Genomic DNA, 41,930 nt, shown 5'->3' with positions numbered 1-41,930 from the left:
ATTTTTCAGAAGGGTGTGTTGAAAAATTCCACAACCTGTAAATGATTGCTATATTTAGTGCGGTCATAACATTTAGCCTAAAAATGGCAGATGAATACCGGGAAAATGACTTACCTCTTTCAGAGAAAAGATCTGAAGAAATTCGCAAAATTTTTGAACTCACAGCCGTTCAAAAATACAAGCCGAGTTCGATAATAGACGGAAATTCAAGTAAAGATTATATGATGAAAAAGCAAGGGATTAGCCTTAAAGTTTTTTACACTGAACGCAACTGGTTGGGAAGTTCAATGAGGAGTTTTTTCGGAGTCTATGGATACATGAATATTTACCCGCATAAGTTGGTTTCTTCTGCTATCGCTACGGCTTTTTTATTCCTTGTTGCTTCAATCTTTATATTAGCTTATCGACGCATGGTAGATACCAATCCCTACGGTATTCCGCTTGTCATGATGGTAGGTATAATAACTATCATCGCTGCATCGGTACTATTTAGCTGGTTGTGGGATTATCAACCACAAGGTAGATACTTGCTGGCTATCTTGCCGACGCTTGGAGGTGCACTGGTTATCATCGGTAAGAGTGCGTACCAAAGTGTTTCACTGAAGATCACTATCGTAGTCGCCTTTTCAATATCTGTACTCTCATTTTTTCTTTGCCTTCAATCAATACCTAAAATTCCTGCGCAATACTGAACAACGATAAATATTATTTACAGACAGTTGTTCATACATTACTATCTCACAGAATATATTGATTCATGGAATTGTAGTGCTGTAGGTTTTTCTATTTCCTACCGTGCCAACCAGTGACAAAAAACCTATACTAAGATTGCATGTCAGTATATACAGTTATTCGCCGCACGAAGATTCATTATTTCTATTCTCTGCTCAATCTTGACGCTCACACCAGAGCATAAAATTGAGCAGAGTTCTATCTCTAGCGAGAAAGATTTATGACAACCTATGATGCTACGTTTTTCGACTATGTAAATTCTGGCGCAGTGCGTTCAGCAGAACGGGTACTGCCGCATCTGCTACAGCACTGGGCTATCAGCAGTATTTTGGATGTAGGCTGTGGTCAAGGCGCTTGGCTGTCGGTGTGGAAGCGACTGGGTGTCAACGACATCATGGGCATTGATGGTGATTACGTAAGCCAAACCAGCCTGCTGATTCCACCCGATTCGTTCAAACCGGCTGATCTTGCTCACGGTTTCACCCTTGGAAGACGGTTCGACCTGGTTCAGTGCCTTGAGGTCGCTGAACATCTGCCGCTACCCAGTGCTGCGATTCTGGTAGATAGCCTGGTCGAACATGGCGATATCGTGCTGTTCTCGGCGGCCCCCAAGGGACAAGGCGGCGATCATCATATCAACGAACAGGATTACCCGTTTTGGCGCCAACAATTCGCTCGTCATGGCTATATACCGTTCGATTTTTTAAGACCCTTATTGATCAACGATGATCAGATCGAACTGTGGTATCGCTATAACCCGTTTCTATATGTTTCTGCGGCGTGTATCGCTATCTTGCCGGCTGCAATAGCCCGTTGCCGGGTGCCTGACGGAGAAAAGTTGCGTGATTTATCTCCATGGCCCTACCGGTTACGCAAGTGGGCGGTCAGTTTCCTTCCTGCCTCGGTAATGACAAAGTTAGCCAAAATTAAGGAGAGTTACGTATCACGGGCAAGGCGCGGTTGACCCAATCGAGGCTGCTCTATGAACCGGATTTCGGTGTTACTGCTTAGTTTGGCCGCTGTCGCCGCCGCCGGGGGTCAACTCCTGTTTAAGATCGGCGCTCGCGGGCGTGAGCATTGGGCCGAATTCCTGAATGTTCCACTGCTGATTGGCATTCTTCTTTATGGATTTGGCACCTTGATCTGGATCTATACCTTATCCAAGGAGAGTTTGGTCAATGTCTATGCCTTTACAGCCCTCAGTTTCGTGCTAGTTTATCTAGGGGGAGTGATGCTGTTAGGGGAACGCCTTGCTGCTGGAGGCATGGTTGGAATCCTGTTTGTTCTCGCCGGTTTGTATCTCATTACCCATTATGGTTAAGGTTGAGCCTCCTGCTCGGAGTGGAAACAACAATGATCGTGCTTGCGATAGTCGTACCCTGCTACAACGAAGAAGCTGTTTTGCCGGAAATGACCAAGCGTCTTTTTTCTTTTTTGGATGATCTGGCGCACAGGCAGCTTATCTCGGAGGCCAGTCGTGTTTATTTAGTGGATGATGGCAGTCAGGATCGAACCTGGTCTTTAATTGCACAGCAGGTTGCCATAGATAGTCGGGTACATGGGATTAAATTATCACGCAATCGGGGGCATCAGAATGCGCTGCTGGCGGGATTACTGCACGCGGAAGGCGATGCGGTGATCAGCATTGATGCGGACTTGCAGGATGATCTGAATGCGATTGAACAGATGGTTGAAGAATTTAATGTGGGCAAGGATATCGTCTATGGAGTTAGAAAGCAGCGCGATAGGGATACCCGCTTTAAGCGGATGACCGCAGAAGGTTATTATCGGCTATTGGTAATGATGGGGGTTGAAGTGGTTTTTAACCATGCCGATTATCGCCTGCTGAGTCGTCGGGCCATTGAAGCATTGCGGCAGTTCCGCGAAGTCAATCTTTTTCTGAGAGCGGTTATTCCACTGCTGGGGTTTTCCTCATCGATTGTTTATTACCAACGAAAAGAGCGATTCGCGGGTGAATCGAAGTATCCTCTGAGAAAAATGCTTTCTTTAGCGTGGCAGGGTATCACCTCATTTTCGGCAGTGCCCTTACGGATGATCACCGTTGCCGGGTTTATGATTTTTCTGGGTAGTCTGTCAATCACCGTTTGGGCGATTGGGATTCGGTTATTCTCAGATCAAGCGGTGCCTGGCTGGGCCTCCACCGTAGTACCCATTTACCTGATGGGGGGGATTCAACTGCTCGGAATTGGCGTGATTGGGGAGTATCTCGCCAAGACGTATATGGAGACGAAAGCGCGTCCCTTGTTTATCATTGAACAGCAGATTCCTGATAAAAATAATGAGCCGATGAAAGATGCGCATCCTCCACATTCTTGACCATTCCCTGCCTCTGCACAGCGGCTACACTTTTCGCACCGCCGCTATTCTGCACGAGCAGCGGCGCTTGGGCTGGGAGACGTTTCATATTACCGGTGCCAAACAAGGTGCAACGTCCGCGCCGGAAGAAACCGCCGACGGTCTGCACTTTTTTCGCACCCCGCCTGCAACAGCGCGGTGGGCGCAATGGCCGGTGCTGAATCAAGCAGCGATTGTCCGAGGTTTGACTCGACGGTTGGCCGAAGTCGTCGAGCAGGTAAAGCCCGAGGTGTTGCACGCTCACTCACCGGCGCTGAACGGTTTGGCGGCGCTGTCGGTCGCCCGCCGTTATCGCCTGCCGCTGGTCTATGAAGTAAGGGCATTTTGGGAAGACGCCGCAGTCGATCACGGCACAACTCGCGAGGGCAGTGTGCGCTACCGGCTGACGCGGGCGCTGGAAACTCATGTGCTTAAACGCGCTGATGCGGTGACCTGTATCTGTGAGGGTTTGCGCAGCGATATCGTCGGTCGCGGCATTCCAGCGGAAAAAGTGACGGTAATCCCTAATGCGGTGGACATCAGCCAGTTCAGCCTGGGCGGCGAACCGGATCTGGCGCTAAAAGCCCGACTGGGTTTATGGGTCAGCCCCCTCTCCCCCAGCCCCTCTCCCCCCGGAGGCGAGGGGCGCGAGCGAGGGGCGCGAGTGTTGGGCTTTATCGGTTCGTTCTATGCCTATGAGGGACTGGCGCTGCTGCTCGACGCCCTGCCGGCGCTGCTGACGCAAATGCCGGATATTCGAGTGCTACTGGTCGGCGGCGGCCCGCAGGAACAGGCGCTCAAGGCACAGGCGCGGAGCTTAAGCATCGCGAATCAGGTGGTGTTCACCGGCCGGGTGCCCCATGCTGAAGTGAACCGCTATTACGATCTGATCGACGTGCTGGTGTATCCCCGGCTGTCCATGCGGCTGACTGAACTGGTGACGCCGTTGAAACCGTTGGAAGCGATGGCGCAAGGGCAATTGTTTATCGCTTCTGATGTGGGTGGCCACCGGGAATTGATCCGCGATGGTGAAACCGGGGTGCTGTTTCACGCGGGCGATGCCGATGACCTTGCCGCCAAGATCCTCGCCCTATTGGATCAACCCGAACGCGGGCCGTTGCTCAAGGCGAATGGGCGGCGCTTTGTGGAAACCGAACGGAATTGGACAGCCAGCGTGAAGCGCTATGCGCCGATTTATCAGGCTTTGGCGGGCACCGCGTGAGTATTGTATTGTTATCAGAACCTTCGCTAATAAACCTTGTGTCGTCATACCCGTGAAAACGGGTATCCAGCCTTTTCAACAGGTTATTGGATTCCCGCTGACGCGGGAATGACGGAAAGCGAAAATCCTGGTTATTAAGAGGGATTGGAGCGCTGGTTTTCCCGGATCTGCTGACGCCAGCGTTCATACAGTTCTGCCAAATTCCTGGCTGCATCGATGGCGGCCAGCAACGCTGCGAAGCGCATCTCCGGCTGATCCGGGTATTCGTGGGCCAGCCGGTTGCGAATTTCCCGCCAGGCCAACCACCGATTCACGTCTAAAAACCCGAGCTTTTCCAAACGATTGAGACGGTCGCGCATCGGCCATGGTTCAAACGGTTCTTGCAGCAGGTTCAAGGTTCCGGGGATCAGCCGTTCGCCCAAGGCATCCTGAAGCTTGGTGAAACGAAACAGCAGTTGATCCACCAGTCGAACCTTTAGCCGGTCGGCATCCAGCGCCTCCCATCCGGCTACCGGGTCGGCTTCCCATTCCTTCAAAGCCTCCTGGAGCGTTTGCAGATGGCGATCCGCTTCCCACAATGCAGCCGCCAGCTTGTCTTCGGCATTCATATTTGCACCAAGGCAACACGATGGTTCCGGGCGTGATCGACGATGGCGCGAGGATCCGATGCGTCTGCCGGCGCAATCAGCACATCAATGCGTTGTTCTTCAAGCAGACGGTACAAGGTCGCAATAAACCGGGTTCGCCGGTCGACGACTTGCCGGGGAGACCAGGCCATTGGCGGTTCCACCAGCAGGTCAATGTCGCCGCCTCGCGCCTGATCATCCAGGCGAGAACCGAATAGAAAAATGCCTGTTCCCGGCGGAAAGGCTTCTTTAGCCGCCTGTGCAATCGCCTCGATTTCGTTGGGACACAATCTCATCGGGAGTTTGCCTCGATCTTTAGAATTGAAAGCAGGACTTTCGCCAAGCCCCTTAAAGTCGTCATACCCGCGAAAGCGGGTATCCAATTTTTTCAGTGGCTTACTGGATTCCCGCTGACGCGGGAATGACGGTAAGACTTTCGCCAAGCCCCTTAAAGTCGTCATACCCGCGAAAGCGGGTATCCAATTTTTTCAGTGGCTTACTGGATTCCCGCTGACGCGGGAATGACGGCAAGCGAAAGTCCTGAGTTCTTCGAAAACACTAGTTGATGCGGGCGCGGGAAAGCTCATGAGCTTAAACCCGCTGATTGATTGCAGCGTGACTATTGGCCCGTAGCCACAACTCCAGCATCGTCAGAATCCAGACCATTTCCCCGTAATAACTGGCGTGGGCCTGGCGATGAAGCTGGCGCACCCGGTCGAGAAAGGCCGGTTGAAACCAGCCGCGCTGCTTCAATGATTCCAGCGCGTCGTCGGTGATTGCCAGCAGACGCGGCTCAGAGCGGGTCCAGATTCCAAACGGCAGGCCGAAGCCCTGCTTTTTCTTGGTGAGGATGGCATGGGGCAGAAAGTCCCGTACTGCTTGCTTGTAGAACCAGCGCAGAGTCGAACCTCGCAGTTTTTGTGCTGACGGAATGCGACAGGACAGCGCCACCAGATCATCGTCCAGCAGCGGATAGGCGACCTCAATCCCCGCCAGCCGGCAAGCGGTGTTGACCTTGACCAGATCGTTGTCGTGCAGGGTGAAATGCCAGTCCAGATAAAGCATCCGATTGAGCAGGGACGCATGGTGCGGCGCGGAGAACGCCGCCCGCTTCAGCATCAACGGTTCCGCAGTATTCACCTGGGCTAAAAAGTCCGGGCTGAATACCTCAGTCGGATCGTGGCGTTCCAGGAAGGCGTAAGTGTCCAATCGATCCGGCAGTGGAATCCGGGCCTGGCTGACATAGCTATGCGCCTTACCCGCCAGCGGTATCCCCGCCAGCGGTTTTGCAATGGCGGCAATCAGGGTTTGTAGCGGGTACGGCAGCCGATTGAAATGCTCGAAAATCCGCTGTTTGGCATAGCGTTCGTTGCCGGCGAACAGTTCGTCGCCGCCGTCGCCGCCCAGCAGCAGCGTGGCGCCCTGTTCCCGGGCGAAGCGGGCACAGCAGAAGGCCGGCAGCAGTGAAGAATTACCGAAGGGTTCGTCAGTCGCGGCGGCGAGTTGGGGCAGCCAGGTGGCGACATCATCGGGCGTCACATAGTATTCGTGGGCGGTAGTGTGAAAATGGCGCACCGCAGTACGGGCGTACTCCATTTCATCGTAGCCAGGCACCGCGAAACCGATGGAGTAGGTGTCGGCGGTTGTCGTAGCGCGAGCCAGCATCCCGGCCAAGGTGGAACTGTCAATGCCGCCGCTCAGGAATGCGCCGACGGTTGCTCCCTCAGCCGAGTTGGTTTCACGGCGGACGGCGGTTTCAATGAGATCCAGCATCTCGCGTCCGGTGGCGGCGGGGTCAATCCCGGCTTCACTGAACTGGGGCAGCCAGTAGGGTTCAACGCGGACAGCGCCGTTACGCCATTCGAGAAAATGACTGGCCGGGAGTTTGCGCAAGCCCCGGAACACCGTTCGCGGGCTGGGAATAATATGGCAGTACAGGTAGTCGTAGATCGCCTGCGGGTCTATGCTGGTATCGAAGCCGCCGAGGCGCGTTAGAATAGCGGGCGTGGAGGAGAAGAACAGGCTGTCCGGTTGCGGCGCGTAGTAAAGCTGTTGAATACCGATGCGGTCGATGGCGAGCAGGGCAGTGCGATTGACGCGATCCAGGATCGCCAGAGCAAACGGGCCGGAGAGTTTTTGCAGGACGTGGCTTCCAAGGGTTCGATAATCGGCGGCCAACGTGCGCAGGAGGGCGTCCATGCAATGGTCGCCGATGCCGGCGCAACGCGCCCGCCCTGTGATGGCGACGATGAGTCCCTCATTTTCTAGTATTCCGCCGCCGGCCGTGGCGCAGCAGGCGCCTTCCGCTACGAGGCTTCTGGGATTGTGAAGGGCGGTGACCAGTGCGTCTTGAGCTTGAGATAGCGTAGCGACGTCCGCCGATGGGTTGAACCAGCCGGTCAGGCCGGTCATGGAATTGACATTCAGGTTTGGTGAGATTGTGGGCATGATGCGATAGGGATTCAGTTTGGATCATCGACCTGTTTCAGGCCAACAAGCAGGTGAGCGCCGCGCGAATACGGTTCTGATCCGTGTGGGCCAGGTGGCCGAGCACACCGAGTACGAGGCGATGATCGAGAGTAAAAAGTTTGAAGCGCACAATGGATGGCGCAGGCAAACCCGCTGTAGCAAGGTCGGTGATAACGCTGTCCAGGGGCCAAGCGGAATGCTGCGCCGAGGTGATCATTGCCATGACGCTATGTCCGGCGGGTTGATTAAAGGCGGCGGGCGAGAGGATCAGTGCCGGTCGATGTTTGTGCGCCGGCTGATCAGTGAAGGGAAAGGGTACGCGCACCACGTCGAAACGATCAAAGATCACGATAAGCGTCCTCGTCTCCAGCGGACGCCCACTCGCCCAGCGTAGCCTGAACGGCTTGAAGATAAGCCAGATCAAGAGGTTGTACTCGACGAACTGCAACGCGATCATCACCGTCGACCTCCCAGGCGATCAAATCGCCCGGCTGGATCTGCAGGAAGGCGCGGATCTCCCGTGGGACTGTGGTTTGACCCTTGGCGGTGATTTTAGCAATAGCCGTCATAGTGGTTTCCGGTAAGGGTAAATGACTTCCTTACTATCTTACTATAAGACTGCGCTTGAGTGGCAACGAAGGTAATGACGGATCACGATCACGGACATAAGCGGTTGTTCTCCCATCCCGAAATGATTCGGGATTTGTTGTGCGGCTTTGTGCCCGAGCCGTGGATTGCTGAACTCGACTTCAGCACTCTGGAAAAGTATCCGACAGTGTTCGTCAGCGATGGGTTACAGGAGCGGCGTAATGATGTCATCTGGCGGCTGCGTTGGGGATCGGACTGGCTGTACATCTACATTCTGCTGGAATTTCAATCCAGTGTGCAGCGTTACATGGCGGTGCGGTTGTTAAGCTACCTGGGATTGTTTTATCAGGATTTAATCCAGACCCGGCAACTGGCTCCAAATGGAACATTGCCGCCGGTATTGCCGCCGGTATTGCCGGTAGTGCTGTACAATGGCCGGGTGCGCTGGACAGCACCTACCGAGATAGCTGGACTAATGGGGGACGGTCCCGCCGCACTGATCAGTTACCGTCCGCAACTGCGCTATTTGTTGATCGATGAGAGTGCCTATGCCGATGCGTATTTAGCGACGCAACGCAATCTGGTGGCGGCGCTGTTCCGATTGGAGCAGAGTCGTGGCCCGACGCAGGTGCAGGAAGTATTAGTGGCATTAGCCGACTGGCTGCGCGCCCCGGAACAGCACTTGTTGCGACAGGCTTTTTTAATCTGGCTCAAGCAGGTGTTTCTCAAGACTCGGCTGCCGGGAGTCGAGTTACCAGAATTGCATGATTTAGAGGAGATGCGGGCGATGTTAGCGGAACGAGTGGTGGAGTGGACCGAACAATGGAAGCAGGATGGCTTGCAACAGGGTTTGCAACAGGGTTTGCAACAGGGCTTGCAACAGGGTTTGCAACAGGGTTTGCAACAAGGCTTGCAACAGGGCTTGCAACAGGGCTTGCAACAGGGCTTGGAAGCGGAACGCCGGTTGTTACTGCGCCAAATCCACAAACGGTTTGGCGCTCCAGTGGCGGAACCAAGTACGCCATTGCTGGCGCGGATTCAGCAATCAGAGCAGTTTGAGGCATTGGGGGAACTGCTGCTGGAGTGCCCGGATGGCGCGGTTTGGCTGGTGCGGCTGGGTGAAATAGCGGGGATGTGATGGCAGACAACCCGGTATTCAATCATCTGCCTATCGCCCTAGTAGGTCCCTTGCCCCCTCCTTCAGGCGGTATGGCAAATCAAACTCGACAATTAGCCCGCTTACTCCAAGAGTCAGGGCTGCATGTTGAATTAGTGCAGGTTAATTTACCCTATCGCCCCATTTGGATCAGTCAGGTTCCAATCATTCGTGCTGTATTCCGTCTAGCACCTTATCTATTAAAGTTGTGGCAAGTAGCGGGGCGAGTAGACTTGATGCATGTTATGGCGAATTCTGGCTGGTCATGGCATTTATTCGTAACTCCGGTAGTTTGGATAGGATGGCTGCGAGGAGTACCAGTAGTCATCAATTATCACGGTGGAGAAGCAGAATTTTTTTTTAGCCGTGCTTGGCGTTGGGTTCGACCTACTATTGTTAAAGCGGATCTAGTAGTAGTTCCCTCCGGTTTTCTGGAAGCTATTTTTGCCCGGCGTGAGATAAAAACCAAGATTGTACCTAATATTATTGATCTACAGCATTTTTATCCTAGTGAAGTTCAGCATGATCGGGAATTACACTTGCTGGTGGCGCGCAATCTGGAGCCTATTTATGATATTGCTACTGCTTTGATGGCTTTTGTTTTACTGAAAAAGAATTTTCCAAGTGCAAAGTTGAGTGTGGCAGGCTCCGGGCCTTTATGTTTCGAGTTGGGAAAGCTGGCCGATAGGCTTGGGATTGCTAAGTCCGTGACTTTTACTGGACGGCTGGATAATGCACAAATGGCTGAGTTATATCGCAGCGTGGATTTGTTGCTCAATCCCAGCTTGGCAGATAATATGCCGATTTCGTTACTTGAAGCATTGGCTTGTGGAGTGCCGATTGTAAGTACCAACGTCGGTGGAATTCCTTGTCTGGTTGAGGAGGGTCAAACTGCCCTGTTGGTTGATCCGGGTGATGCCGAGGCAATGGCGAAGGCGGCAACGCGAATACTGAGAGATCCCGTTTTGGCAGCAAGTTTGCGGCTAAACGGGTTAGCGCTTGTGCAGAATTACGCTTGGTCGAAAGTGCAGGAACAATGGTTTTCAGCTTACGCCGGTGTGTTACAGGGTAAAAGTAGAAAACAGGACTGAAAAGTGAATAGTGATAATTTTTATACCAAGCTAGTAGAAAGCGTTCTCTTTCCACTCCATGAACGCTTGAAAGGATATGATACCGTGTGGGTTCGCCGGTTTTTAAGGAGGATCATTGATCGAAATTCGTCAGACTGATGAGTTTGTTGACTGGTTTGACCGGCTGTGGGATCGACCAGCGCGAGCAATGAGTAAACTTGAACTCCGCCGGTGGGATGCGGCAGAACATCTTGAAAATGAATCGGATATGGCTTTTTACCTGGATGCCGCGCTTGAAGATGGCGATGCTGCGCTGATCACCGCAGTTCTGGATGATATCGCTCGCGCTAAAGGCATGGGGGGAACCCCTTTGCAAACCGATTCAGGGCACCAAAATCTGCATGATATTTTGACTACGGAGGATGACCCCCGATTGAGTACGGTACTCAAAGCGATGCGGGCACTTGGACTCCAATTACATAGCCAGGCGGGTTGATGAAAACATTTCAACTTCAGACTCAGTTCATTGCTGGCGTTCTCTTTCCATTTCATGAGTACCTGAAAGGCCATGATACCGTGCGGGCTCATCGGCTTTTGGAAGCGAGCCAATGGTGGGATGTGGAGCGACTGCGTGACGGGCAGTTGCAATCATTGCGGAAGCTGCTGATTCGCGCCGGAACCAAGGTGCCTTATTACCGCCGTTTATTTGCAGAAACAGGGTTTGATCCGACGGCAGTAACCGATTTATCTGCTTTGCAAAAACTGCCCTTTTTGACTAAAGAACTGATTCGCGTCCAACTCGATGAGTTCAAAGCTGAGGATGCACGGGGTTTGGCGCGGTTCAATACCGGGGGTTCCAGTGGCCAACCGCTGATTTTCTTTATCGGCAAGGAACGGGTAAGTCACGATGTAGCTGCCAAGTGGCGGGCGACCCGCTGGTGGGGGGTAGATATTGGTGACCCGGAGATCGTGGTGTGGGGTTCGCCCATTGAGTTGACCCGGCAGGATCGCGTTAAAGCGCTCCGTGACCAACTATTACGTACCGAGTTGTTACCGGCGTTTGAAATGTCAGAGGCCAAACTGGATTATTTTATTGCCCGAATCCGCGCTCGTCGGCCATCGATGTTGTTTGGTTATCCCTCAGCCTTGAGCTTTATTGCCAAACATGCCCGCAAACGTGGACAACGAATGGATGATTTAGGGATTCGAGTGGCTTTTGTCACTTCGGAACGGCTGTATGACGATCAAAAAGCCGCTATCGCTGAGATTTTTGGTTGTCGAGTCGCAAATGGCTATGGCGGGCGCGATGCCGGGTTTATTGCCCATGAATGCCCAGCGGGTGGAATGCACATTACCGCCGAGGACATGATCGTTGAGATTGTCGGTGCTGATGGCACGGTGTTGCCGCCGGGTGAGGCGGGTGAAATTGTGGTAACTCATCTGGCAACGGGCGATTTTCCTTTTATTCGGTATCGTACCGGGGATATTGCCGTATTGGACGACCAACCGTGTTCCTGTGGGCGGGGTTTGCCGTTGTTGCGCGAGATTCAGGGACGGACTACCGACTTTGTAGTCGCGGCGGATGGAACCGTAATGCACGGGCTGGCATTGGTTTATATCTTGCGGGATTTGCCGGGGGTTGAGGCTTTCAAGATTGTGCAGGAATCGTTGGAGCGGACTGTGGTGCAGGTGGTATTCAACACGAATTTTGACCCCGCGCAGGAGCAACGCATCGTGCAGGGTTTCAAACAGCGGCTTGGACAGAATGTTGAGGTGCAGGTGGAGCAGGTTAGCGAGATTCCAGCGGAGAAGTCGGGTAAGTATCGGTACGTAGTGAGTCGAATAGTGAGTTGAGCCAATATGGCAATCGGTATTCTACTCATTTCGATAGCCATGGGTTTTGAATAATCCAACATTGAAGCTCCACCCAACCCAAGTGATGTAGCTGAAAGTTCTCAGTATAACCTTATAGGTTGTATGTAGCATAAATCAGTGGATTTCTCAGATGCCATTACGCGATATCACAGTTTTGATTATAGCCATCGTCGGATGTATATGGGCGTTGAAACGCCCTTATGTAGGCATCTTGACCTGGATATGGATTAGCCTGATGAATCCCCACCGCCTCGGCTGGGGGTTTGCCTATGATCTGCCTTTTGCACAGATGGCAGCGCTGGCTACTTTTACCGGCATGATCTTCTCACGCGACCGACTGCGGTTTCCGGTAGTAGCCCCAAGTATGATACTTATTTTTTTTATCACTTGGATGGGCGCTACAACACTCGCTGCCATACTACCGGCAGAGAGCATGGAAATGTACGTCAAGATTCTCAAAATCTTGGTTATGACACTGGTAGCCATGGCGATTATTCGAACCCGGGAGCAAATCAATCTGCTGGTCTGGATCGTAGTACTTTCGCTCGGTTACTTTGGAACTAAAGGTGGCATTTTCACCATCCTGTCGGGTGGTGCGTATCGGGTTTGGGGACCGCCCTCTTCCTATATTGAGGGCAACAATGAACTGGCTTTGGCGTTGATTACGACTATTCCTCTGATGTATTATCTTGCCTGCCAAGATAACAGGCAATGGTTTGGTAAGTACAGCACTTGGGTCAGGCGTGGTTTATACGCCATGATGGCGTTGAGTGCATTTTCTGCTTTGGGCAGTCATTCACGCGGAGCGTTGCTCGCTATGATAGCAATGACGCTGATGCTCTGGTGGCGCAGCAAGAATAAAGCAGTGCTTGGTGTGGCACTGTTGATGGTGTTGCCACTCATGATGTTATTCATGCCGACAGAATGGTTTTCCCGGATGGAGACGATAGGCAGCTACCAGGAAGATGCTTCAGCCATGGGCCGGATCAATGCTTGGACGATGGCCATCAATATTGCCAAGGATCGGTTTTTCGGTGCAGGTTTTATCACGGAAAGCGACTTGATCTACAATATTTACGCGCCTAATCCCTCCTTGCGGCTAGTGGCGCATAGTATCTACTTTCAGGTGTTAGGTTCGCATGGTTTTATAGGGCTTAGCCTGTTTCTGTTATTTTGGTGGTTCACTTTCCGCACCGCTAGGAGTGCCGGTAGCCTGAGCCTTGGCGAGCCGTCCCTGCAATGGATTGGAGAACTCAGCCGCATGATTCGAGTGGGATTGATCGGTTATTTTGTGGGCGGGGCATTTTTGAATCTGGCCTATTTTGATTTGCCGTATTATATGATGGTGGTGATAGTAGCGGCGCAACGGTTGGCAATGGAAACCAAGACCCAACAGCCCACGACTGGATTCTCCAGGATCGTGCGCAATCCGCTGATGACTTCTCGACCGGTGCGGACGCCCATCGCGCTTCCGCCTAAATGATTAGATGCTGTTTATGACCGAGAAAAGAATTACTCCAGTTCTCCGTACGCTATTGGCGGCGAGTCGCGCTGCCATTTCGGGAAGTTGGAAGCGTAATTACTTGTCGGTGCTCATTTTCCATCGGGTGCTACCCGCACCAGATCCGCTGATTCCGGATGAAATGACTATCGAGCAGTTCCGTGCTCGGCTACGGCTATTGTGCAAGTACTTTCGGGTGTTGCCGCTGGTCGAAGGGTTGAGGCAGTTGCGCGATGGCACTTTACCCCCCAAGACCGTCACCATCACCTTCGATGATGGCTACCGTGACAATGCGACGGTGGTATTGCCGCTGCTACAGGAACAGGGGTTAAAAGCGACATTTTTTATCGCCAGCGGGTATCTGAATGGTGGGCGAATGTGGAATGACGATCTCATTGAGATCGTGCGCCGTTGGCCAGGTGAAACTCTGGATTTTTCACCGTTGGGTCTTGGGGTAATTGACGTGCGGACGTTGGAGTCGCGGCGGCGGGCATTGGGACCCTTGTTGAGGCAGAGCAAAGCGCTCGAACCGTCGCTCCGAGCCGCCTGTTTGCGGGATATGGAGCAACGGTTGCCGGGTGGATTGCCAACCGACTTGATGATGACGGATGCTCAGGTGCGCCAGTTGTATCAGGCCGGTATGGAGATTGGGGGTCATACGCGGACGCATCCCATTCTGAAGCAGATTACGCTGGAGGCGGCGCGGGCGGAGATTGTGGATGGGCGGGAAGATTTGCAACGGATCATTGATGCGCCGGTGCGATTTTTTGCCTTTCCTAATGGTATTCCCCACTATGATTATGACGCCCACCATGTTGAGTTGGTACAGTCTCTAGGTTTCGAGGCGGCATTCAGCACCAGTTGGGGTGCAGCGACGGCCGAGAGTGATTTTTTTCAGTTGCCGCGTTTCACCCCGTGGGATAAATCGCTATGGCTGTTTGGGCTGCGGCTGATTCTCAGTCGCCGGACGATAACCTATCCGGTGGCGTGAATTATTCAGGCCAATAATCGCCGGAAGTTTGTTCCCAGTTGAAAGGATTTTCCTGGGGAAAAGTCGCTTCGGAGAGTCCGGTTTCCCGGGCTGCCATCAAAACTGCGTCGCTATAAGCGTCGCGGTAAGTTTCACTGAGACTGGCTTTGAGGCTGGGGTTTTTACGGAGCAATCGTGCAATCCGCTGGCGCTGTTCCTTAATCGTCAATCGCCAACTGTTGCTGCGCCGCCCAGGTTGAAAGCACCACTTCAGGAGGTGTGCCAACAGGATGCCGAGCCGGTTTTCCAATTCCCGTTCTTTGCTGGCACCCATGTCCTCCAGCTCCTCGGCAACATACTCGGCGTCGATTTCCGCAAACCGCCCCTGACGAATCAGTTGGGCGCTGTGTTGCGCCCAAGCGTGATAGTCCTGTTCATAGGCAGTAGTCATTGTTTTACTCCTAATGCAATTGCTATGGCTACTGTCCAACCCGTTTGAGTTTGTTGCGTAGCCCTGGCAATGGGTACCCTAACTGATAAGCCAGTTGGGCGTGTTGTTTGGCTTGGGCGTATTGTTTGAGATCAAAATATAGCAGGCCTATGTTATTGTGTAATTCGGCCCATTTGGGGTTGATTTTTTCGGCTGCCAAGTATTGCTGTAATGCCTCGTTTAATTTCCCAGCTTTGTGGAGATGAGCGCCATAAATGACCCGAACAGCAACATCCTTTGGGCTGAAGCGAATGGCGCGTTCGAGCAGGCATTCAGCGGAGGGCTTAGTGGGTTTCCCTTGTTTGAATTGTAACCGTGAGACCGACCACAATGCACGATGGTGATTGGGAAAAGCATTGAGGGTGTAGGCGATGTCGCCCATTGGATCAGCCCCACTGGTTTGACCAGACTTGAGTGATTCTACGTTGCTAGTGAAGTGTACATTTTCAACCATACTTAGATAGGTTTTTCCGCCGTATTCTCCGTGTGGTTTGCGAATAGCGGGATCGTTATAGTCAAGCGGTTTGCCAAAAACGCCTCTGGCTTCGGGACAGTCCTTGTCTTGAGCAAAGCTGACAGGGGTAAAAGAGCAGACCCATAAGGTAATTAAAATCTGGACGATCAAGTGGGCGTGGATATAGCCATTCATATTTGATCCTTTGCGTTTCTAATCATGGACTTTAAGTGCCTGCCCATACTAGCAGTACCTGTCATACAACAAATGAATTTAAAAGCAGGTTTTACATTTCCTAAGCTGATTGCTTTAAAGTAGGCTTTTTGGGCTTGAGAAAAATCATTTTCGTACCAGAAGACATCACCAATTCGAATGAATTGTTCTGAAAGAATATGATTGCTACTGCCTTCTTGGTGCAGTTTATTGAGCAGGGCTTTTTGGTGACGACTGAGTACTTTGAACAGAGCCTGTGCCCAGCGTTTTTGACTGACGCACGAAAGACTGGCTGCTTGATTAGTGAGGTAACGCACCAAGATATTTGGCGCTAGGCCCACTGGCGCAGTCAGTGCAAGTCGAATCCAAAGATCGCGGTCTTCTATAATGGATAGTGTTTCGTCAAATTTGCCTGCTTTTTCTATTACGTTTCGCCGGGTCATGACACTGGATGTAGGGAAGAATGATTCCATAATCAGCCATGTAATCGGTTTGTTGAGTAAAGCAGCTCTAGCAGGCAGTTCTGCATGGAATTTTTTGGTGGCGAGAAACGAAGGACGAACAATTTGCCCATGACTGTCAACATGCATTTCATCCGTGATGGCCGTTCCTAATTCGGGATATTGTGCAAACAGTTCGAGTTGTTGCGTCAATTTTTCCGGTAGCCATTCATCGTCAGCATCAAGAAAGCAGATAAATTCGCCGTGTGCACGCCGGATGCCTTCGTTGCGGGCGGCGGATACACCGCGATTCGGGGTGCGGATCAGTTCAACGGCGTCACCGAAACGGCCCACCACGGCGGCGGTGTCGTCGGTTGAGCCGTCGTCGATGACAATAATTTGTTGTTCGATTTGCTGATCCAGGGCAGAACGAAGAGCTTTTGCAATATAATGTTCGGCATTGAATGCTGGGATGATGGTGGAGACAAGCATAAAGATCCCTTAGATTTATGATTTTAATTATCTAAATTTTGTTAACTGGAGAAAATATTATGAACAAACGTCTGATTTGTCAATTGCTCAGGCATGAAAAAACCTTAAAATTTTTATTAGGTATTTGGATTATTGAGCTAGTGTTGATGCGCCATGAGTAAACCCAGCCTGCTTTTTGTGAGCAATGTTGCACCGGACGCCAATGGTTATGGAGCCAGCATCCGGGCTTGGCATCAAATATCTTGGTTATCCAAGCACTATTCGATTGATTTGGAAATTGCCTCGGCGCGAATATCGGATATTGAAAGGGGGATTCCATCAGATTTGTACCCTTTATGCAACCGTATTACGCTTACTCCATGTTTTGGTCGAAGCTGGCCAATTGGTGATGTTATTAAATCAGCAAGGCCAAAATATTTTTCCTTAATTGCTGAGGCGCTATGGCCTTACGCTGGCGAAAGTATTGAATATGATAGTTGGGTTCGATGGAAGCTGCGTGAGCGTTATAAAGCTGGAAATTATCATGCAGTGCATATTTTTCGCTTACCGTGTTTGCGCATTGCCCAAGCTGTTGTGCCAGTATTGGCGCGTCGGCCTGATCGAATTGTAATTGATTGGGATGATGTCGAGTCTTGCGCTCTTGAACGCAGGATCAAACAGCAAAAACTGCAAATGGGGCGGTTGGTAACAGCGGTGCATCGTATTACTGCTTGGCGTTATAAAAAAATGGAAAGATATTCACTGGAATTCTGTGACAACGTAACTGTTTGTTCAGAGTCTGATCGTAAATTTGTTGCTGAAATATATGCAACCCGCAAGGTCGCAGTAGTGCCTAACGTGATGAGTTTACCAACCGCGCCTCTTGCGCCACGATGTATTGAAGATGAGATCAACTTGCTTTTCGTAGGCGCTTTGAACTATGAACCGAACATCCATGGTCTGCAATATTTTATGGGTTCTATATTGCCAATGATCAGATTGGGAACGCAAAAAAGGGTACGTCTTGTTATTGTGGGTCGGAGTCCTTCCAAGATCATTCAGAATTTGGTTGCTAGCGTCGCGCTGGTGGAAATCCATGCCAATGTTCCAACTTTAGAATCCTTTTATGCGGATGCGGATATCGCTATTGTCCCCTTGCTGAACGGCGGCGGCACCCGTTTGAAGATACTGGAAGCCTTCGGCTATGGGCGGGCGGTGGTTTCGACGAGCATTGGAGCAGAAGGAATCGAAGCCGAACCAGGTAAACAGTTGTTGATCGGTGATACGGCTGATGCCTTTGCGGCCCAATGTCTTGAGTTAATTGCCAGTACAGAGCGACGGGAGCAGTTAGCTCAAGCAGGTCGTCAATTAGTTGTCGAGAAGTATGGACCCCAGGCTCTCGCGGCTGCTTTGACGGCTGTATATGGTTAGGGAGTTTTTTGTATAGGTTGTTAAGCAAAGGTAGCGGCTTGGAGGAGATGATCTTCGAGGGTTTGTGCAATGTATGGTAATGATAGTTCAATGGCGTTTGCTCTTTTGCCAGCGGCGATACCGAGATTTAATCGTTGTTCTGCGTTATACCAGAGTGTGTGGATCGCTTCAATCCAGGGCGCTGGGTCGTCCTGTGGCAGGATCAACCCACCGTTGCCAACCGCTTCGGGTAGGCCACCGCGATTGCTGGCAAGTACGGGAATGCTGTTAATCTGTGCTTCGGTGACGACCCGACCCCAGGCTTCTTCACATTGGCTTGGCACGATTAATAGTGAGGTATCGCGGTAGACTTCACGCATGTCCAGGCTGCGCGGACGCCAAGTGATGTTGTTGGTCTGTTGTATGCGTTTTTGTAGTGCAGCCTGCTCCTGCTTAGGCAAGCGCCAGCATTCAACGAACAGGAATGGAATGTCAGGGCAGGTTTGGGCAATGGCAAAGGCCAGTTCGACGCCTTTCCATGGGTGTGGGTTGATGAATGTGACGTAGCCGCCCTTGTGATCTGGAACCTGATAATTTTCTTTTTTTATGATGTTGTGCAGGACGGTGGCTTCAAGTCCATACGTTGCTTTGAATTTATTGGCTGTGTAGTGAGAATTGGCAAGCCAGGTGATTCCGGTCAGGTCGTGCGGTTCGGCGGTCAGGTTGTGAAATTCGACGTCGTGCAGGTAAACGACGGCAGGCAGGTTGATGGCTCGTGAGGCCGCCGCAAACCGGAGGGTATCTTCAACATGGATAAATATGATATCTGGCTGGAACCGACGAACTATTTCCCTGACTCCCGACGCGGGGTTCCATCCTCGATAGACTTTATAACCTGCCCAGCGATCACAAGGGTAGCGATTCCATCTGAATAGGTTTCGCTTTAAGCGGTTGAGTTGACCGAGCCGGTCAGATATATCTAAACTAGCAAGAATCGCTACTTCATGTCCACGGGCGATCAAGGCTTCGGCGAAGTCGTGCATACTCGATTGAGCACCGCCCACTCGCTGTGGTAGATAGGTAAGGCCAGTTGCCATTAGGATGCGCATCAGGTTTATTTTCCAGTCAGTTTCTCAAACGATATTTGACAGAAGTTAATCAATGCTGCATTTAATTCTACAGCTTATTCTGTTGCTTTAATTCTTCACGGATAGCTTCCAAGTAAGCATGACCGTAACGTAGATCCGGTTCCAAATGATTACCTTCGGCCCATTCATTCCATGATTTGATGAATACAATCTGCTGTTCAGGTGGGCGATCTTTGACTAAATCCAGTGCGTGTCGGAAATGTCGCCTGAACAATTCAGGAGTTGATCCATGCAAAGCCAATCCATTGACTCCACTGCGCGGGCTATTGTCCCAGTTTGGAATGACACAAGGGTAAATATGATTTTCAGTCAGTTGTTCCGGCAATAAATAAGGTATAACTTTAGCGTATTTATGTACGGTGGGCATGTTGAACTGACGCTCGATATACCTTGAGACTTTCTTAAAGGGATTACTCCATGAATACCAATTTCGCCGTGTTGGCAAGTTCTGGAAGATACCGGCGTCAAACCCATCGTCTGTGGGATGCCAGCCCAAGCTCCAGGTGACGCCAACAAAATAGAGATCAGTTAATCCAGCATCTTGAGCCAGTTTGCGCCAGAGATCCGTAGTGCGTTTGGGGTCGGGTAGCTGTTTGGGTGCGTAAATGGCGAATAAAGGTTTGCCATCTATTTTGACGTAGCGGCGATCCGTGAAGGCCGGGAGCAGGGCTTCGAAGTGACGGCGGTGATCATCTTCGCCAGGGTAGGTCTGTTCGATCAGAATCCGGTTTGGTGCGCCGTGCCAGATTCCTGTCCAGGTTTCGTTGGCCCAGCAGATGCAAAAGGGAAAGTCGGGTTCACCTGATGCAAGTACTTCCTTGAAAGGCCGTTCCAGTAGTTCCTTGCCAGCAAACCAGTAGTGGTAGTAGCAGAAGGCGTCAATGCCGTACTGTCGCGCCATTTCGGCCTGTGCTATCCGAGATTCCGGTAGCCGCAGGTCGTAAAATCCCAAGTCAGCAGGAACATGAGGTTGATAGTGGCCGGGGAATCGGGGTTTAGCCTTTGCGGTATTAGTCCATTCGGTAAAACCCTTGCCCCACCATTCGTCGTTTTCAGGGATAGGATGAAATTGAGGGAGGTAAAAACTAATTATCTTTGCTGCTGGTTTTCCGATTAAATTATTGTTCATGTGAATTCTCAAAGTTGACAATCGGTAAAGCCAAATAATATAGCTATTTTTATTATTTCATGCATTTTTTAGCATTTGTTCGATCCGTATCAAAATATGCGGTGCAACAATGTTAATGTCATGCTGTTTGCGGACTTTTTCTTTCGCCTGCGCACCTAATTTTTTTCTTTTTTGCTCATCGTGAAGCAAGTTCATGATTCTGTCAGCCATTGCTAAAATATTCAGGTATGGAACTACAAAGCCAGCATCCTCTTGGACAAATTCTCGACCTCCTCCAGATCGATCAAAGCAAACAATTGGTACTTCCAGTGAAGCGGCCTCCATCATAACCAAAGGGAATGGATCTTCACGCGACGTGAGAGCAAAAACATCGAAGGCGGCTAGGTAATCCAGCGGATTTGTTCGTGTACCAATAAAATGCACACAATCAGTTAGTTCAGCATGCTCAATATCATACTGTAATTGAAGTAATGCTGCTCCTGAAGGTTTGGATCCGATCCAAACAAAGTGAACAGCAAAACTTGGTTTGCATAATTTTATAGCTAATGCTAATTGTATAAATAGGTCACAACCCTTGCGCCAATCGACTGTTCCACAACCACCTATAATACGGGCTTCGTTTGGAAGCCCAATTTCCTGGGTCAGGGCTTTTTTAGATGTAGATCGATCAATTTTTTTCTGTATTATATTTGGTATGAATCCATAAATGCATTCGATTTTTTTATGCGAAATGTTATGTTTTTGAGTAAGATTTTTTTGAAGTTCATTGGCAACTACTATAAAATAGTCAGTATGCTGTTTTATATATTTAAAATCTTCTCCAGCATAGATGCGAATTGCGAATTCCAACTCATGAATATGGGTGATTACAGGACAATCAATGAGTGAAAGTGCTTCAAGAATTTTTCCATTGGCTACCGTATTTGAATAAATAAGATCAATATTCATTTTTGCCCGAATTCGTGTAGCTACGTCTCTGTAGCTTACAAAACGGCTTTTATTAAAAGGAAGCATACGAAATAATGATCGCAGACGGGCTTTTAAGCCAGAACGATCATCAAGATACCAAACAGGTGCTACGCTTTCAAATTCTTGATCTAATTTCCCTCTTTTACAGATCAGTATTTGAAAAGAAATGTCGCTATTTTTTTTTAACCAGCAAAGAAAGCTAAGTAAAATAATTGGAGCGCCTGTAGCAGATGCATCATGGGTAATGAAAAGTACAGATTTATTATTAGTTTTCACAGTAAGTCCTTATTCAAGAATGATCAAAATAATTATAAAATAGTTTAAATTTTTGTTTGATAATTTTTGATAGTTCAGAGCGCACATCATATGACAATGGGCTATACATTAAAGCTTTAATAAGCGCAGCTCGAGCAATTTTTGGTTCTTTCATTGTTGCATAGAGTTGACTTAGAGAGAAATAGGCGCTGCCAAGAGTACCGTCTCTACCTCTAAGACAGGCTTTCCAAGTTGGCTTTTTAATTAGATCAAGATCTATAAACTCACCACGATCTTTTCGCCGATTTGCTGCTAGAGTTCGATAAACTTGCGCAGCTTTTATCTGTCCATGTAGTTTTTTCCATGTGATTTGCTCGGCATGATATCTATAAAGGAGTAGATATTCTGGAAGGTTTGCGATTTGATGGTTATCAGATAATCGTAACCAGAGATCGTAATCTTGGGCAAAACGACCAGCCTTATTCTGATAACCACCTGTAGTAATAGCTGCATGCTTTCGGAATGTCACTGTAGGATGCCACATAAAATTTTTTCTTAGTAATTCATTTCGGATAATGGCAGGTTCAGTAGGTGATTTAATTTGTTTGAAAATACGTCCTTCTCTATCAATACACTCAATCCATGTACCCACTACGGCAACTTCAGGATGTTGATCCAGAAACACCACTTGTTTTTCAAAACGGCTCGGACGGCTAATATCATCTGCATCCATACGGGCAATCAATTCACCCTGCGCTAACGATAATCCTTTGTTGAGTGATACGGTGAGTCCAAGATTTTTATCGTTCTTGATGATGCGAATTCGTGGGTCTGTGTAAGATTGCAAAATAGCAAGCGAACTATCCGTCGAGCAGTCATCAAAAATAATGAATTCAAAATTCGTGTAGGTTTGGTTGAGAATACTATCCACTGCCTCACGCAGGAAGCGTTCACCGTTGTGGACAGACATTAAAACTGAAATACGCGGATCACTCATACAACTAATTACCCTGTTTTCGGTACCGCATGTATGTAGCGAACTGTTAAAATATCGACGTCTCTTTCAAACCAATCGATGATACTAAAACTGTTTTCTACCAGACTTGTTATTTCATCTGGTTTATATTCGTATACATGATATGGATTCCCACTATGCTTACCATTTTTACAGTAAGGCGATGAAATCAACAGCGTTCCGTTAGAACGAAGGATACGGAAAGCTTCATCAATAAATTTTCTTCCAACATCTTGTGGTACGTGTTCAATACCTTCTAAACAAGAAACCACATCAAAGCTCCTGTCCTCAAAAGGCAAAGCCGCCATACTTGCGATTTCAAATCGCAATTTATTTCCATATCTCTGACGGGCTTCAGCGATTGCTTCTTCAGAGAGATCAACTCCTGTACATGCTTTCGCTGAGGTCAAAGAAGAGGTTCCCCATCCCATACCACACGGTATATCTAGCACATCCTTACCACTGCAATATTTCTTAACCCATTTATAACGCATTTTGAACTCATTCAAGTATGGACGATGTTCATAGGTCAACCAAGGAATTATGCCTCTACGTAGTCTGAATCGCCAAGGACTACTAAAACCTGCTTCATCAGGATGTGCGCGTTCAGCCATTGAAAAATCTCCAGATACTTATATCAATTTATTTGTTCGATGATTCTTGTGGAATCTATAGCTATTCATATAGCTTATCTTAGACCATCGATGAAAACTTCTTGCCGATTGCGATATAATTGAAAGGAGTACTCCGATCGCGATCAATACAATGTAGAAAAAGAAAGATGTGATTGCCAATCCACATGAGAGGTTTTCTTATTGAACGACTTAGCGAATTGCTAGCCAAACGCTCCCACAGCCAAAATTGCCAGAGATAAGCCTGTGTCGTTAAAAATCCGCCCATATTCGTGATCTCTATTTCTTTGAATCCATGTTTTTCAAATAGATATCGAATTCCATACTCGCTTATCCTCCAATAATCATGTGGAACTTCATGTATTCGAGAGATAAATGGGACAGTGATGCATAGATAGCCACCAGGTTTTAAAAGTCGATAGAATTCGGAAAAAACCTTGTGAGTGTCATCAATATGCTCCAGCACTTGGTTGTTAAGTATTGAGTCAAACTCTTCATTTTTAAATGGCATATATCGTAAATCTCCAACTACATCAGGTCGAAATCGGTCATTGACCTCGAGTCCGACATAATCATCAAATTTAAACATTTCCTTATAACGTTGATTGCCGCATCCAGCGTCTAGCATCCGCCCACATAAATAAGGGCGTGCTTTAGTCATGTATTTCCTGATGATCTCCTCAGTAGCATACCACGGTTCTGACTTTTTAAATGTGTTCATTTTTGATGAGCGCCCAAATGTTCATAACTAGTTATGACGTAAGTACTGCCCGAAGAACCTTAAATTAAGCAGTAAATTTTAAATAAATTTTCCACCAAATACGCTTTGCAGGGAATAGTATTTTCCTAATTCGGTGATACATCAATGGTGAAATTTCTTGAATCTTTTCAACTAATGATATTTTATTCTTTTTATCCCATGATCTACGCCATCCCATCGATAGATGCGAACTGAATTTCCAATTTAATTCAGAAAGGGATTTATCGTCTGTTAAGATTTCTGCCATTAGTCCAAGAGTATGGATGCGAAACCAAGTCGCAAAGGCTGTTGATTGATCAATTTCAGCCACAGTATCTGGAATACCCATGTGGCTTTGTACTATTCCTTTCTTATAGGAAAACCCACCATCTTGGTTTTGCGATTTTAAAATAGTCGGTAAAAGTCTTCTCAGAGCGACGCGGATTTCTGCTCTTCGATAATCAATCTTTTTATACATATTAACGAGTATATCTGCTGCATCGACGTCTTCACAGGCTCCGCCGCCACCACTGGGACAAAACCCTCCATCAACATGTTGTAGTGCAAGCGTCGTATCAATCAGTGCTTTTTCGTAAGGATAATCATGATTCTCATAGTAATAGACCAACAACTGATGGTATCCACCCGCCATCGCAACAAAAGGACTACAAAATCCATCGGTTCCCCACAAACCTGTCTTTGGATCTATTCTCGAATCCAGCCAATTGAACCAATAGTCGAGGGCATTCTGAGCAGTAGGATCGTTTTCCAAATCACGTAAATAAACCAACAATTGCCCTACAAACAAGAGATTATTTCCCTCCAGCCAAGCATCCCGTAAATCACGCTGATCAAGCCAACTTTTGAGATAATCCAACTCTCTAAAACGATAAGCGAATTTTAATGGATATCGAATGGGCACATCAAACTGTAATGCCGCTGGAATTGCAGCACAATTCAGATGTAATAGAAGATGCTCACGATCATGCTTCGCATTTTCTTGCGGAGTCCAATCTCTTAGCTCTGGTCCAATAAACATCCCTGTTTCAGAATCTTGGCAGTTAACCATAAAGCTTCGGGTCTCTGAACTGATTCCCTCACCTGTCAAATAATATCTAGCCAAGGAAAGATAAGCGGTTCCGTAAAGCGTAGGACGTTTTCCAGGGACTGATCGAAAACCACCACTTTCTGAGTCATACATCGACTCGATAAATTTAAGAGCTTTCTGGTAGTCAAATTTTTTCATTTAAATCGTTATAACCCCGAAAATAAAGAAAAAAAGCACTACTGAACATTGTAGCCAACGTCATAAAAACAAGAACCTGTAGAAGCTGGCATCGATTCGAATTGGATGGGGATACGCCACCAGAAAAACAGCGCTGAACGATCTTTCTGCCAAATAGCAATAATAAGTTTACCACCCATAGAATTCACTCGGACTGATTCAATGCAGATCAATAGCCGTCCTTCGCCTCTAGGCAAATCAAGTTTTCTATCATAAGTCCTGTTAGTTGCCTGAAAATGAAATCCACTTTCACTACTGGTGCGGATAGCCGTATCCACTTCAATATCTTCTAAAGCAGATTCTGCATGGTATGTGATCTCAACTGTCACGTTATCGCCAGGCCGAAGTTTTTCGGTGGGTACTTTTACATCCAGAATACGAATGCCTTCATTACCTGTGCAATGTTTTTCGATGTCATTATCTGACAGATCGAAGAAAAGTTGCTTGTACGCGGTTACTCCTTCACCAACATCAGAAAACCACAGGGCTTGTTCGCGGGTCTTGAGCAGAATCAAATCCGAATAAGTTGAGATCGTGTGCATATTATGTGAAACCAGAATGATCACGGTTCCGTTTTTTCTTAAATCGCCAATTTTATTGAGACACTTCACTTGAAAACCTTCATCACCGACCGCTAACACTTCATCGACCAGCAGAATATCCGGTTGCATGTACGCTGCTACAGCAAAACCAAGACGCACCGTCATACCAGAACTGTAGTTCTGCACCGGCGTATCAATAAAATCCCCAACACCTGAGAACGCAATGATTTCATCAAACAACCGATCCACATCAGACCGGCTAAATCCAAGAATTGACGCATTAACATAAATATTCTCGCGCCCGGTCAAAATCGGATTAAAACCAGCGCCTAAAGCGATCAGCGCCCCAATCCGGCCCACCATTTCGATTCGTCCCTGATCCGGCTTAATCAACCCGTTCAACATCCGCAACAGAGTAGTTTTTCCGGCACCATTCGGGCCAATCAACCCCAAGCATTCCCCACGCTTCAGTTCAAAACTCACCTCCTGCACCGCCCAAAACTCATCGGGTCGCAATTCTCCATTGCCACCGTGACGACGACCGCGCAGTTCGCTGCCTAAATCTTGCAGGCCATACCACAACGACCGCTTGAGACTGCGGCAGAATTTTTTGGAAACGCCTTCGACTTTAATCAGAGTATCGGACATGGGGTTGTAAGTTTTAAGGGTTAAGTTTTAAGGGTTAAGTTTTAAGGGTTAAGCTTCCGGCCTCATTAAGCCTCTTAATGCCCCGGATGACCCAACACCTCGGTCAAGGTCGCCGCCTCCAGCACCTGATCGCCCCACGTCTCCAACTGCGCCGTCGTCGCCTGCTTCAAACGCTGCTCCGCCCATTCTGGCAACGTGCCAAAACGGCGCACCAATTGACGACGCAGCAGCAGGGCTTCACCCTTTTCGATGCCCTTTTCGATACCCTGCTGTTCATATTGGCGGACCCATGTCGCAAATCGATCAGTCAGCGTCATCTTCAACTCCCGCAAATCACGCACCTTCGGCAGCACCAAGCGATTCTGACTGTGCCGCCGCACCATCGCTCGAATCCAGATTGCAAAGATCCGTTTGAGTTCGGGCTGGCCTTCCAGCCACCCCTGCAACACGTCAATCAACTCCTTCCTGGGGGGCGAGAGAAACTTAAAACTTCCTTACGCACTCATCCGCTCAATAAGGATGGGCATCGCCAAGCGATAAGCCACCCAAACCAGCAACAACAACAAAAACGCCGCCCCATTGACCGCCCAAAAATACCCCATGAAGTCCGGCGAAAAGCCCGTCAACCAATCGCGACTGGTCAGAATCAACGGCGTCAACGGATTGATCTGGAACACAGTCGCCACCCAACCCTCCTTAGGTATTGGGAAAAGCACCGGCGTTAGATACATCAAAAACTGCATCAGCAACGGCAACGCCCGGCCAATATCCGTATACAACATCCCGATCGGCGTAATCAGCAACCCAATCGCCGTGCCTACTAAAATCAACGACAACAACCCCAATGGAAACAACAACAAACCCCAACCAGGATTAATGCCCATCACCAACAACGCCCCCAGCAGCAACCCAATCTTGATCCCCGTATTAAACAAAGTCTGATAAATACCCGACACCAACAACGCCTCACGCGGAAAATTCAACTTCGCCAACATACTGCGCGCCTGATTCGTCTGCTGCAACGGAGCGTTCATCGCATCCATGAAAATCGCCCACAGCATGGTTCCGGTGAACACATAAACCGAATAGGGCAGCGCAGTTTCAGCCACTTTAATAATGCCGGCGCCGCTGAGAAAGACCCAGGTCACGGTGTTGGCCAGCGGCAAAATAAACGCCCAGAGCATGCCCAGAAACGCCTGGCGGTACTGGGCGCGGATATCGCGCACCGCCAACCGCCACGCCAGTTCACGCCCCTTGAACAGGTCGCGGAACATGTCGCGCACCATCGTGATCGGGTTGGCGAGCGACGAATCAGGGGTATAAACAGTCACTATGGGTTCGGACATGGGAGTTTTTAAGTTCTAAGTTCTCGGCAATGAGCGGAAGCATAACGGTTCGGCGAGTTTAATAAAATCTGCCCCCGGATTTCAATGTACGTCGCCTCAGCTAGATAGCGCCCCTGATCAGACACATGTAGACTTCTTGGCAGTGGTTTAGCGTCAGGATCCAACCACCTTACCCAAACATGGGTATCAAGCAAGATCACCGCAACGCCTCCCAGTCTTCCTCCAGACAGGCTGGCGCGATGAGGTCATCGTGCAATTTGACCGTGCCGGCGAGCCGGGGGCTAGGTTTGCGGCGCACGACCGACTCAGCAGGCATCTGACCCTGGTCAATCGCCGGGAACACGATTACCTCTAACCGCCTGCTGCCCAGACTTGGCGGCAGATCGATAATCAACTGATGATTAACGGGTTCAACAATCAAACGTAGCGCTTCCATACGGTTGCCCTCACTCATCGTTGCATGTCGAAATCATCCGGCCGACGCCCAGCATCAGCAGGATCGAATCCCTCACCCTGATTGGCGCTGTCCATCATCAACGCATCGGCAAAAAACTTGGCTGCCCAATTTGGATACTGCCACGGATGATAGCCGCCATCCACCGGATGCGAACCTTTAATCCCGCCGATTTCGTTCGGATCACCGGCCAGTTTCTGTGTAGCTTTAACAAAGCCCACCACCCGGCGCGTACCCATGCGATATTTTTCCTCGCCACTGATCTGATACAGCCGGCCCCAGTTAATCCCGATCTGCGCATCGCCAGTCAGACACGACCAGCGCACGGTGGGCTGCCAGTTGGCATCAAACCGGCCCGGCAGCCGGCCATTTTCCGGCAGCGCCGCCAGCAGCGCATCACCGATCACCCGCGCCGCCGCAATAAAATCTTCCCGCCCAGCGACCTGTCCCACTTCCAGCAGCCCGCGCATCGCATAAGCAAGAGTATGGACGAAGGGTTGGGCGTTGTCCTGCAGGCAATTGTCCTCCAACCAACCGTTGGGCCGCCGCTGCGTCAACGCCCACTCACAATTACGGATCGCAGCGGCGAGAAAACGCAGCTCGCCAGTGATCGCATGGACTCGCGCCAAGCCCCAGGCAGTACGAGTATTGTAGGTATTAATGTGCTTGCCGGTCATCGGCGAACCAAAGCGACGCCAGCAACCGTCTTCGTCCTGTACCTCACAGAGCCAGTTTGCTGCCCGCACTGCCGCCTCGCGGTAGCGTTCGTCGCCTTCCTCCTCGAACGCCCGCACCCAGCCGAACAATACTTGACCGGTGTTGAAAATAGTCGGCTGATCCGAATCGCCCAGCGCACCGGCCAGCACCCCGCCCCTGGGATGCTGAATCTCACATTCCCAATCAGCCATGCGCCGGGCGCGGGCGCGAGCGTCGGCATCACCCGTCAGACCCGCGTAGCGGTAGAAGGTCGGGATGATATAGCCGGTCGTTTCAGGGTACGACGGCGCCCATTTACGGTATTTCACCAAATAGGTTTGCGACACGCCGGCATCGGGTGTGGCGTCTTGCGCCCGCTTAAGCCAGGCCATCGCGGCGTCGAGGTGGACGCGGTTCTCTTGAGGCATGGTTTGGCCCACGCCCAAGCGTTCGCCGATCATGCGGGCGCGCCACGGTAAGGAGTTGATCAAATTCATGCGTTGTTGCTCCGCTTAATCCCCAACCGCTTGTTCTCTTACCCCATCCTTTCCCGCAAGAAAGGGGATTTTTTGAACGGGTTCAAGGCACATCAAAAAACAACTCTCCCCGCACCGCCATGGCATCGGCGCATTCCACCATATCGCGGCAGCGCAATAATAATAGCCGCGTATTGCCGATCCGCCGGTGGCGTAACCCGCCCTGCCGTTTGAGTTCAGCGACATAACGCTCCTCGCGGCGCAGACTGTTGGCCTGCGCGCTGATGACCCGAACCGGACACTGCCGCGCCTCGCCAGCGTAATCAATCACCGTACCCATCCGCAGTTCCGGGTCGTAAAACGGGAACGGCAATCGTGCGGCAAGGTGATCTTCCACAAAATGCGTAAAAGTAATCGTGGAAAAAGGCGCATCAAAGCCCAAAATCCAGCCATCCCGTTCCAGCAACCGACCAAAGGGCGACGCCGAGCCGAAGGGTTCGATGGCTTGATCGTGACCAGCCAGAAATGCCTCTGTATCCCGGCCCCAAGCCAGTAGCGGATGGGTAGGGCTAAGACTGCGCACGACTTCACGGTTACGGCGGAACACTTCAGTCAGCAGACCCATCCTGGAAGGGCTGCGCCGCACGTTCATCGGCACCCCACGCGCCAGAAACTCAGCCGAACTTTCGTTGTGATAACTCAGTGATGGCATGACCAGTAAACCCTCTGACCCTACCACTTCCTTTAGTGCGGCGATCAGATCAGCGGGCTTGCCCCGAAAGCCGTTCAGCGGTTGCCAAGACGAATGCACCATCAGAGTATCGCCTTGGCGAATACCCAATGCCCGCAAAATCGCTACCAAATGAGGTGCATCGTAAGCGAGTAGATGCTTGACGACAAAACACTTGATCTGGTCGCGAAAAGCAGAGGTCATAACGGTGCGAACAGCTAACTGGCTGCTTTAGCCGAGGAGGAAGAAGTTACAAGCACTTCATCCAGCAATCGTGCCAGCCGACTGGCAATCGCTTTGCGGTCAAACTGGGCCAGATACGCTTCATCCGCATCAACCCGTTGCGGCACAGGGGAAGCCAGAGCTTCCCGCAACGCCGCCTCGCAGCGATCCACATCTTCAGCGGCAACAACCCGGCCCAACCGCGACCGCTCAATGATTTCCTGCGTCACGCCCGGATCGCATAGCGCAAACATCGGTCGGCGCGCCGCCACATACTCAAACAACTTGCCGGGAATTACACCATCCGAAGTTTCGCCAGTGTCCACGATCAACAGCAGGTAATCACAATTAACCTGCGCCTCGAGCGCCAAACGCTGGTTCACATCACCCTCGAAGCTGAAATGCCGTGCGATCTCATACTGCATCAGGATTTGATCATAACGCTCCCGAATCTCCGGGCTGACCCCGCCAAGAATACGCACCCGCACCGGCGCAACCAAAGCCGGCTCCATCCGGGCGATACGCCCCAATGCCTCAGCGAAGGCATAACCGCGCCGGTTCTTGAACAGCCGTCCGGTATAGACAAACTCTACCGTACCGGTATCGAAAGGCCGGGTGCGTTCCAGATTTTGATAGGTCTCGACATCAATGCCATTGGTCAAGGTCGCCCAACGCGCTGGGGTGTCGGGATGAAGGCGCTGCATGTAGGTGGTCTTAGGCTCCGATACGGTGATGATCAAATCCGCACGCTTGAGCAACCGGCGCTCCAACCAGAATTCCAACCGCTGACGCCATCGCGGCAGCCACTCGCGCAGCACGTCGCCGTACCACAAATCCCGATAATCCACGATCCATGGTAATCCGGTCCGCCGCTTGAGCCGGTAGCCGACCAGCGCACTGCTGAACGGCGGCAGGGTAGTGTAGATGGCGTCGATGCGCTGTTCCTGGACCAGTCGCTGGCCTGCTCGCACGGCCTGTCGTGCCCAAGGCCAATAGTTGTCGGGGATATCAATGTAGTTCCGCAGCAGGTAGCGCAGCAGGGCATGGCCTCGATCAACGATTCCCGGCTTTGCCGTGCTTTTATGATTTCCCGCCTTGGAGGCGGAATGTGGAGTAGCGGCAGGGTGAGTTGAGCTATCCAAATTTCCGCGCCCTAGCAACCGCTTAACCCCACGGGCGACCTTGGCTTCAAAATCAAGCAACGGCAATCGCACCACTGGCGTATCCGCTGGAATCTCGCGCAGCAGGCTCTGGTCGTAATTGGGTTCCTGCCCGGAGGGCTGCAAAGTCACCACGACCGACTGCCAGCCTTGGGCGCGCAGATGATCCACAAATTTAACGGTGCGAATCCGCCCGATGGTTTTAAGCGGCGGAAATTCCCCGGCGATGACCAATAGGGTGCGAACGGCATCCGATGGCATGGTTCCGTTTATCCTTGATTGACTAACCGCGCACAGAGCGCATGAAACTGGCGGGCACGCTCTGCACAACTGGATTGCAGGGCGATCTCCAGCCCGCGCCGTTCCAGATGCTCCCGCAATTCAGCATCGGTCAGGATCCGAAGGATAGCGTCAGCAATGCTGGCGGGATCATTGCCATCGACCAGTACACCATTCTCACCATCCCGCACCGCCTCGACCGCACCGCCTGCACGTCCCCCAATCACCGCTCTGCCGCAAGCGTTGGCTTCCAGAAACACCAGCCCAAAACCCTCCGTATCGCCATCGGGCATTTCCCGGTTGGGCATAGCGAACACATCACAGGAGCGGTAAAGGTCGAGCAAGTCCTGATGGCTCAGCTTACCCGCCAGTGTGGCGCAATCCCGTAGCCCCAACTCGCTCATCAGTCCTTCAAGAACAGGGCGGTATTCACCTTCGCCCACGATTAAATAATGGACTGACGGAATAGACTGGCGAATAGCAGGCAAAGCCCGCAGCACCATGTCCATACCCTTGCGGGGCACCAATCGGCCGACGGTCAGTATCACCTTTTCGCCATCGCGAACACCCAAACGGCGGAGTAATTCAGCGTTGCGCGGTCCGGCTGAAAAGCGCTCCAGATCGACTCCATTCGGAATCAGCTCGATCTTCTCGCGAGGAACCCCCATCAGTCGGGTGAGTGCCGCACGGGTAAATTCACTGACCGCCACTACCGCATCCGCCGCCGCGAGATAACGGTGGCGCTGGCGCCCGTAGAAGCGATAGGTGGTCTCAGTGGTGATTTCCTCGCCATGAATGTAGTTGATCATGCGGCAACCCAACAGTCGTTGGGCGGCCAGCCCGATCCAACTGCCCGAGGTCAATTCACCGATGCAGACGACATTAATCCGCTCGCGGCGTACCAGTGCCGCTACGGTTTTCAGAACACGCCACTTCAAGGGAAGGTCAATGGTCAGTGTGCGCCACACCGATTGCAGGCGACTGCATGGAATATCCAGCATGAGAGGACGCAATAACTCAATGCGCTCGACAGGGTAGCCTGCTTGCGCATCGTATTCCCGCCAACCGGCAATAGCTTGGCCATCGATGTAGTGGCGCCAAGGGGCTAGAACAAAGATTGAGCCGGCTCCCACGTATCGGCAGAGGCTCTCATAAACAACCGCAGAGCCGCCGTGGATCGGCGGAAAAATGCTGGCGATGAGCAGACAGCGGACGGGTACGGCTGTTTTCACAGTATCACCGAAGTGGTTTATGTCTGGCGTACAGGGTGAGGTTTCTCAACAGCAGCCGCCTGGAAAAGACGCGACTGAATCAGATATGAACTGAGACGAATAAAGGGCTGTTCCACAAATTGATAGGTCAATTTCGATAACCCATAAGTTAATATCACGACAAACGGAAATACTACCAGTAAGAAAACTCCAATAGCTTCCCATCCACTGATCATTGAAAGGTTAAGAACCACACCACATCTGCGTACCAAATCGATGACAGCCCAGTGCAAGACATAGGCGCTAAAACTGACGGCACCCAAGCGACAAATAAACGGATTAATGAGCAGAGGGGATGGTCGGGGAGACATCAGATTAGCAATCACGATAAATCCAAAGATTATTGAAACCACCAAATGGGTAGGAATCCATGGGAAGCTACTGGATAAATGCTTAATAATTCCGATCTGAGTCAGCGCCAATAACAAAATGATACCAAAAAGGTTCACCAACCCAGCTTTATAGCGTAAGAAGTGTAGAAAACTATCTAAACGCTGATGAGTTGCATTAAGTGCAGAAAAGATGATAAATCCGATTGCAAAAATACACAGTTGATTGGGGAGCCAAAAATATAGAAACTGCTCGGTCGCTTGCATACCATAAAGGGGCATATAATACGCATTGCCTATAGTATAACCCAGTAGCATTATAAAAATACTGACCGTAAACAGGAGAAGACTGCGTTTCGTAGATGCCGCAAAGAATGCCAATACTGGAAAAACAAAGTAGAAGCAAAACTCAACTGAAATGCTCCAACCTCCAGGAACGACAGACCAACCACTTTCCGTTGTTGGTATCCACGAGGGTGACCACGAATTAATAAAAGATAGACTCAAGAGAAGTTGATTAATATCAAACCCTTGAGAGGGAGGGCGAAGAAAATAGTAGAGAATTGCGCCAGCATAATACATAGGTGCAATGCGGAGAAACCGGCGTAGGAAAAAATGTGAGGTCTTGATTCCAACAGGGCGAGCATCCCGATACCAGGAATTTAACAAAGTAAAAGCGCTGGCAATAAAAAAAAGCTGAACACCATACCAGCCAAAACTGGTTATTTTTTTCAAAGGATAAGGCAACTCTGGCATAACTCCAGGGGTATGCACCATTATAACCAACAGAATTGCCCATCCTCGCGCAGCGTCAATTCCCGCAAGTTTTTTTATGGAAGCAGCATTAGTTGTGGTAAGATCGTGAGTCATAGAAGTTATGCAGATCGATAGATTCGTTTGATTTATTTATTGCCATCAATTGAGAAGCCATGGCACCCAGTGCTGAAAAAGAAAATATTCAGCTCCATTCGGTCGCCCGACTACTCTCCACAGCCCGATTATCATGAGTACATAAACCGTGACTCCCAAGACGACTTCCGCGATCAGCGCCCCTGAGCCGATCACCCAGGCACTTGATTGAAGACTGATCACAGCCATAGTCATTATGGCTGTCGCGACAAGCGGGCGGATAATAGCACGAACGATATCTGATCCATTAACTATCGGAAAGCGCCGCAATAAAAACGCCAGCACTACGGAGCCGGTAATAAAAGCCACCACCACGCGCAAAATAGCAATCCGTTCGGCGTTCATGATGGGAAAGGCGACCGTTGCGGTTAGCGCAAATAGAACCACTTGCAGCCAAGACGTGACCGCCAGCGATTTCGCATGACCGGCGGCCAGCAACAAATAGCGACCGCTGGCGGTCATCGCCGCGACCAGCCCCCCGATACTGAGCCATTTGAGCAGCACAATAGCCTCTAACCAGTGAGGTCCCAGCAGGATCGCCACCGCCTGATCGGCGACCAACATCAGGCCAACCGAAGCCGGAAACCCAATCAAACACTGTACTGAGAGCGCCAACAGGTAAGTCTCACGAACCCGGGCCGGCTCATGCAGTTGCGCGACCAAGGCGGGCAGCAACGCCCGGTTTAACGGTGCTAATAATTCGGTTCCGGGTATCGAAGCGATTTCATCAGCAACTGAATAAGTCCCTACCCATGCGGCAGATTCACACTTGCCAACCAAAAGCTTATCCATGCGCTGTTCCAGATAGATACCGATGTTCTGTAATAAAATCCATCGTGAAAATGCCCAGATTTTTTTACTGTGGCGCAGGCTCAGATGCGGTCGGTATGGATGCAGGGCATAACTGAGCGCAACTCCAAAGAGACGCTGCCCCCATGTCCCCACCACTAATGCCCAGTACGATCCCAGTGCCAGAGCTATTCCGGTGGTGATGATAAAACCGATCACCCGCTTGGTGAAGAAAAATCGAAAATCTCGATCAAACCGTTGCTGTTTTTGAAAATCGACAATGCCGATATTTTCCGCGCTGCCCACCAGCAAGGCCCCTGCCAGCCAAGGCAACAGGGAAATCAGACGCGGCTCACCGAGGCTGGCTGCAAGTGGGGACGCGAGCGTAATCAGCAAGGCTGCGGCCAGGATTGATTGCAGAATACGCAAAGTCCAGGCGGTGTCGTAATCTTCACGCTGAGGATGAGGGTCTCGAAGCAGGGCGATGTGAACACCTAAGTCCAGCAGCACGTCCGCCAAGCCCACGACAATGCTGGCCAATGCGAACACCCCAAAATCGTCCGGCAGCAACAGACGAGCCAGGATCAGGGTACTAGCCAGCCCAATCAGCCGATCCGACCACCGCATCGCAAGCGTCCAGAACGCACCGCGAAACGGGTTGGGGGTCGAATGGTCCTCGGGACTAGGCAACGGGCGGATCGCTCGGTCGAGTAGAAGGGTGAGCAACCGGAGCATCGGGGCGATGGAGAGGCGCAAGGCCACGCCAAATTTTGCCGCCAAAATGGTGGATTGCGCCCGCGACGCCGCGAATCGTCCGGGGATTAAAGGCGATGAAACCACACCGTTCACGCCGATGCGACATCCATTCGCGCTTGTAGGCGTCGTCGCCGATCAGATAATCAACGATTCGGATTCGATCAATGTCCATGACGTATTGCATCAGCGCCGCTGTCAATACCGAGCCTGCACCCAGTTTGACCAGTGACTGGTCATGAGCAAGCTTGACGATGGATGCAGTCTGGCCGTCGCACAGCCAAAGTTGGGCCGCGACTGGCTGCTGATCAAGATGAATAACGCCAAGCCGCAACCAACCCCGCTCAGCAGCGAGTCGGCAGAGGGCTGGAATAAAATGAGGAAACGGTTCGGGCTGCTTCCAGCTACAAGCATAAACCGTCTGATAGGCATTGATCGCGGCGTCCAGATCCGGGCCGGGCGCGGTGACGATAGCGAGCTGAAAGCCAGGCATTCGTTCCAGCCGTCGCTGTGCCCGGCTAATAGTGTTACGCATCCGTGAGGAAAGCCCGACCCAGTAATCGGCGAAGGTGCGCGCTGCAACCTCTAAATACCAGTTGCCGAAACAGAAGTAGGAATCTACCCACCAACCGGCGCGTCGAAACTCCTCAAGCAACAGTCGAAAGAAAGCAGTCGTGGGGTCCAGAGGTTGCAGATCGATGATATCCCAGCGGGGACGCTCACTGGTCACATGCTGGACCCAGCGGTGAACATTGTCCGGCGTAACGCCGTGGTTTCCGACCGGCCCAAATAGGGGAGTATAAAAATTTGACAGAGCAGCAAGGCGCTGGGGAGGACTGGCGCTGGTGAACAAGCAGGGAACACACAGCAGGGGTTGACCCGACGGCGCAACCCAATAAATCCGCAACAGGCCACCCGGTTCCAGCGCCGTCGCCGCAAGCAATCGGAACCAGTCCAGCGTGTGATGGAGGTCGGTAAACTTACAATCCACCAAGACTTGGGCGATTTCGTCGGGCAGGTCGTCAAAGGACTCAATGACCCGCACTTCTACTGGAGGGTTGGCGACAGCACACGACATTCGGCAAGGGGTCTCTCAGGGGAAAGGGTCTCTTCCAAAAGTCCAGCCAGTTCCGCACTCCGCTGGCGGCGCGAACCGGCGCTGACCGCCTCGGTAGTGAGTGGAAGCGGGGAACCGGCCTGCATCTGCGCGATGAAATCGGCCAAAGCAGCGGCGATGGCCTCCGCATCGTCAAGCGGCGCAATACCGGCCACCCCGGCCCGGCGCAAAGCTCCCGCAGTGTCGCCCATCGGATCCGTCAAACCCAGGATCGGGCGACCAACCCGCAGATATTCATAAATCTTCGCGGGAATCTGGTCATTACAGTTGGCCGCCTGCAACACCAGCAAACCATCGGCCCGCAGCATCTCTTCCAACGCCTCGCGGTAGGACAAAGGAGGGACCAGTTCGATCATGTCGGCGATCCCATGCTCCGCCGCCAAATTCTTCAGCCAATCATCGTGAGCCGTAGCGCGCAGACGCAACACATAGCGCGCGGGGTTCAGTCGTCCAGATTGCAACAAAGCGCTCATCGCCTGAAACAGTTGCGTCGGATCCCGCTCGCTGGGGTACACGATGCCACTGTGCAACAAAGTGATCTTGCCCGGATGGAGCGAACCTTTGCTGGCCGCGCTGGCTTCCAGCCCGACGAAACTGTCCTCGTCATAACCATTTTCGATCAGCACAGTGCGCTCGGCGGGCGACTCTGGATAGCGCTCCCGGTACATCCGCACCGCGCCGGGAGTGGTGAAGGTGCGGAAAGTGGCGGACTTAAACGTGGTCTCCTCGATCCGTTTGAAACTCGCCCAGGTTTTCGGATTCGCCGGATACCCGTCCTGCGCCATCGGATCGCGAAAGTCGGCAATCCAGGGTAAGCCGGACATGCGATGCAAGGCATGACCGATCAAATGCGCGGTCGCAATCGGATAAGTGCTCCACAAGGCGTGTGGACGATAGTTCTTGATTAATTTCCGACCAGCCCATAGCGCGCCAGGCAACCAACTCACCCAACGGTCGGGGCGCGCAAGGAAGCCTGGATAGCGCCCGGCAACGGCCAAATGCCGCGCCGTATCAAAGGCTGGCGCACGCACCACGACCACCCCATCGGGAATATCGGCAAGCTGATCGTCACTACTGCGTTCATAGGCGCGGGGATGCGCGGTCAGCACGATCGGTTCCCAACCAAATTCCGGCAAATAGCGCACGAAACGCAGAGTGCGCTGAATCCCGCTGCTGCCGGCCAGTGGCGGGAAGTGGTAGGCGATCATCAGGACGCGCTTCATGGCCATGATAAGGCTACCAACGTCACCGCCACGCCCCCGCCAGCGCAACCGCCGGATCGGCCAACGACTGAAACCGTGCCAGCCGCACCGCATTGCGCTGGCGCTGCCCCAACAGCGGCATAATTCCTTGGGCTAGGATGGCACTCATCGCCCGCTCGCCCAATAGTGCCTCAGTCGCCGGCTGCATCACCCGCTCGCCGGCCTCCTCATAAATGTGCATCGGCAAATCCTCAACATCCAGCACCGCACCGGGACTGAACTCCCAACCATTTTCCGCAAAGGCATCCGCGATCAACCGGGCGCAAACCAACGCCGGATTGCCCCACAGATAGGCGCCGGGATCACCACCCATCGGCATTTCTTCAAATGCAAACGCTTCAATCGGATCGGCCTTGCGACCGTAAGGCATCCGCAGCAACACTCGCGGCAAGGCCAAACCGAGCCAGGGAGCGACTGCACTGGTTCGCAGCAGTCGCCAGTTTTGTTCAGCAGCCGCCGGCAACGCCGCCCATTGCGCCGGATCGGCCAGTTGCGCCACCGCGTCGCAACCTAATATGCCGGGTTCAGCCGCCGCCAGAAAAGGACCGCCGGCATGGGCCGCCAGCGAACCCAGCGCTGCCAGCAGTGCAATGTCTTCCGCGCCGCTGCTAAAGCGGTAGTCGCCCACCAGCAACGCCCAAGGTTCGCCACCGTGGGCACGGACCCCATCGTCAATCAGCCGCGTGTAAAGGCTCGTTGCTGACGGACGACCGTCTGCCGCCCGCAGATCGAGTAGCAATTCCGACTGGGTAACATCCAGCAAAAAAACCTGAACCGCCTCGCTATCGAGATGAGTAATGAGGCCATGCACCCCGCGCCACGTCGCTTCCAGCGCCTGGAATGCTGGCTGGTGCAAGATCGCCCGCATCTGTTCGCCGATAGCGGCATCCACTGCGGCCACCCAGGCCGACTGGTGCGGGTCGGTGCGCACGATATGTGGTTGCACCACCGTTTGCAGCAGGGCCTGGATCGCGGCGGCACCGGGATCGGTCAGCCGGCGAAGTGGCGGAGCCGCCGCCGGCGCTCGCCCCAATAACCGTTCCAGCAAGGCCGCTTCGTCCTCCGGGGCGATTGTTGGCTCGGATTGTGCTGATAGGTCATGGGGCGGCGTTGGACTGAGTTCGGCAACGGCCTGATCGAAACTGGCTGGATTGAGCAAACGGGCGCGACTGCCGCGCAACGCCTGAAACAGTTCCAGGCGCTGATACAGTGTATCGGGGTGAAAGTCATCCAGTTGGCCGAAGCTGATGGTGAGGGGTGCATCGGTTACCCCCAGCGGCAATGCTAATTTCGGGCTAAACCGGGCCATGACCGTATCAAAATGGTCCACGTCCACCGGCAATAAGGGCCGGCTGGATAGATCGGATAGATCCACCGGCGCTCCGCGATGATCGCGCCCACTCAAATCGGCCATGATCAGGATGCGCAACGGCGCCTCAGCCTCCCGACGGAACGAAGGTGAAGCAGACTTGGGCAGCGTAAACTGCAATTCCATTCGGCCAGGCATGAGCTTGAATCTCCGGGACAGAGAGCGATGTTTATAGTCTAGTGCGAATTTGGCAAATTTGCCGACGGGTAGCCACCGGTTTTTCATAGGCGGTTGCGCTACACTTATTTTCACAGCAGCACCGCCGTTACGGCAGCAGGTTTGTGGAGTCCAGAGCATGGCCACTATCACCCAAAAACACCGATTTTTCGCGGTCAACACCTCGCTAGGCGAGGACGTGCTGGTCTTCGGCCGGATGACCGCCACCGAGCAGTTGGGGCAACTGTTCGAGTTTGAAATCGATCTGCTTAGCGAGCGCACTGATATCGACTTGTCCGAGGTACTGGGCAAGAACATGACGGTACGGATGGAACTGCCTGAGGTGCGCGGGGGCGGAACCCGTTACTTCAACGGCTTTGTTACCCGCTTCAGTTATCTGGGAATGCGTGGACTGCGCTACGGACTCTACCGGGCGACGCTCAGTCCGTGGCTATGGTTTCTGACCCGGACTTCCGATTGCCGGATTTTCCAGAACCAGACCGCTCCCGCCATCATCGAGTCAATATTCAGCGATCACGGCTTTACCGACTTTAGCCGCTCCCTCAGCGGTAGCTATCGCACTTGGGAGTATTGTGTGCAATACCGGGAGACGGATTTCAATTTCGTCAGCCGGTTAATGCAGCAAGAGGGCATCTATTACTACTTTACCCACCAAAACGGCAAGCACACCCTGGTGCTGGCGGATAATCGCGGATCGCATAGCGCATTTCCCGGTTATGACCAAATACCTTATTACCCACCCGATGCCCATGAGTTCCGTGAACGCGACCATATCTACCAGTGGACCGTTGAAAAGCAGGTGCAGTCTGGAGCCTATGCGCTGAATGATTTCGACTTCACCGCGCCGCGCAAGAATCTGCGAACCGTGGCCTCTACGCCAAAAGATCACGCCATGGCCGATCTTCCCATGTACGACTATCCGGGTGACTACAGCGAAGCCAGCGATGGCAATGCCTACAGCGCAGTGCGGTTGCAGGAATTGCTGGCCCAGCATGAAATTCTGCGGGGCCAGGGTATTGCCCATGGATTGGCTGCCGGTTATCTGTTCAGTCTGACCAATTGTGGGCGCGAGGATCAGAACCGCGAGTACCTGATTGTATCGGCGGTTCATGAGCTGCAATCAGACGCTTACGAATCAGTCATGAGTCTCGAAGCAGGCAAGCCCTATGTCGGGCGAATTACCGCGATTGACGCCCAGCAACAATACCGGGCATCGCGCACCAACCCCAAGCCAGTGGTGCAGGGTCCGCAAACCGCGATAGTGGTTGGCGCATCCGGCGATGAGATTCATACCGATCAATATGGCCGGGTTAAATGCCAGTTCCATTGGGATCGTTACGGCGAAGCCAATCAGAATAGTTCCTGCTGGATTCGGGTCGCGCAGAGTTGGGCCGGCAAAAAATGGGGAACCTTGTATCTGCCCCGGGTCGGCCATGAAGTGATTGTTGATTTCCTGGAAGGTGATCCGGATCGGCCGATTATCACCGGTCGGGTCTATAACGACATTAATAAGCCGCCGTATACGCTGCCCGACAACAAAACTATGTCCACCCTCAAGAGCTTGTCCAGCATCGGCGGGGATGGTTTTAATGAGTTCCGCTTCGAGGATAAGAAAGGATCAGAGCAAATCTTTCTCCACGCTGAAAAGAATCAGGATATCCGGGTCAAGAATAATGCCCTGGAGTGGATCGGCAATGAGCGCCACCTGATCGTCAAGAAAAAACAGTTCGAGCAGGTTGAAGGCGAAAAACATCTGATTGTTAAATCGGGTGATGGCGGTAGCGGCGATCAGTTTGAAAAAGTTGAAGGCGATAAACATCAGAAGGTGGTAGGCGATCACAACCAGAAAGTCGAGGGAGTTTTGTCTATTGATGTGGTTGGCGATATTCAGGAGAAAACCGGCGGCAATTACGCAATGGACGCTTCGTCAGCCATTCATATCAAGGCCGGGCAAACAGTGGTGATTGAGGCCAGTTCGCAGTTGACGATTAAAGTCGGCAGCAGTTTTGTCACCATTGGCCCTGCGGGAGTGTCGATCAAGGGAGCAACCGTGGCCATCAAGGCTGACGGCATCGTGTCCATTGATGGCACGATGGTGAATCTCAATTGCGGCGGCGGCGGGGCTTCTGCCGGATCGGGCGCGGGCAGTTCACCGGGGGCGCCGACCGCACCGACCGCGCCGCAGGA

41 protein-coding genes are annotated in these 41,930 nt (G+C 51.6%); 13 read left to right on the top strand and 28 right to left on the bottom strand.

Annotated features, from left to right (window positions below):
* The first annotated feature begins 41 nt into the window (after positions 1-41).
* The 5 genes from BN874_RS00255 (at position 42) to BN874_RS00235 (ending at position 4,309) form a co-directional block, all read left to right on the top strand.
* Positions 42-692 carry a hypothetical protein gene (locus tag BN874_RS00255; protein ID WP_034429992.1) on the top strand — a complete coding sequence of 217 codons (651 nt, stop codon included), beginning with the start codon at positions 42-44 and terminating at the stop codon, positions 690-692.
* A 260-nt stretch (positions 693-952) separates the two neighbouring features.
* Entirely contained in the window at positions 953-1,696 is a 744-nt protein-coding gene (locus tag BN874_RS00250; protein ID WP_034429990.1) for a class I SAM-dependent methyltransferase, read from the top strand.
* An 18-nt stretch (positions 1,697-1,714) separates the two neighbouring features.
* Complete coding sequence (locus tag BN874_RS00245) at positions 1,715-2,053, top strand: DMT family transporter (protein ID WP_034429986.1); 339 nt, start codon at positions 1,715-1,717, stop codon at positions 2,051-2,053.
* A 32-nt stretch (positions 2,054-2,085) separates the two neighbouring features.
* Positions 2,086-3,069, top strand: coding sequence for a glycosyltransferase family 2 protein (locus tag BN874_RS00240; protein ID WP_034429984.1), 984 nt, complete (start codon positions 2,086-2,088; stop codon positions 3,067-3,069).
* Positions 3,047-4,309: a TIGR04063 family PEP-CTERM/XrtA system glycosyltransferase gene (locus BN874_RS00235; RefSeq protein ID WP_034429982.1), complete on the top strand. Its 1,263-nt coding sequence runs from the start codon at positions 3,047-3,049 to the stop codon at positions 4,307-4,309. Before BN874_RS00240 ends, BN874_RS00235 begins: the two co-directional genes overlap by 23 nt.
* Before the next feature lie 134 nt (positions 4,310-4,443).
* Here BN874_RS00235 and BN874_RS00230 read toward each other — a convergent pair whose 3' ends face one another.
* From BN874_RS00230 to BN874_RS00210, 5 genes are all read right to left on the bottom strand, one after another.
* On the bottom strand, positions 4,444-4,917 hold the full coding sequence (locus tag BN874_RS00230; protein WP_034429980.1) for a hypothetical protein: 474 nt from the start codon (positions 4,915-4,917) through the stop codon (positions 4,444-4,446).
* Complete coding sequence (locus tag BN874_RS00225; RefSeq protein WP_034429978.1) at positions 4,914-5,231, bottom strand: nucleotidyltransferase domain-containing protein; 318 nt, start codon at positions 5,229-5,231, stop codon at positions 4,914-4,916. The genes BN874_RS00230 and BN874_RS00225 overlap by 4 nt, the downstream gene beginning before the upstream one ends.
* A 295-nt stretch (positions 5,232-5,526) precedes the next feature.
* A complete protein-coding gene (locus tag BN874_RS00220) occupies positions 5,527-7,383 on the bottom strand; it encodes an asparagine synthetase B family protein (RefSeq protein WP_154724679.1) in 1,857 nt (618 codons plus the stop codon).
* Between the two features lie 37 nt (positions 7,384-7,420).
* Positions 7,421-7,852 carry a type II toxin-antitoxin system PemK/MazF family toxin gene (locus BN874_RS00215; protein ID WP_420886092.1) on the bottom strand — a complete coding sequence of 144 codons (432 nt, stop codon included), beginning with the start codon at positions 7,850-7,852 and terminating at the stop codon, positions 7,421-7,423.
* Positions 7,743-7,973 (bottom strand): AbrB/MazE/SpoVT family DNA-binding domain-containing protein, encoded by a 231-nt coding sequence (locus BN874_RS00210; protein WP_034429975.1) that lies wholly within the window; start codon positions 7,971-7,973, stop codon positions 7,743-7,745. The genes BN874_RS00215 and BN874_RS00210 overlap by 110 nt, the downstream gene beginning before the upstream one ends.
* A gap of 74 nt (positions 7,974-8,047) precedes the next feature.
* Between BN874_RS00210 and BN874_RS00205 the strand changes: the two genes are divergently transcribed.
* The 6 genes from BN874_RS00205 (at position 8,048) to BN874_RS00180 (ending at position 14,585) form a co-directional block, all read left to right on the top strand.
* Positions 8,048-9,130: an Rpn family recombination-promoting nuclease/putative transposase gene (locus tag BN874_RS00205; protein ID WP_051497229.1), complete on the top strand. Its 1,083-nt coding sequence runs from the start codon at positions 8,048-8,050 to the stop codon at positions 9,128-9,130.
* A complete protein-coding gene (locus tag BN874_RS00200; protein WP_034429974.1) occupies positions 9,130-10,239 on the top strand; it encodes a glycosyltransferase family 4 protein in 1,110 nt (369 codons plus the stop codon). The genes BN874_RS00205 and BN874_RS00200 overlap by 1 nt, the downstream gene beginning before the upstream one ends.
* A gap of 115 nt (positions 10,240-10,354) precedes the next feature.
* Entirely contained in the window at positions 10,355-10,714 is a 360-nt protein-coding gene (locus BN874_RS00195) for an addiction module antidote protein (protein ID WP_230314280.1), read from the top strand.
* Positions 10,714-12,072, top strand: a complete 1,359-nt coding sequence (locus BN874_RS00190) for a phenylacetate--CoA ligase family protein (protein ID WP_034429972.1) — start codon at positions 10,714-10,716, stop codon at positions 12,070-12,072. The genes BN874_RS00195 and BN874_RS00190 overlap by 1 nt, the downstream gene beginning before the upstream one ends.
* A gap of 151 nt (positions 12,073-12,223) precedes the next feature.
* Positions 12,224-13,576 (top strand): putative O-glycosylation ligase, exosortase A system-associated, encoded by a 1,353-nt coding sequence (locus BN874_RS00185; RefSeq protein WP_051497228.1) that lies wholly within the window; start codon positions 12,224-12,226, stop codon positions 13,574-13,576.
* A 13-nt stretch (positions 13,577-13,589) separates the two neighbouring features.
* Positions 13,590-14,585 (top strand): polysaccharide deacetylase family protein, encoded by a 996-nt coding sequence (locus tag BN874_RS00180; protein ID WP_051497232.1) that lies wholly within the window; start codon positions 13,590-13,592, stop codon positions 14,583-14,585.
* Position 14,586: 1 nt separating this feature from the next.
* Here BN874_RS00180 and BN874_RS00175 read toward each other — a convergent pair whose 3' ends face one another.
* The 3 genes from BN874_RS00175 to BN874_RS21960 are packed head-to-tail and all read right to left on the bottom strand — an operon-like array spanning position 14,587 to position 16,653.
* Complete coding sequence (locus BN874_RS00175; protein WP_034429970.1) at positions 14,587-15,015, bottom strand: DUF29 domain-containing protein; 429 nt, start codon at positions 15,013-15,015, stop codon at positions 14,587-14,589.
* A 28-nt stretch (positions 15,016-15,043) separates the two neighbouring features.
* Positions 15,044-15,703: a tetratricopeptide repeat protein gene (locus BN874_RS21965; RefSeq protein WP_051497227.1), complete on the bottom strand. Its 660-nt coding sequence runs from the start codon at positions 15,701-15,703 to the stop codon at positions 15,044-15,046.
* Positions 15,700-16,653, bottom strand: coding sequence for a glycosyltransferase family 2 protein (locus tag BN874_RS21960; RefSeq protein ID WP_051497226.1), 954 nt, complete (start codon positions 16,651-16,653; stop codon positions 15,700-15,702). The genes BN874_RS21965 and BN874_RS21960 overlap by 4 nt, the downstream gene beginning before the upstream one ends.
* 153 nt (positions 16,654-16,806) lie before the next feature.
* Here BN874_RS21960 and BN874_RS23105 point away from each other — a divergent pair, with 153 nt between their 5' ends.
* Entirely contained in the window at positions 16,807-18,063 is a 1,257-nt protein-coding gene (locus BN874_RS23105; RefSeq protein WP_081756019.1) for a glycosyltransferase family 4 protein, read from the top strand.
* A gap of 20 nt (positions 18,064-18,083) precedes the next feature.
* Here the strand turns inward: BN874_RS23105 and BN874_RS00155 are convergent, their stop codons facing one another.
* The 20 genes from BN874_RS00155 to BN874_RS00070 form a co-directional block, all read right to left on the bottom strand.
* Complete coding sequence (locus tag BN874_RS00155; RefSeq protein WP_051497224.1) at positions 18,084-19,151, bottom strand: glycosyltransferase; 1,068 nt, start codon at positions 19,149-19,151, stop codon at positions 18,084-18,086.
* Positions 19,152-19,218: 67 nt separating this feature from the next.
* Entirely contained in the window at positions 19,219-20,319 is a 1,101-nt protein-coding gene (locus BN874_RS00150) for a glycosyltransferase WbsX family protein (RefSeq protein ID WP_034429968.1), read from the bottom strand.
* Positions 20,320-20,376: 57 nt separating this feature from the next.
* The gene (locus BN874_RS23100; protein ID WP_154724678.1) at positions 20,377-21,564 is read right to left on the bottom strand and encodes a glycosyltransferase family 4 protein; all 1,188 of its coding nucleotides are present in this window, start codon (positions 21,562-21,564) and stop codon (positions 20,377-20,379) included.
* Positions 21,565-21,577: 13 nt separating this feature from the next.
* Positions 21,578-22,540 carry a glycosyltransferase gene (locus tag BN874_RS23095; protein ID WP_081756017.1) on the bottom strand — a complete coding sequence of 321 codons (963 nt, stop codon included), beginning with the start codon at positions 22,538-22,540 and terminating at the stop codon, positions 21,578-21,580.
* 8 nt (positions 22,541-22,548) lie between these two features.
* The gene (locus BN874_RS23090; RefSeq protein ID WP_081756016.1) at positions 22,549-23,172 is read right to left on the bottom strand and encodes a class I SAM-dependent methyltransferase; all 624 of its coding nucleotides are present in this window, start codon (positions 23,170-23,172) and stop codon (positions 22,549-22,551) included.
* Positions 23,173-23,251: 79 nt separating this feature from the next.
* Entirely contained in the window at positions 23,252-23,851 is a 600-nt protein-coding gene (locus BN874_RS00140) for a class I SAM-dependent methyltransferase (RefSeq protein ID WP_195912062.1), read from the bottom strand.
* 124 nt (positions 23,852-23,975) lie between these two features.
* On the bottom strand, positions 23,976-25,175 hold the full coding sequence (locus BN874_RS00135) for a prenyltransferase/squalene oxidase repeat-containing protein (protein WP_081756015.1): 1,200 nt from the start codon (positions 25,173-25,175) through the stop codon (positions 23,976-23,978).
* Positions 25,176-25,213: 38 nt separating this feature from the next.
* Positions 25,214-26,404 (bottom strand): ABC transporter ATP-binding protein, encoded by a 1,191-nt coding sequence (locus BN874_RS21955; protein WP_051497223.1) that lies wholly within the window; start codon positions 26,402-26,404, stop codon positions 25,214-25,216.
* A gap of 74 nt (positions 26,405-26,478) precedes the next feature.
* The gene (locus BN874_RS00125; RefSeq protein ID WP_051497222.1) at positions 26,479-26,853 is read right to left on the bottom strand and encodes a DUF4351 domain-containing protein; all 375 of its coding nucleotides are present in this window, start codon (positions 26,851-26,853) and stop codon (positions 26,479-26,481) included.
* Positions 26,854-26,898: 45 nt separating this feature from the next.
* Entirely contained in the window at positions 26,899-27,750 is an 852-nt protein-coding gene (locus BN874_RS00120) for an ABC transporter permease (protein ID WP_034429962.1), read from the bottom strand.
* 196 nt (positions 27,751-27,946) lie between these two features.
* Positions 27,947-28,186 (bottom strand): hypothetical protein, encoded by a 240-nt coding sequence (locus tag BN874_RS00115; RefSeq protein WP_034429961.1) that lies wholly within the window; start codon positions 28,184-28,186, stop codon positions 27,947-27,949.
* Between the two features lie 14 nt (positions 28,187-28,200).
* The gene (locus BN874_RS00110; protein WP_195912061.1) at positions 28,201-29,397 is read right to left on the bottom strand and encodes a glycoside hydrolase family protein; all 1,197 of its coding nucleotides are present in this window, start codon (positions 29,395-29,397) and stop codon (positions 28,201-28,203) included.
* An 82-nt stretch (positions 29,398-29,479) separates the two neighbouring features.
* Positions 29,480-30,310, bottom strand: a complete 831-nt coding sequence (locus tag BN874_RS00105) for an AAC(3) family N-acetyltransferase (RefSeq protein ID WP_034429959.1) — start codon at positions 30,308-30,310, stop codon at positions 29,480-29,482.
* 14 nt (positions 30,311-30,324) lie between these two features.
* Positions 30,325-31,749: a glycosyltransferase gene (locus tag BN874_RS00100; RefSeq protein ID WP_034429957.1), complete on the bottom strand. Its 1,425-nt coding sequence runs from the start codon at positions 31,747-31,749 to the stop codon at positions 30,325-30,327.
* 8 nt (positions 31,750-31,757) lie between these two features.
* The gene (locus tag BN874_RS00095; RefSeq protein WP_034429955.1) at positions 31,758-32,999 is read right to left on the bottom strand and encodes a glycosyltransferase family 4 protein; all 1,242 of its coding nucleotides are present in this window, start codon (positions 32,997-32,999) and stop codon (positions 31,758-31,760) included.
* Positions 33,000-33,016: 17 nt separating this feature from the next.
* Positions 33,017-34,237, bottom strand: coding sequence for an acyltransferase family protein (locus tag BN874_RS23085; protein WP_081756014.1), 1,221 nt, complete (start codon positions 34,235-34,237; stop codon positions 33,017-33,019).
* 45 nt (positions 34,238-34,282) lie between these two features.
* Positions 34,283-35,800: an oligosaccharide flippase family protein gene (locus BN874_RS00085; protein ID WP_081756013.1), complete on the bottom strand. Its 1,518-nt coding sequence runs from the start codon at positions 35,798-35,800 to the stop codon at positions 34,283-34,285.
* A complete protein-coding gene (locus BN874_RS00080) occupies positions 35,748-36,896 on the bottom strand; it encodes a GNAT family N-acetyltransferase (protein WP_081756012.1) in 1,149 nt (382 codons plus the stop codon). Before BN874_RS00080 ends, BN874_RS00085 begins: the two co-directional genes overlap by 53 nt.
* On the bottom strand, positions 36,866-38,164 hold the full coding sequence (locus tag BN874_RS00075; RefSeq protein ID WP_320411434.1) for a glycosyltransferase: 1,299 nt from the start codon (positions 38,162-38,164) through the stop codon (positions 36,866-36,868). The genes BN874_RS00080 and BN874_RS00075 overlap by 31 nt, the downstream gene beginning before the upstream one ends.
* Positions 38,165-38,180: 16 nt before the next feature.
* Positions 38,181-39,704, bottom strand: coding sequence for a type VI secretion system contractile sheath domain-containing protein (locus tag BN874_RS00070; protein ID WP_034429950.1), 1,524 nt, complete (start codon positions 39,702-39,704; stop codon positions 38,181-38,183).
* 157 nt (positions 39,705-39,861) lie between these two features.
* Between BN874_RS00070 and BN874_RS00065 the strand changes: the two genes are divergently transcribed.
* The coding region (locus tag BN874_RS00065; protein ID WP_051497218.1) for a type VI secretion system Vgr family protein at positions 39,862-41,930 on the top strand (2,069 nt) is incomplete at its 3' end.

This window comes from Candidatus Contendobacter odensis Run_B_J11 (assembly GCF_000531125.1).
In the GTDB taxonomy this organism is placed as follows: domain Bacteria; phylum Pseudomonadota; class Gammaproteobacteria; order Competibacterales; family Competibacteraceae; genus Contendibacter; species Contendibacter odensensis.
This window is presented reverse-complemented; position numbering and strand designations above follow the sequence as displayed.

Coding starts and splice junctions, on each gene's coding strand:
- BN874_RS23095 (WP_081756017.1), bottom strand. CDS start 22,540: ATGAGTGATCCGCGTATTTCAGTTTTAATGTCTGTCCACAACGGTGAA.
- BN874_RS00210 (WP_034429975.1), bottom strand. CDS start 7,973: ATGACGGCTATTGCTAAAATCACCGCCAAGGGTCAAACCACAGTCCCA.
- BN874_RS00105 (WP_034429959.1), bottom strand. CDS start 30,310: ATGACCTCTGCTTTTCGCGACCAGATCAAGTGTTTTGTCGTCAAGCAT.
- BN874_RS00230 (WP_034429980.1), bottom strand. CDS start 4,917: ATGAATGCCGAAGACAAGCTGGCGGCTGCATTGTGGGAAGCGGATCGC.
- BN874_RS00085 (WP_081756013.1), bottom strand. CDS start 35,800: ATGCTCCGGTTGCTCACCCTTCTACTCGACCGAGCGATCCGCCCGTTG.
- BN874_RS00075 (WP_320411434.1), bottom strand. CDS start 38,164: ATGGCCATGAAGCGCGTCCTGATGATCGCCTACCACTTCCCGCCACTG.
- BN874_RS00080 (WP_081756012.1), bottom strand. CDS start 36,896: ATGTCGTGTGCTGTCGCCAACCCTCCAGTAGAAGTGCGGGTCATTGAG.
- BN874_RS00175 (WP_034429970.1), bottom strand. CDS start 15,015: ATGACTACTGCCTATGAACAGGACTATCACGCTTGGGCGCAACACAGC.
- BN874_RS00180 (WP_051497232.1), top strand. CDS start 13,590: ATGACCGAGAAAAGAATTACTCCAGTTCTCCGTACGCTATTGGCGGCG.
- BN874_RS21965 (WP_051497227.1), bottom strand. CDS start 15,703: ATGAATGGCTATATCCACGCCCACTTGATCGTCCAGATTTTAATTACC.
- BN874_RS00185 (WP_051497228.1), top strand. CDS start 12,224: ATGCCATTACGCGATATCACAGTTTTGATTATAGCCATCGTCGGATGT.
- BN874_RS00135 (WP_081756015.1), bottom strand. CDS start 25,175: ATGAAAAAATTTGACTACCAGAAAGCTCTTAAATTTATCGAGTCGATG.
- BN874_RS00200 (WP_034429974.1), top strand. CDS start 9,130: ATGGCAGACAACCCGGTATTCAATCATCTGCCTATCGCCCTAGTAGGT.
- BN874_RS21955 (WP_051497223.1), bottom strand. CDS start 26,404: ATGTCCGATACTCTGATTAAAGTCGAAGGCGTTTCCAAAAAATTCTGC.
- BN874_RS23090 (WP_081756016.1), bottom strand. CDS start 23,172: ATGGCTGAACGCGCACATCCTGATGAAGCAGGTTTTAGTAGTCCTTGG.
- BN874_RS00120 (WP_034429962.1), bottom strand. CDS start 27,750: ATGTCCGAACCCATAGTGACTGTTTATACCCCTGATTCGTCGCTCGCC.
- BN874_RS23105 (WP_081756019.1), top strand. CDS start 16,807: ATGAGTAAACCCAGCCTGCTTTTTGTGAGCAATGTTGCACCGGACGCC.
- BN874_RS00190 (WP_034429972.1), top strand. CDS start 10,714: ATGAAAACATTTCAACTTCAGACTCAGTTCATTGCTGGCGTTCTCTTT.
- BN874_RS00150 (WP_034429968.1), bottom strand. CDS start 20,319: ATGAACAATAATTTAATCGGAAAACCAGCAGCAAAGATAATTAGTTTT.
- BN874_RS00245 (WP_034429986.1), top strand. CDS start 1,715: ATGAACCGGATTTCGGTGTTACTGCTTAGTTTGGCCGCTGTCGCCGCC.
- BN874_RS21960 (WP_051497226.1), bottom strand. CDS start 16,653: ATGCTTGTCTCCACCATCATCCCAGCATTCAATGCCGAACATTATATT.
- BN874_RS00220 (WP_154724679.1), bottom strand. CDS start 7,383: ATGCCCACAATCTCACCAAACCTGAATGTCAATTCCATGACCGGCCTG.
- BN874_RS00100 (WP_034429957.1), bottom strand. CDS start 31,749: ATGCCATCGGATGCCGTTCGCACCCTATTGGTCATCGCCGGGGAATTT.
- BN874_RS00225 (WP_034429978.1), bottom strand. CDS start 5,231: ATGAGATTGTGTCCCAACGAAATCGAGGCGATTGCACAGGCGGCTAAA.
- BN874_RS00070 (WP_034429950.1), bottom strand. CDS start 39,704: ATGCCTGGCCGAATGGAATTGCAGTTTACGCTGCCCAAGTCTGCTTCA.
- BN874_RS00240 (WP_034429984.1), top strand. CDS start 2,086: ATGATCGTGCTTGCGATAGTCGTACCCTGCTACAACGAAGAAGCTGTT.
- BN874_RS00255 (WP_034429992.1), top strand. CDS start 42: ATGATTGCTATATTTAGTGCGGTCATAACATTTAGCCTAAAAATGGCA.
- BN874_RS23085 (WP_081756014.1), bottom strand. CDS start 34,237: ATGACTCACGATCTTACCACAACTAATGCTGCTTCCATAAAAAAACTT.
- BN874_RS00140 (WP_195912062.1), bottom strand. CDS start 23,851: ATGACTAAAGCACGCCCTTATTTATGTGGGCGGATGCTAGACGCTGGA.
- BN874_RS00250 (WP_034429990.1), top strand. CDS start 953: ATGACAACCTATGATGCTACGTTTTTCGACTATGTAAATTCTGGCGCA.
- BN874_RS00205 (WP_051497229.1), top strand. CDS start 8,048: ATGACGGATCACGATCACGGACATAAGCGGTTGTTCTCCCATCCCGAA.
- BN874_RS00110 (WP_195912061.1), bottom strand. CDS start 29,397: ATGAATTTGATCAACTCCTTACCGTGGCGCGCCCGCATGATCGGCGAA.
- BN874_RS00235 (WP_034429982.1), top strand. CDS start 3,047: ATGCGCATCCTCCACATTCTTGACCATTCCCTGCCTCTGCACAGCGGC.
- BN874_RS00155 (WP_051497224.1), bottom strand. CDS start 19,151: ATGCGCATCCTAATGGCAACTGGCCTTACCTATCTACCACAGCGAGTG.
- BN874_RS00115 (WP_034429961.1), bottom strand. CDS start 28,186: ATGGAAGCGCTACGTTTGATTGTTGAACCCGTTAATCATCAGTTGATT.